Source organism: Cryobacterium breve (assembly GCF_027594785.1).
Lineage (GTDB): Bacteria > Actinomycetota > Actinomycetes > Actinomycetales > Microbacteriaceae > Cryobacterium > Cryobacterium breve_A.
This window is the reverse complement of the sequence record NZ_CP075584.1, coordinates 2467535-2525205: the sequence shown is the minus strand read 5'-3', so window position 1 is coordinate 2525205 and position 57671 is coordinate 2467535. Positions and strand designations below refer to the sequence as shown.

Below are 57671 nucleotides of genomic sequence, written 5' to 3'. Positions count from 1 at the left end.
TGCCGGCCGCGGGGGCGTAGACGGTGTCCTCTGTCGGGTCGATTCCGACGCCGGGGCCGACGATTCCCTTGCTGAAGACGGGGTCAGGGACCTCGTCGAGGGGAACGACGATGCCGGCGACGGGCGAACCGATCGTGGCCAGGAGGGTGGCCACTGCGGTCGCCGTTCCTGTGCTCGGTGCGGTCGCCGTAGCCGCGTGCGCGGTACCGGCGGCAACCGGTGCTGCGACGGATGCGACGTGTGCGGACTTCTTGCCCGCTGCGGCTTCCTCGTCCGCGACCTGGGCGGCAACTTCCGCCTTCTGTTCCGGCGTCTGGTAGCCGGAGAGGATCACGAGGATCATCGCGGTGAAGAAGGCTGCAGCGATGGCGATCGTGTACAGCGGGATGTTGTCGAACGCGGGGATGGTCAACAGCGAGGTGAAGACGAATGCGCTGGTCTTGACGCCGCCGCCGAGCCCGATGATGACTCCACCGACGAGGCAACCGATGAGCATGCGCGGGTAGATGCGCTTGAACCGCAGGTGGATTCCGTAGAGCGACGGTTCGGAAATACCGCCGAGGAGACCGGCAGCGAGAGCGCCCGTCGCGGTCTGCTTCATCAAGCGGTCCTTCTCGCGAATGGCGAGGAAGAGCACACCGGCAGTGGCGCCGAAGCACGCGAAGTTCCAGGCGCCCATCGGGCCCTGGATGAAGTCAAACCCGAGGGACTGGATGTTGAGCAGCATGATCGCGTTCAGCGGCCAGTGCAGGCCGAGCGGAACCATGAACGGGTAGGCCAGCGGGATGACGACCGCGAAGATGAACGGCGAGAAATCGTTGATCGACTTGAGGAAGTTACCGAGTCCGGCTCCGCCGTACACACCGATCGGGCCGATGAGGAAGGCGGTCAGCGGGATCATGATGAGCATGCTGATGAACGGCACGAAGATCAGCTGGACGCTGGACGGAATGATCTTCTTCAGGAGCACGGTCAGGGCGGCGAGCACTCCGGCCATCAGCAGCGGCGGGAACACCTGCGAGCTGTAGTCGAACACGGTCAGCGGCAGTCCGAAGATCTGCACGACGGATGCGTGGCCGCCGAAGACGGACTCCGCACCATCGGTCTTCCCCAGGGCGGTGAAGCCGGGGAGCATGACGACGGCCATGATGCCGAAGCCGACCCACGGGTCGGCGCCCATCCTCTTGGAGGCGTTGTATGCGACCATCAGCGGCAGGAAGACGAAAACGCCCTGCCACATCAGGTTCACGAACTGCCAGGACGGGTCAAGGGTCACGCCGGGCGCGTTCCAGGCCGGGATGACACCGAGGGTCGCCATCAAGGCCATGAAGGTGATGAACAGCGACGCGCCCAGCAGCGCACCGAGGATGGGACGGAACGAGTCGGACAGGACCTCGAAGAACGTGTCGAGGGCGGCGAACTTTCCGCGCGGTCCCTTTGCCTTCCCCGCGGCCTTCATGTCGGCGACGGAGTCGCCCTCGCTGGATCCGCCGGAGCCTGATCCGCTTCATTTCGGGGAGGGCCATAATTTCGTTGTAGACGGTCTCAACCGCTCCACCAATGACGACCTGGTAGCGTTCCCCGGTCTGGGGAACGGCGCCCAGGACGGCGGGAATCGCCTCGACGGCCGCCTGGTCGATACCGGATGCATCCTTGAGCTGGAAGCGGAGCCGGGTGGCGCAATGGGTAAGACCCACGACGTTTCCGGCACCTCCGATACTTTGAATAATCTCTGCAGCAGGTTTCGACGCCACCTTGGACTCCTTTGGGTGTGGATTAAGAACGTGTGTCTCCGGTGGCACGGCTCAGGGCGACCGTGTGGGCCGGCTGAGAAAGTCGTGTGGGTATTCACACATCATTAGCAACGTACACGATTTTTGTGCACATCTCCGAATGAATTTCGGCCCCCGCACCGAGCGAAGGAAGCCTGAATCGTTTCAGCACAGCGCGGTGGGAGATCGCGAGCGAACCCGGCGCACGTCCCGAGCTCCCCACGGGCGGCACCGGCCTGCACGGCGCGCCTTATTCACGCGCGAAACCGGCTGAACACGGCGATTCACTGCGACGGCCCGCATGAAAACGCCGTCTATCCCCGGATACGCTGGGGGCTCGCGCAGAGAAGCGCGTTCACACCGCCGCGACCGCGGCACTCACGGTGACGGGAGGTTCCCATGTCGAATTACATTGCAGATGCACTGGTCGGTGAGCCCGAGGTTCTCGAAGACGCCGCGAACCTCGCGACGTCGCCGGCTTGGCTGCGACTGAAGGCCGCCGCCACCGCGATGCAGGCCATCCAGGCCAAGGACGGTTCGGTCCCTGAGCCCGCCGACCGCACGGATGCCACTGGCCACGTCGCCGTGATTCGCTCGGCCATCGAGGAACTCGCCCCGTACTTCCCGCACGACGCCGGCTATCTCGCGGCGCTCGACCGCGACTTCGCCCGCTGGGCGGCCGAGGACTTTGATGTGCCCGACTTCTTCGACTCCCTCATGGAGTTCCAGCCGCAGCTGCATCGCACCGATGGAATCCGTCACCTCGTCGCCTTCCCGATGTACACCCAGAACGGCAGCACGAACCGCCTGGTCGAGGCGGTCCTGGTCGAGGTGATCTGGCCCGAGTTCATCGCCGAGCTGGAGCAGCAGTACACGAACAAGCTGTTCGTGCCGATCCGGTTCCTCGATTTCACGCCCGGTTACGACACCAATTCCGCCGTGCTCTTCCCCGAAACGGTCGCGATGCGCGAGATCCCGACCTTCACCTGGGGTGCGATCTTCGCCGACCGTGAGGCCGCGCGCTTCCGCAGGGTCGTCGGCGCCGCATCCGCCATCACCCGCCTCGACCTGCCCGCCGAGGCCGCAGCACTTCTCGACGACCAGCACCTCACCGAGGAAACCTTCGTGATGTGGGACCTGATCCACGACCGCACCCACATGCGCGGCGATCTCCCGTTCGACCCGTTCATGATCAAGCAGCGGATGCCGTTCTTCCTCTATTCCCTCGAGGAACTGCGCTGCGACCTCACCGCCTTCCGTGAGTCGGTCACGATCGCGCGGGACGACAACGCGAGCCCGGAGGCCCGCAGGCACGCGAGCCTTGTGCAGTACGCGGTGATCTTCGACCGGATCTTCCGCTTCGCGATCAGCGGGAGCCGGGTGCGCAACTACGATGGCCTCGGCGGCCAGCTGCTGTTCGCGTGGATGCACCAGCACCACGTGCTGCACTGGACGGACACCGCGCTCAGCCTCGACTGGGACGCCGTCCCCGACGTCGTGATCGCGCTGGGCGCCCGGATCGACGAGCTCTACTGGGCGTCGATCGACCGGCCGAAGAAGGCGCACTGGCTCGCCGCCTACGCGATGATCTCCGAGACCCTCACCCCGAACCCGGCATCCACCTGGGCGCGCGGGCTGCCTCTCGACGTGCTCGCCGGACCACCGAAGGGGTACACCGACCTCGTGCTCGACGACGAATTCCCGCTCTCGATGTTCTTCGAGGCGCTCGACAAGAAGATGAAGACCGTCATCGAGTCGACGGCCGGCATCACCGGGCGCGACTAGGCCGGGGCCGGCGACGATGATCGAAGCAGCGGATGCCGCCCGCGGGTTCGTCGCCGGCCGCACCGTGCTCGTCGCCGGTGCGACGAGCACGGCCGGCCGGGCCGTCTCCGCGGCACTGGCCGGGGCCGGGGCTCGAGTGATCGTCGTCGGCTCGAATGCGCAGCGCCTCTCGGAGGTTGTCGACGGCGTGCCCGGCGCGATCCCCTTTACCTGCGACCTGGCCGACGTGGTGGCCGTCACCGACCTCGCCGAACGCGTCCATGCCGATCTCGGCATGATCGATGGGCTCATTCACCTCGTCGGCGGCTGGCGCGGGGGCGGCGGCCTCGCCGGTCAGTCTGACGAGGACTGGGCATTCCTGCACCGGAATATCGTGTCCACGCTGCGCAATACGACGCGCTCCTTCAACGCCGATCTGCTGGCCTCGCCGGCGGGCCGCCTCGCCATCGTCTCGTCGGTCTCGGTCGAGGCACCCACCCCCGGCGGTGCGAACTACGCCGCGGCGAAGTCGGCGGCGGAGACCTGGACCCGCGCCGTCGGCCACGGCTTCGCGAAGGCGGCCCCACCGAGCGGCCAGACCGCCGCGACCGCGATCTTCGTGGTCCGCGCCCTCGACGGCCTCGAACCAGAGCTCGCCGACCGGGTCGTCGCCCTCTGGGACGTTCCGGCGGCATCCGTCACCAACACCCGCATCCCCCTCGGCTGACCGTCCCTGATCCCTGCGCGACTGTGGCCGCTGCGGACAACTGCGGCCCGTGTCCCGGCCACTCTTGTCCGAACCGGCCACAGTTAGTGGCCTGCCGGGCCCTCGACCACTAGCCTGAACGCACAGACCGCACCAACCGACACCAAACGGCACCATCGACGGCTCGGGGGAGCACACCATGGACGATCGCCAAACGGAATTCCTGGACACGGTTCGGCGGTTCATGGATGAACTCATCCTCGCCCCGCGGCCCACTGCCCCGGCGCGCACACCGCTCGGCACTCTCGTGCAGGAGTTCCTCCAGGTCGACGTCACCACGCTCCCTCTCGTCACAGAGGACCTGCCCGCCCACCGTCTGGTCGACGCGGACATCGCCCTCGACGAACTCGCGGCCGGCCCCGGTTCCCGGGTGATCGGGGTCTCCGGCGGCCAGCAGCGGGAGCACTCCTCCTTCCAGGAGCCTGATCAGCAACCCGTACGTCGAGTACGGCACGGCGCCCGTCGACTACATCTCAGCGGCGACCGGCCCGGACACCGAGCGGCGGGTGGTCTCTTTCGGTGTGCGCCTGCTGACCGTGGACGGGCATCCGGTCGCCGTGTTGCAACGCGGTTCCCGGCCCGAGTTCAACCGCCAGAACGCTCGACTCGAGATCCTCGCCGTCGACGAGGCCGGGAGCGCCGCGTTCCTCTCCGCGCTTCGGCGCCTGATGCTCGAACGCAGCGTGCTGCGCGGACAGGTGCTGTCCTTCAGCGGCAATCAATACAACATGGGAGCCGCGGGCGCCGACTTCCTGCCCCGCCCGGAGGTCCCGGTGGAGGACGTCATCCTGCCGCCGGGCGTTCTCGACGAGATCCTGCGCCAGGTCGTCGGCATCGGGTCGCACCGGCGGGCGCTGCGCGCCTCCGGCCAGCACCTGAAGCGCGGCATCCTGCTGTACGGCCCTCCCGGCACCGGGAAGACCCTCACGGTACGGCACCTGCTCAGCGCCACTCCCGGCGTCACCGCGGTCGTGCTGGCCGGCAACAGCATCGTGTTCGTCACCCAGGCCGCGGAACTCGCCCGGGCGATGCAGCCCGCCATCGTCGTGCTCGAAGACGTCGACCTCATCGCAGAGGACCGATCCCTGACGCAGGGGCCGCAGCCGCTGCTGTTCGCGATGCTCGATGCCCTCGACGGCCTTGAGGGCGATGCCGACGTCGCCTTCGTGCTCACGACGAACCGCGTCGACGTGCTCGAGCGTGCCCTCGCCGACCGCCCCGGCCGCGTCGACCTCGCCGTGGAGATCCCGCTGCCCGATGCGGCGGCCCGGCGGCGACTCTTCGAGCTCTATGCCGGCGACCTGCCCCTCTCCTCAGAGGCGATCCGAGTCGCCGCCGCTCGCGCCGACGGTGCGACCGGAGCCTTCGCCAAGGAACTCATGCGGCGCACCGTGCTGCTGGCCGCCGAGGCGGGCCGGCCGCCCCGGGACGAGGACCTCGCGGAGGCCCTCGATGCCCTGGTCTCCGCCCGCGGCGCCCTCACCCGCCGCCTCCTCGGAGCCTCCCCGGGGCCTCCCCCGGTACCGCCGTCCCGGACGTCAACGGTTCGCGCTAGCGTGATGATGCATACGGAGGAGGGGCATGCTCTCGATCGAGCACGTCAGTAAGCGGTTCGGCACCCGGCGGGTGCTCACCGACGTGAGCTTCGACATCGCCGACGGCCGCCTGACCGGCTTCGTCGGCGCGAACGGCGCCGGCAAGACCACCGCGATGCGGATCATCCTCGGCGTGCTGTCGTCCGACTCCGGCGACGTCCGGCTGGACGGGGTTCCACTCACCGCGGATGACCGCCGCCGCTTCGGCTACATGCCCGAGGAACGCGGGCTCTACCCCAAGATGAAGATCGGCGAGCAGCTCGTCTACCTGGCCCGCCTGCACGGGCTGCCCCCGGCATCCGCCCGCCGCAACGCCGCAGAGCCTGCTCGAGAGCCTCGGCCTCGGCGAGCGCAGCGGCGACCTCGTCGAATCGCTCTCCCTCGGCAACCAGCAGCGCGCCCAGATCGCGGCGGCCCTCGTGCACGATCCCGAGTTCCTCGTGCTCGACGAACCGTTCTCCGGACTCGACCCGCTCGCGGTCGAGGTCGTGATGGGCGTGCTCGGCGGTTACGCCGCACGCGGCGTCCCCGTGCTGTTCTCCTCGCACCAGCTCGACATCGTCGAACGCCTCTGCGACGACCTCGTCATCATCGCCGGCGGCGAGATCCGCGCGAACGGCCCCCGCGAGGAACTTCGCGAGCGGCACAGCAGCCCGCGCTTCGAGATCCGCACCGGCGACGACGCCGGCTGGGTCCGCGCCGTGCCCGGCGTCGACGTCCTCGAGGTGAGCGGCGGTTTCGCGGTCTTCGAGGCCCAGACGGATGCCGCAAGCCAGGCCGTCCTCCGACTCGCCCTCGAGCGCGGCCCGGTCACCACTTTCAGCCAGCAGCGGCCGAGCCTCGCCACCATCTTCAAGGAGGTCGTGCAGTGAGCACACAATCGGGAACGGCCGACCGGCATCCGGCACCGACGCTTCGGCACAGCGTCTGGCTCGTGGCGACCCGGGAGATCGTGGCCAGGCTCCGCAGCAAGGCCTTCCTGATCTCCACCGGCATCCTGTTGCTCGTCTCGATCGGGTCCGTCGTCGCCGGCGGCATCGCGAGCCAGAACCAGACCCTGCCCAAGGTCGCCGTGGTCGGGTCCGCCGCCGCGCAGGTCGTGCGCCAGGCCGGCACTCTGACCGCCGTCGAGGCCGACGATGCCGCCGCCGCCGAGGCACTCGTGCGGGCGGGCACGGTCACCGCCGCGATCGTGCCGGCGGAATCGCAGGCCGGCTACCCGCTGCCCCTGCGGGTGATCGCCCTCTCCGCGACCCCGCTCGAGGTCGTCGGCGTCCTCAGCCTCCGCCCCGAGGTGACCCTCCTCGAACCGTCGAAACAGGGCGAGGGCCTCATCTACCTCGTCGCGATCGGTTTCGGGCTCGTCTTCTTCATGTCGGCGATCACCTTCGGCTCCACGATCGCGCAGAGCGTCGTCGAGGAGAAACAGACCCGCGTCGTCGAGATCCTGATGACGACCATCCCGGTGCGGGCGCTTCTCGCCGGCAAGGTCGTCGGCAACAGCATCATGGCCTTCGGGCAGATCGTCGCGATCGGCCTGCTCGTCTCGATCGGCATGGCGGTGACCGGCCAGCACGTCCTGCTCGGCGACATCGGCCCGGCGCTCGTCTGGTTCGCGGTGTTCTTCGCGTTCGGGTTCGTGATGCTCGCCTCGCTGTTCGCGGCAACGGCGTCGATGGTGTCCCGGCAGGAGGACGTCGGTTCGGCGACCTCGCCCGTGCTCGTCCTCGTGATGATTCCCTATTTCCTGGTGATCTTGTTCAACGACAACCCCACCGTGCTCGCGATCATGTCGTACATTCCGTTCTCGGCGCCGGTCGGCATGCCGATGCGCATCTTCCTCGGCACCGCAGCCTGGTGGGAACCCCTGCTCTCCCTCGCGATCCTGCTCGCCTCGACCGCCCTCGTGATCCTGCTCGGGTCCCGCATCTACGCGAACTCACTGCTCCGGATGGGCGCGCGGGTCACCTTCCGCGAGGCGCTCCGCGGCTGAGCGGATGCGCGGGAGACGGTCCGCGAGCACATCTCACAGTGGCGGCGGAGCCGGATGCGCAAGGATGGAGGGGTGACTCAACTCCATGACCTTTCCTCGCGCGGTTTCGCCTCGGACAACTACTCCGGGGTCCACCCCGAGATCCTCGAGGCGATCGGCAGGGCCAACGGCGCCCACCAGATCTCCTATGGCGAAGACGTGTACACCGAGCGCCTCCAGGAGGTGTTCGCGCGGCACTTCGGCGAGGGCACAGAGGCCTTCCCCGTCTTCAACGGCACCGGCGCGAACGTGATCGGGCTGCAGTCGATGCTGCCGCGCTGGGGCGCCGTCATCTGCGCCTCGACCGCGCACATCAACTCGGACGAGGGCGGCGCCCCCGAAAAGGTCGCCGGCATCAAGCTCCTCACCATCGACACGCCAGACGGCAAGCTCACGCCCGCCCTGATCGACCAGCAGGCCTGGGGCTGGGGCGACGAGCACCGCGCGCAGCCTCTCGTCGTCTCGATCACCCAGACCACAGAGCTCGGCACCGCGTACAGCATCGAGGAGGTGCGGGCCATCGCCGACCACGCACACGCGAACGGGATGACCCTGCACATGGACGGCGCCCGCCTCTCCAATGCGGCCGCCGCGCTCGGCGTCCCGTTCCGCGCGTTCACGCGCGACGCCGGCGTCGACGTGCTGAGCTTCGGCGGCACCAAGAACGGGATGATGTACGGCGAGTGCATCGTCGTACTCAACCCCGAGGCATCCGCCGGCCTCGTCTACCTGCGCAAACTCAACATGCAGCTCGCCTCCAAGATGCGGTTCATCTCGGCGCAGCTGATCGCGCTGCTCGACGGTGACCTCTGGTTGCGGAACGCCGGCCACGCGAACGGCATGGCAACCCGGCTGCGCACCGCCCTCGACGACGGCATCGCGGACGGCTCGATCGATGGCGTCTCCTTCAGCCAGCCCACCCAGTCCAACGCCGTGTTCGCGGTGCTGCCGCCCGGCGTCGCCGACCGCCTGCGCGAGGCATTCCGTTTCTACGACTGGAACCCGGCAACCGGCGAGGTGCGTTGGATGTGCGGCTTCGACACCGAGGAGGCCGACATCGACGCCTTCGTCGCCGCGCTCAAGGACGAACTCGCGTCGGCCCGCACGCTCGCGGTCGACCCGGAGACGGCGCCGACCCCCGAACCGGCCCAACGATGAACGCCTTCGCCAACAAACCCTGGCTCGGCTCATACGCCCCCGGGGTGCCGAGCACCATCCCCGTCCCCTCCGACACCCTCGTCGGCATGATCGAGGCGTCCTGCCGGCTCTACGCCGAAGCGATCGCGCTCGACTTCTTCGGCGGCACCACGAGCTACACCCAGCTCGGGGAGCAGATCTCGCGCGTCGCGAACGGCCTGCTGCGCCTCGGCGTGAAGCCGGGCGACCGGGTCGCCCTCGTGCTGCCCAACTGCCCCCAGCACGTCGTCGCGTTCTACGCCGTGTTGCGCCTCGGCGCGATCGTCGTCGAGCACAACCCGCTCTACACCGAGCGCGAGCTGCGGCATCAATTCGAAGACCACGGCGCCCGGGTCGCCATCGTCTGGGACAAGGTCTACGCGACCGTTCGCGACTTCCCTGCCGACCTGGGGCTCCGCACCGTCGTCGCCGTCGACCTCACGGATGCGATGCCGCTCGCCAAACGCCTCGCCCTGCGGTTGCCGATCAAGAAGGCCCGGTCCTCGCGAGACGCGCTCACCGTCTCCGAGCTGCCGAAGGACGCCGTCGAGTGGTCCTCCCTCGTGCGTGCCCGCAAGCTCCGCCACAATCACCCGAGACCAGCCCTCGGCGACACCGCGGTGCTGCAGTACACGAGCGGCACGACCGGCACCCCGAAGGGCGCGATCCTCACCCACTCGAACCTGCGGGCCAACGCCCTCCAGGGCGAAGCCTGGGTGCCCGGCCTCACCCCGGGCCAGGAGGTCTTCTACGCCGTCCTCCCGATGTTCCACGCCTACGGCCTCACCCTCTGCCTCACCTTCGCGATGGCGACCGGCGCCCGGCTCGTGCTGTTCCCCAAGTTCGACGAGAACCTGCTGCTGGATGCCGCGAAGCACACTCCGCCGACCTTCCTTCCCGCGGTCCCGCCGATCTACGACCGGCTGGTCACCGCTGCCGAGAAACGGAACGTGAGCCTGCGCAGCATCCGCTTCTCGATCTCGGGCGCGATGAGCCTGCCCGTCTCGATCGTCGAACGCTGGGAGACCGCGACCGGCGGGCTGCTCGTCGAGGGTTACGGCATGACCGAGGCCTCGCCGATCGCCGTCGGAAACCCGATCGGCCCGAGCCGCCGCCCCGGCACCGTCGGAGTGCCGTTCCCGAGCACCGAGATCCGGGTCATCGACCCGAAAGACCCGTCGATCGACCGCGGTGTCGAGGAAGAGGGCGAGCCTGCTCGTGCGCGGCCCGCAGGTCTTCTCCGGCTACTGGGACCAGCCGAGCGAGACCGCCAAGGTGCTGCTCGACGGCGGCTGGCTCCGCACCGGCGACATCGTGCGCGTCTCCGCAGACGGCTTCGTCACCATCGTCGACCGCATCAAGGAGCTCATCATCACCGGAGGGTTCAACGTGTCGCCGTCCGAGGTCGAAGCCGCCCTCCTCTCGCACCCCGACGTCGCCGATGCTGCGGTCGTGGGCATCGCGAGCAAGAACGGCGGAGAGGACGTCGTCGCCGCGATCGTGCTCACCGAAGGCGCCGTGCTCGACGTCGACGCCCTGCGCGCCTACTGCCGCACCCGGCTCTCGGCGTACAAGGTACCCCGACGCATCGTCGAGGTCGACGAGCTCCCCCGCTCGATGATGGGCAAGGTGCTCCGCCGCACGGTCCGCGACGACCTCAACGCCGCCACCCCCGCTTAATCCCGCCACCCCCACCCGCTACCCCATCCCGCGAAAGCGGGTGAATCGTCGTTATCGCGCGCTGAAACCGACGATTCACCCGCCTTCGCGGCACACGCCACACGTCACACGGGGAAACCCGAGGGCACAGTATGCGTGTGCATGGAATAACGGTGCGGCGTGCGCGTTCTAGATCGTGGGTCAGTGTCGCCCCAGAAACCCACCCACCCCAGACGAAAGACGGGCACATGACCCTCATCACCGATTCCATCAGCCGCGCCGCCGACACGACGTCGCCCCTCCTCTCCGCGCTCTCCGAGCGCTGGAGCCCGCGCGGCTTCGACCCGACCGCGGTCATCGATGAGACCACCCTGACGACGATCCTCGAGGCCGCCCGCTGGGCCCCGTCCGCGAGCAACATCCAGCCAGCCCGCTTCATCGTCGCGCGCCGCGGCACCGCGAGCTTCGCCAAGGTGCACGAGGGCCTGATGGGCTTCAACAAGGCCTGGGCGGATTCCGCGTCGATCTTGATCGTGAACATCGCGCACCTGCCGATCGACGAGACCCGCGAGAACCCGTGGGCGCGTTACGACCTCGGCCAGGCGGTCGCGCACCTCACCATCCAGGCCCAGGAAGAGGGGCTGTACACGCACCAGCTCGGCGGCATCGACGCTGCGACGATCGCCGCATCCTTCGGCCTCACCGCCGACCTGGCCGTCGTCTCCGTGACTGCGCTCGGCGTCCTCGGCGACGTCGACGCCCTCTCCCCCGAGCTCTACGCCCGCGAGATCGCACCGCGCACCCGCAAGCCCCTCGCCGAGCTCCTCCTCGCCAACGACTAACCCCCCTCCTTCCTCGCGAGAGTACGAAAAAGGCCCCTTCACGCGAAGCGAAGGGGCCTTTTTCGTACTCTCGCGACCAGGAAGGGCGCGGTTACGGGCGATTTGGGGCGGTTAGGGGCGGAGGAGAACCTTGATCGCGCGGCGCTCGTCCATCGCGGCGTACGCCTCGGCGACGTCGGCGAGCGGAAGCTCGAGGTCGAACACGCGGCCCGGGTTGATGGCCCCGGAGAGCACCTCCGGCAGGAGTTCCTCGATGTAGCCGCGCACGGATGCGACGCCGCCGTTGATCCCGACGTTGCGGCCGAAGAGGGGCTGCATCGCAATCGGGCCGCCGGTGGGAACGCCCACGTAGCCGACCATTCCGCCGGGGCGGGCAGACGCAACCGCCTGCTCCATGGATTCCTTGGTGCCGACGCACTCGAGCACGAAGTCCGCGCCGATGCCGTCGAACATCTCGTGGATCTTCGCGACGCCCTCGGCGCCGCGCTCCTCGACAATGTCGGTCGCGCCGAATTCGCGCGCGACGACCTGCCGCGAGGCGTGCCGGGACATGGCGACGATGCGCGAGGCCCCGAGGCGCTTCGCGGCGATGATCGCACAGAGGCCCACGGCGCCGTCACCGACGACGACGACGGTGCTGCCCGGGGTCACTCCCGCGGAGACTGCGGCGTGGTGGCCGGTGCCCATCACGTCTGCGAGGGTCAGCAGGCCGGGGACCTGGGCATCCGTCGGCAGGGCCGGCGTCGCGACGAGGGAACCGTCCGCGTGCGGCACGCGCACGCGCTCGCCCTGGGCGCCGTCGGCGAAGCCGCCGAGCCGGTCGTCCGCGCCCCACCAGCCGCCGTGCAGGCACGAGGTGCTCACACCGTTGCGACAGTTGATGCAGGTGTTGTCGCAGTCGTAGAAGGGGGCGATCACGAAGTCGCCGACCTTGATCGTGGTGACGTCTGCGCCGATCTCCTCGACGATCCCGACGAATTCGTGGCCGATCCGGTGCGGTTCCTTGGTCGGCTGCACGCCGCGGTACGGCCACAGGTCGGAGCCGCATACGCAGGCTGCGACGACGCGCACGATCGCGTCACCGCCGGTCGAGAGAATCGGGTCGGGTACTTCTTCGAGGCGGATGTCCCGCTCGCCATAGATCACAGTTGCACGCATGCTCCGAGCCTACTTTGCGCCCTCGCGAGCCGCCCGTCATGCCGCCCCGGTTCCGCTGACCGCGAAAGCGGGTGAATCGTCGGTTTCACTACCTCAGAACGACGATTCACCCGCTTTCGCGGTGATACGGTCGGCGCGTGAGAGGCCCTAGAGGTCGGCCTCGTCGAGCGGATGCGGCGGCACGGGCACCGCGGGCGCGGGCGCGACCGTGAGCGAGTCTTCATCCGCCGCGAGGTCCACGAGCACGGTGTCGCCGTCACGCACCTTGCCGGAGAGGATCGCGGTCGCGAGCCGGTCGTCGATCTCGGTCTGCATGAGGCGCCGCAGCGGGCGGGCACCGTACATCGGGTCGTAGCCGCGTTCGGAGAGCCAGGTGCGGGCCTTCGGGGTCACGGCCAGTTCGAGGCGGCGCTCCACGAGGCGCTTCTCGAGCCGGTCGATCATGAGTTCCACGATCTGGCCGAGGTCCTCCATCGAGAGCGACTGGAAGACGACGATGTCATCGAGCCGGTTCACGAACTCCGGCTTGAAGGTCTGCCGTACGAGCAGTTGCACGGCTTCCTCTTTCTGCTCGGTGCTGAGGGTGGGGTCGATCAGGAACGCCGAGCCGAGGTTCGAGGTCAGCACGAGGATGGTGTTGCGGAAGTCCACGGTGCGGCCCTGGCCGTCGGTGAGGCGCCCGTCGTCGAGCACCTGCAGCAGCACGTCGAAGATCTCCGGATGCGCCTTCTCCACTTCGTCGAACAGGATCACCGAATACGGGCGCCGGCGCACCGCCTCGGTGAGCTGCCCACCCTGCTCGTATCCGATGTACCCGGGAGGAGCGCCGACCAGGCGGGACACCGAGAACTTCTCGCCGTACTCGCTCATGTCGATGCGGACCATGGCTTTCTCGTCATCGAAGAGGAACTCGGCGAGCGCCTTGGCGAGCTCGGTCTTGCCCACGCCGGTCGGGCCGAGGAAGAGGAACGAGCCGGTCGGCCGGTCCGGGTCGGAGATGCCGGCCCGGCTGCGGCGCACCGCGTCGGCGACAGCGCGCACGGCGCGCTTCTGCCCGATCAGCCGGTGCGCGAGTTCGCCCTCGAGATTGAGCAGCTTCTCGGTCTCGCCCTGCAGCAGGCGCCCGACCGGAATGCCCGTCCACATGGCGACCACTGCGGCGATGTCCTCGGCGGTGACCTGGTCGTTGACCATCCGGGGCCCGTCGGACTCGGCCTGCTCGGCAGCGGCGAGCTCGCGTTCCATCACGGGGATGTCGCCGTAGAGCAGCCGGGAGGCGCGCTCGAGGTTGCCCTCGCGTTGCGCCCGCTCCGATTCACTCCGCGCGGTGTCGAGTCGGGTCTTCAGCTCGCCGACCCGGTTGAGCGAGGCGCGTTCCTTGTCCCAGCGGGCCTGGAGCCCCTTCAGGGTGTCCTCACGTTCGAGCAGGTCGGCGCGCAGCTTCTCGAGCCGCTGGCGGGAGGCGTCGTCCTTCTCCTTCTTGAGGGCGAGTTCCTCGAGCTTGAGCCGGTCGACGCTGCGGCGCAGCTCGTCGATCTCGACGGGTGCGGAGTCGATCTCCATCCGCAGCCGGCTCGCGGCCTCGTCGATGAGGTCGATCGCCTTGTCCGGCAGCTGCCGGGCGGTGATGTACCGGTTCGAGAGCGACGCGGCCGCGACGAGCGCGGCATCCGCTATCGACACCTTGTGGTGAGCCTCGTAGCGCTCCTTGAGGCCGCGGAGGATCGCGACGGTGTCCTCGACACTCGGCTCGTCGACGAGCACCGGCTGGAAGCGCCGTTCGAGGGCGGCGTCCTTCTCGATGAACTCGCGGTACTCGTTGAGCGTCGTCGCACCGATCAGGCGCAGGCTCGCCGCGGGCGAGCATCGGCTTGAGCATGTTGGATGCCGCGACCGAGCCCTCCCCTCCGCCCGCGCCCATCAGGGTGTGCAGTTCGTCGACGAAGGTGATGATCTGGCCCTCGGCGTCGTTGATCTCCTTGAGCACGGCCTTCAGCCGCTCCTCGAACTCGCCGCGGTACTTCGCACCGGCCACGAGGGCGGCGAGGTCGAGCGCGACCAGCTGCTTGCCCTTGAGCGAGTCGGCCACGTCGCCGGCCACGATCCGCTGGGCGAGGCCCTCGACCACGGCGGTCTTCCCGACGCCGGGTTCTCCGATCAGCACCGGGTTGTTCTTGGTGCGGCGGGTGAGCACCTGGCTCACCCGGCGGATCTCGGCGTCCCGCCCGATCACGGGGTCGAGCTTGCCGCTTTTCGCGATCTCTGTGAGGTTCACGCCGTACTTCTCGAGTGCAGACTTCGCCTCTTCCTGGGGCGGCTGCTGGCCTGCTTGCATGGGAAGATCCTCTCTCTCGTGCGACGGCCACCGACGGGCAAAGCTGAGTCGCATCGGCTCAATTTTAGAGGCAGCCGGAGGCCGACGCCAGCGCTCGCGATCGGCGGTACCGGTGCCATAATGACCGCAAACGGTGCCGGGCAACAGCGCCGCGGCAACATGCCTTCGAAGACGAGGAGCCCCGATGACCTTCCATCCCCTCGACCCGCTGACGGCGGGCGAATTCACCGCGGCCGCGGCAATCCTCGCCCGCGAGCGCGGTGTCGGACCTGGCTGGCGCTTCGCGTCGATCGAACTCGTCGAGCCAAGCCGGCACGCCAGGGCCGCCTTCGATGGTGCAGGGGCGGTCCCCGAGCGCCTCGCCCGGCTCGTGGTGCTGAACAGGGCAGAGAACAGCACCTGGGTCGCAATCGTCTCCCTCAGCGCCGACGCCCTGCTCAACTGGAGCGCGGTGCCCGGCGTCCAGGCCAACTTCACGGTCGACGAATGGGACGAAGCGGATGCCGCCCTGCGCGCGCACCCGGACGTGGTCGCCGCCCTCGCCCGCCGGGGCATCACCGATCTCGCCAACGTCTTCATCGACACCTGGACCTACGGCGACGCCGTCATCCCGGAGCGATTCCGGGGCAGGAGGATCGGCTGGTCCGATGTCTGGGTACGTGCGGAAGCGGGCGCCAATCCGTACGCCGGTCCCGTGAGCGGACTGCACTTCGTGATCGATGTCAACACGATGGAACTCCTCGACGTCGAGGACTCGTTCGAGGTCGACCGCCCGGCCGTGATGGGCGAATACGTGCCGCATCTCGTTCCGCCCCGCATCCGGGACCTGAGCCGGCGTCCTCCGCTGAAGCCGCTCGACATCGTGCAGGCGGAGGGGCCGAGCTTCACCGTCACCGGCCACCGGGTCGAGTGGCAGAACTGGTCGCTGCGGGTCGGCTTCAACTACCGGGAGGGCATGACGCTGCACGAGGTGAGTTACCGGGACGGCGAGCGGGTGCGCCCGATCGCCAACCGGCTCTCCTTCGCAGAAATGGTCGTGCCCTACCGGGATCCGAGCGTCGACCACTTCCGGCGCACGGCCTTCGACATCGGCGAGTGGGGCCTGGGCTTCATGACCACCTCGCTCGAACTGGGCTGCGATTGCCTCGGCGAGATCCGCTACCTCGACGCCGTGCTGCACAACAGCGCCGGTGAACCGTACTCGATCCCCAACGCCATCTGCATCCACGAAGAGGACAACGCGGTGCTCTGGAAGCACGTCGACCACGACGGCGGATCGGAGGTGCGGCGGATGCGGCGCCTCGTCGTCTCCTTCCACGTCACCGTCGCGAACTATGAATACCTCGTCTACTGGCGCTTCTACCAGGACGGCAACATGGAGTGCGAAGTGCGCGCGACCGGAATCATGGTCGTCACGAGCCTCGACCCGGGCCAGCCGCACCCGAACGGCACCCTCGTGGACACCCGCACCTACGCCCCCTTCCACCAGCACTTCATCGTCGCCCGGATGGACCTCGATATCGACGGGCCCGAGAACACGGTGTTCCGCTCCGAGACGCACGTCGAGCCGATCGACGAAGCGAATCCACTCGGCCTCGCCCTCACCCAGCGGAACACGCCCCTCGAGACCGAGGGCTTCGACGACTACGACTGGGCGACCCAGCGCAGCTGGAAGGTCGTGAACGAGAAGACGTCGAACGGCCTCGGTACCCCGGTGTCATACAAGCTCGTTCCGGGCGGTGCCATCCCGTCGTTCTTCGACCCCGCTTCGCCGGTGTTCCAGCGGTCCCAGGTGATCGGGCACACGGTGTGGGTCACCCCGGCCGACGACCTGCAGCGCTGGCCGTGCGGCGAGTTCGTCAACCAGAGCGCGGTCGACCACGGCCTGCCCGAGTGGACCCTCGCCGGGCGCCCGGTTCGGAACGCCGACATCGTGCTCTGGTACGTCTTCGGCATCCACCACATCACGCGCCCGGAGGAGTGGCCGGTCATGCCGGCCGACACCGTGTCGTTCTGGCTCAAGCCGGTCGGCTTCTTCGACCGCAACCCCTCCCTCGACGTGGAACCGGGTGCCTCAGGACACGCACACGGGCACGGGCATCACGACGAGCACTGAGCGACACCGAGTAGCACCGAGCAGCACCGAGCAGCACTGGCCCCGAAGCGCACAGACGAGCACCACCGACATTTCACCGAGAGCCCAAGGAGATCCAACGTGACCAGGACAGCGAACTACGTCGTCGCCTACGAAGCGACCGATCGAGGCAATGACGCCATCGAACTCGGGGTGACCCTCGCCCGGCTGACCGGCGCCGAGTTGCGGGTGTGCCTCGTGCTGCCGCACTCGACCGTCGCGCCCTCACGGCTGCGCTCCTCGGGCTCCGACTTCGAGGCACTCCTCGAGCAGCAGGGCCTCGAGTGGCTCGCCGAGGCCGCGGCACGGGTGCCGGCCGACGTCGTGGCCACGACGCACCTGATCTGGGCGGATGCGGTCTCCGACGGGTTACTGAGGGCCGTCACGGAATTCGACTCCGACCGTATCGTCGTCGGAGCCTCGCGCCACGGCATCCGGGGCCGCTACACGATCGGCAGTGTCGCGAACGCCCTCCTGCACGCCTCGCCCGTGCCCGTCGCCCTCGCGCCACACGGGTATCAGGCCCCGGAACGGCTCTCCCGGATCACGTGCGCGATCGGTACCCGGCGCGGCTGGTCGACGCTCCTCGATTCTCTGCTGGCGTTCACCCAGGACTTCCGCGTTGATGTGCGCTTCCTCACCCTCGTCGAGGTCGACGCCCGGCGCACCCAGCATGGCGAGACGACACCCGCCCTGGAGGCGGCGCGATCCGCAGAGAGCACGGCGCACCTCGAATCGGTGCTCGAGTACTTCACCTCGCGTTCGCCTGCACCGGGCACCATCACGACCGAGGTCGCCGTGGGCGAAAACGTGGAGTCCGCCGTCGAGGCCATCGAGTGGCGTGCGGACGAAGTCGCCTTCGTCGGTTCGAGCCGCCTCGCCCAGCCCTCGACGATCTTCCTCGGTATCACCGCCCACCGCATGCTCAGCGCCCTCCCCGTGCCGCTCGTCGTGGTACCCACTGGCGCGTCCGCCCGGCTGGCGCGCTAGATGGTAGGTTTGGCCGCATGACCAGCCCTTCCGCACGTCGTCGTCACGTATTCGCTGCCCTTGCCGCCGTCGCCGCCGTCGCAGCGGCGACCCTCAGCGGCTGCGCCGGGGGCACCGGGACGGCGCCAGGAACCGCGAGCGCCGTCACCTTGAGCGCGGCGGCGCCGACCGCAACACCAACGGCGACACCGATCGTCTCGACCGGCGTCGAAGACCCTGCGATCGACACCCAGGACCCGAGCTCCTGGCTGATCACCTTCGACGGCGTCGGGCCGCTGGAGTACGGCGGGAGCATCAGTGCGGCCCGGCCGTCGATGACCTACTACGCCGACGCCACGGTGGCCGCCTGCCCGACAGTCGCGGACTTCCAGGCCGATGGCACCGCATCGCTGCGTGCGCCGCTCGACGGCGACACGATCACGGCGCTCTCGGTCACCGGCCACACGGCTGCTGCATCGCCCGCTCTTGCCGTCGGCTCGCCGCGCACGACGGCGGGCGTGACCGTCGGCAGCACGGCCGCAGAACTCCTCGCCGCCTATCCGGGCATCGTCCAGTACCCCGCCAAGTACCCCGGCACGGACACCGTTTATTCCGTCTCGGACGGCGGGTCCGTCTGGATCGTCTTCACCCTGATGGAGGGCGTCGTCGTTCATATCGACCTGACGAACTCCTCCAGCGCGCTCGACGAACTCTGCGGCTGAGCGGCGGGGCGTGCCCGCGCCGGGTGACGCCTGCCGAAGCGTGGGAGAATGGGGTTCGACCTTCTAAGGAACCATCCTCCCCCTTATGGCTCACTCTCTCAGCTCACACGAGATCGCCCTCCTCGTCGGAAGCCAGGCCTTTTCGCGCGGTGAACGTTATGCACGCAACGGCCACGTCCTCTCCGAAGTCTGGGACGACTCGGGCACGAGGCTGACCGGGAAGGTCCGTGGCACCGGTCGCACGCCGTACACGGTGACCATCTCGTTCATCCTGAATCCCGCCGGGGTCGCGGTGCGCGCGACCGGGCTCTGCACCTGCCCGATGCGGACGAACTGCAAGCATGTCGCCGCCCTGCTCGTCACAAGCCGGAACGGCGGCAACCCGGGCTCGATCGAGGTCGACGAGGGCGACGTCGACCGCTTCCGCAGACGGTCCGCGCCGCCGGCGCTGTATGCACTCCAGTCCCCGCACGTCCCGGCGGTGCCGGCGACGCCGACCGTCCCGCGCTGGCGCAGCGCCCTCGGCGGCCTGCCCACCCCGGGTGAAGCGGCCGCGCAGACCGGGACAGAACTCGCATTGCAGTTCCAGGTGCTCGCCCCGGTCAACTCCCGGTTCCAGTCCGGCGGACGGCATCTCGCCGCCCGGCCGATGCTGCTCGGCAAGCAGGGCCGCTGGATCCGCGGCGCCCTGACCTGGGACAACATCGCCCAGACCGCGGGCACCGCGCAGCGCGCCCAACGGCGGGTGCTCTCCGCGCTCTATGCCCTGCACCTCGCCGGACGCCCGTACTACGGCTCGGCGATGCAGTGGATCCAGCTCGACGACTTCCCCGACCGGGCGCTCTGGGGCCTGCTCGAGGAGGCGACGGCCGCCGGAATCCCGCTCATCTCCACCTCGGGCGCCCAGGATCCCGTCCACATCCATGAGCGTCCGGCATCACTCGAGCTCGACATCCGCCGCACAACGGCCGGTCTCGCGCTCACCCCCGCGGTCGTGCTCGACGAGCGCCGACTGCCCGGCGGCCGGTTCGGTTTCACCGGCGACCCGGCGCACGGCATCTACACCTGGCAGGACGCCCCCGCCGGGGACCCGACCGGCGGCCGGCTGACTCTTGCCCCGCTCGCGGTCGAGGTCAGCAGGGAGCTGCGGAACCTCGCCGTCACCGGCCAGTCGATCGACGTGCCCACCGACGACGAGGCCGACTTCCTCGCCGAGTTCTACCCGTACCTCCGCGATCGCGCGCTCGTCACGAGCCGTGACGCCTCCTTCGAGCCTGCCCGAGACCCCGCGACCCGCTCTCGCGCTCACCCTCAGCCACCAGGCGGATGCCCGGATCACCCTGAACTGGGCATGGCGGTACCAGGCAGGCCCGGTCGAAGACACGAGCACCGTGTCCGGTGCCGTGTCCGGCACCGGTGCCGACGCCTACGACCTCGAACTGAGGCCTGCTCCCGGCGAGCACCGCTACCGCGACACCGTCGCAGAGGCACGGATCCTCCGGTCCGTCGACGAACTGCTCGCCCCCCTCGTCGAACTCACGCCGAGACGCGGCGGAGTGCCCCGGCTGTCCGGTCATTCCGAACTCACGGGCGTCGGCATGATCGATTTCCTCGAGGGGGTCGTGCCTCGACTCACCGCTCTCCCCGACGTCCTCGTCGTCGAGCGCGGCGACGTGGTCGGTTACCGTCAGGCGGACTCCGCCCCCGTGATCAGTGTCGGGACGAGCGAGCGCCTCGACGACAGGGACTGGTTCAACCTCGCGGTGTCCGTGTCGATCGACGGCGAGGACGTGCCCTTCGACGTGCTGTTCCGGGCTCTCGCCACCGGCCAGGACATTCTCATCCTGCCCAGCGGCATTTATTTCAGTCTCGACCGGCCCGAACTGCACACCTTGCGCCGCCTGATCGAGGAAGCCCGCAGCCTGCAGGAACCATCCGCGACCTCCCTCGGCATCAGCCCCTTCCAGGCCGACCTCTGGGAGGAACTACAGGAACTCGGCGTCGTCACCAGCCAGGCCGCCGGCTGGCGCGACATCGTCGCCGGCCTCACCGACGTTGAGCGGGTACCGACGCTCCCCCTGCCGGACGGTGTGCACGCGACCCTCCGCAGCTACCAGCAGTCGGGCTTCGAGTGGCTCGGCTTCCTTCTTGACCACCGGCTCGGCGGGATCCTCGCCGACGACATGGGACTCGGCAAGACCCTGCAGGCGATCGCCCTGATCAGCCGCGCGGTGGCTGCACGCGACAGTGCCGCTCCCGCGCACCCGTTCCTCGTCGTTGCTCCCACGAGCGTCGTCTCCAACTGGGCCGCGGAGTGCGCGAGATTCGCGCCCGACCTGCGCGTCGCATCCGTCACGGAGACCTCGCGCAAACGGGCGACGAACATCGCGGCCTTGCACGCCGAGGCGGATGTCGTGATCACCTCGTACACGTTGTTCCGCCTGGACTTCGACGAGTACAACGCGGTGCCGTGGGAGGGTCTCCTGCTCGACGAAGCCCAGTTCGTGAAGAACCGCGCCTCCCGGGCCTACCAATGCGCCCGTCGCCTCGACACACCGTTCAAGCTCGCGATCACCGGCACCCCCCTCGAGAACAACCTGATGGAGTTCTGGTCGCTGCTGTCGATCACGGCGCCCGGCCTGTTCCCGAGCCCCACGCGTTTCGCCGACTTCTACCAGAAGCCCATCGAGCGGGACGCGAACGACGAACGGCTCGCCCAGCTGCGCCGCCGCATCCGCCCGTTCATGCTGCGCCGCACCAAGGAGGAGGTCGCCGGTGACCTGCCGAGCAAGCAGGAGCAGGTGCTCGAACTCACCCTGAATCCCCGGCACCGGGCCGTCTACGACACGCACCTGGCCCGGGAACGACAGAAGGTGCTCGGCCTGATCGAGAACCTGAACGCGAACCGTTTCGAGATCTTCCGTTCCCTGACGATGCTCCGTCAGTTGAGTCTCGATGCCGGGTTGTACGACGCCAAGTACGACGGGATCCCCTCGACAAAGCTCGACGCGCTCCTCGAACTGCTCGAGGACATCGTCGCCGGCGGGCACCGCACCCTCATCTTCAGCCAGTTCACTCAGTACCTCGGCCGGGCCCGCGCCCGGCTCGAGGCAGCCGGGATCAGCTACTCCTACCTCGACGGCAAGACTCGCAACCGGGCTGCGGTCATCGATGAGTTCAAGACCGGTGGCAATTCGGTCTTCCTGATCAGCCTCAAGGCCGGCGGCTTCGGGCTCAACCTCACCGAGGCCGACTACGCGATCCTGCTCGACCCGTGGTGGAATCCCGCGACCGAGGCGCAGGCCGTCGACCGGATGCACCGGATCGGCCAGACCAAGAACGTCTTCGTCTACCGGCTCGTCGCCAAGAACACGATCGAGGAAAAGGTCATGGCGCTCAAGGCAACCAAGGCACGCCTCTTCGACAGTGTGCTCTCCGCCGACGGCGCCCGGGGAACCGCGCTCACGGCCGCGGACATCCGCGAACTACTGTCCTGACCGCCATCCGGCTGTGAGCTCTCTCAGCCAGAATCGCCGGTAGTGGGGCATAACCATCTTGCAACCCAGCCCGCAAACCTATAATTTTGATGAAGTCTGCCCTCCCGGGCTTTTGGCCGTCTGCAGAGGTGAGTGAAATGTCCTACATTCTTGACCAGGTCGACCACCGAGTCCGACGCGTTCTCACGCCAGCCCGCCGTGTGTGGCTGGAAACACCCCGCACCCTCGTCATCGGCTTCATCGCCATCCACGTCGTGTTCCTCCTGGCCCTCTTGCCCGCGATCCTGACCGGCAATGTCCTCGGTGACCTGCCTCTTTATCGCACCTGGGCCCAGCAGGGCCTCGTTCACCAGATCTGGATGGGCATCAACGTCGAGTGGGTCTACCCGATCGGCGCGCTCTTCCCGATCGTGTTCGCCGGCCTCGGCGGTCCGCTGTTGTACCAGCTGATGTGGTTCCTGATGACGGCTGCGCTGAACGCGCTGGCCGTCATGGTGCTCACGGATGCCGGCCGCAAGATCAGCGGTTACCGTTCCGCCTGGTTCTTCCTCCTGATCAGCTTCGTCCTGAGCCCCGTCGGCCTGCTCCGGCTCGAGGGCCTCACCGCGCCCCTGGTGATCATGGGCCTCGTGCTGCTCGCGCGCCGCCCGGTTGTGGCCGCCGCACTTCTCACCATCGCAACCTGGGTGAAGGTCTGGCCGGCGGCCGTCGTGGTCGCCGTCGTCGTCGCCTCGCGGCGTCGCATCACGGTGATCCTCACGGGCATCGCGGTCACCGGCGGCATCGTCGCCACAGTCTTCGCGCTCGGTGGCCTCAAGTACATCACCGGCTTCGTCACCATGCAGTCCGACCGGGCCATGCAGCTCGAAGCGCCGATCACGACCCCCTGGGTCTGGCTCGCCGCCCTCGGCCACCCCAACACGTTCATCTACCAGAACTACGCGATCGCCACCCGCGAGGTCAGTGGGCCCGGCACAACGCTCGTCGCTTCCCTGATGAACCCGCTGATGTTCATCGCCATGGGTGCGATCGTCACGCTCATGCTGGTCGCGCTGCGCCGTCACCACGACGTCTCCCAGGCTCCTGCTCGTCGGGTCGCTCGCGCTCGTCGGCGCCTTCATCATCTTCAACAAAGTCGGATCCCCGCAGTACATGCTCTGGCTCGCACCCGTCGTCATCGTCGGCGTCAGCCACAGCTGGCACGCCTGGCGTGCGCCGGCGTACATGATGGTCGCGATCGGCATTCTGACCACCCTGATCTTCCCGGTGTTCTACATGCCACTCGTCAACGGCGACCTCTCGGCGCTCGTTCTCCTTACAGCACGCAACGGCCTCCTGGTCGTCATGTTCGGCTGGTCTCTCGTCACCCTCTGGCGCATGGTCGTGGCTCCGGTCACCTCGCCCGCGCTGCTGTCCCGCCGCCTGGCCGCCAGCAACAGCCGCAGCGTCGCCGCGTAGTCCACTCCGCGCCGGTCTCCTTCGGGCGATTCTCCGTAGCCTCCCCGGCCGAGGGACAATGGAGTAGTGACTTCCGCAACGACCTTCGCCCTTATCCGCCACGGCCAGACCGACTGGAATGCCGCCATGCGGATCCAGGGTCTTTCGGACATCCCCCTGAATGACACCGGTCGGGCCCAGGCCGCCGATGCGGTCGGCCACCTGGCCCGCTACGACTGGGACTTCATCGTCTCCTCGACCCTGTCCCGCGCCGCGGAGACGGCGGACCTCATCGCAGACGGCCTCGGCCTCACAGTGACCCGGCGCATCCCGCAGATCGTGGAACGCAACTACGGTCCCGCTGAGGGCCTGAGCGCCGGTCCTGAGACTCGACGCCCTCCGCGTCGATGGGGGCCCGACCGGCAACGGCGGCTTCCTCGGGGCAGAGCCCGAGGCGGATGTCGCCGCGCGCGGCCTCCAGGCGCTGCGTGAGCTGGCCGCGGCGCACCCCGGAGCCAGGATCATCGTCGTCTCCCACGGCACCCTGATCCGCCTCGCCCTGATGAGCGCCCTCGGCGAGTTCGTCGGCACCATCACCAACGCCGCCCTGACCGTCGTCAGCCTCGACGACGCCGGCTGGTCCCTCGAGGTGCTCAACGGCGAGGTCCTCACGCCCACGGACGACCTCGACAACGACCTCGACGCCCTCGACGCCGCCCCCGCCCGCTAGCCAGCCCCTCCGGGTACCTTTCCGGTCGAGACTGCCTGATACGCGGGTAACTCTCGACCGTAGAGGTGAACCTCGGACGATCGCGTGAGACAACGCCACGAGGTGCATCGAGGGGAGCCCTCAGCGAGCAGTGACGGCCGATCGCACTAGTGTCGTGGCATGGTTGTGACCCGTGCCGCGAGTGCACCTGACTATGCGCGTCTTCTTGAGTGGGTGCCCGACGCCCCGGCGTTGTATCTGTTTGCCGGACCCAGCCTGACGTGGCCGCCGACCGTGGCGCAACTCGAGGAGATCTCCCGGAGACCGGGGCTGAGCGCCTGGATGGTAGCCGATGACGAACACGAGGCCGCCTGGGGGCATTTCGATCTCACGGTGCAGGGCAATTCAGCCCGCCTGGGAAGAGTCCTTGTCGACCCCCGGTACCGTGGGCGGGGCCTGGGACACACGTTCACCCGGGCAGCAATCGGCAAGGCTCGAGACCTCGGAGTTGACGAAGTCCGTCTAGCAGTCGTTTCGGACAACGAACCCGCGGTGAAGGCATACCGGCGAGCCGGGTTCACAGAGTTCGTGGATCCCGAGCGCCCCCTGTTCACGGCGATGACGTATCGGATCCCCGAACGCCCGTGAGGGTTAACGCAGAAAAGCCACCCCGTGGGGTGGCTTTTCTGGTGTTTCTAAGTTAAGTCCGGCGGTGTCCTACTCTCCCACAGGGTCCCCCCTGCAGTACCATCGGCGCTGAGAGTCTTAGCTTCCGGGTTCGGAATGTGACCGGGCGTTTCCCTCTCGCTATAGCCGCCGAAACATCTTTCGATGGATCGATTCTATATTTTTTAGTTATAGACCCCTCTTGTGGAGGGGTTGTTCTCGACCGTACGTCGAGAACCACATAGTGGACGCTTGCAGCTTATTCAAACTGGTGTGTTATCAAATTATTGGCTTATTAGTACCGGTCAGCTCCAAGGGTCTTTAGTCCCCTCTTCCACATCCGGCCTATCAACGCAGTAGTCTAGCTGCGAGCCTCTCCCCCGAAGGGATGGAAATCTCATCTCGAAGCCGGCTTCCCGCTTAGATGCTTTCAGCGGTTATCCGTTCCGAACGTAGCTAATCAGCGGTGCTCCTGGCGGAACAACTGACACACCAGAGGTTCGTCCATCCCGGTCCTCTCGTACTAGGGATAGATCTTCTCAAATTTCCTGCGCGCGCAGCGGATAGGGACCGAACTGTCTCACGACGTTCTAAACCCAGCTCGCGTACCGCTTTAATGGGCGAACAGCCCAACCCTTGGGACCTACTCCAGCCCCAGGATGCGACGAGCCGACATCGAGGTGCCAAACCATGCCGTCGATATGGACTCTTGGGCAAGATCAGCCTGTTATCCCCGAGGTACCTTTTATCCGTTGAGCGACAGCGCTTCCACAAGCCACTGCCGGATCACTAGTCCCGACTTTCGTCCCTGCTCGACTTGTCAGTCTCACAGTCAAGCTCCCTTGTGCACTTACACTCGACACCTGATTGCCAACCAGGTTGAGGGAACCTTTGGGCGCCTCCGTTACTTTTTAGGAGGCAACCGCCCCAGTTAAACTACCCACCAGGCACTGTCCCTGAACCGGATCACGGTTCGAAGTTAGATATCCAATATGACCAGAGTGGTATTTCAACGTTGACTCCACCTGAACTAGCGTCCAAGCTTCACAGTCTCCCACCTATCCTACACAAGCCACACCGAACACCAATACCAAGCTGTAGTAAAGGTCACGGGGTCTTTCCGTCCTGCTGCGCGTAACGAGCATCTTTACTCGTAATGCAATTTCGCCGAGTTCGCGGTTGAGACAGCTGGGAAGTCGTTACGCCATTCGTGCAGGTCGGAACTTACCCGACAAGGAATTTCGCTACCTTAGGATGGTTATAGTTACCACCGCCGTTTACTGGGGCTTAAATTCTCAGCTTCGCCTTGCGGCTAACCGTTCCTCTTAACCTTCCAGCACCGGGCAGGCGTCAGTCCGTATACATCGTCTTGCGACTTGGCACGGACCTGTGTTTTTAGTAAACAGTCGCTTCCCACTGGTCTCTGCGGCCTTCGAACGCTCCAGGAGTAAATCCCTTCACGCCTCCGGCCCCCCTTCTCCCGAAGTTACGGGGGCATTTTGCCGAGTTCCTTTAACCACGATTCTCTCGATCTCCTTAGTATTCTCTACCTGATCACCTGAGTCGGTTTGGGGTACGGGTGACTAAAACCTCGCGTCGATGCTTTTCTTGGCAGCATAGGATCACTGATTTCGCCCTTACGGGCTACCCATCGGGTCTCAGCCTTATATGAGAGACGGATTTGCCTATCTCTCGGCCTACATCCTTAGACCGGGACAACCATCGCCCGGCTCAGCTACCTTCCTGCGTCACACCTGTTAATACGCTAACCGCACCAGCATAGGGTCGCACGCTAGGCCCACCCCCTCGGCCCGAAGGCTCCGGTCAGTGGGATTCAGATGCTTAGCATTACTGGATTAGCTTGGACGGTTTTTCGCCAGTACGGGAATATAAACCCGTTGTCCATCGACTACGCCTGTCGGCCTCGCCTTAGGTCCCGACTTACCCAGGGCGGATTAGCCTGGCCCTGGAAACCTTGATCTTTCGGAGGACGGGTTTCTCACCCGTCTTTCGCTACTCATGCCTGCATTCTCACTCGTGTAGCCTCCACGGCTGGTTTACACCGCCGCTTCGCTGGCCACACGACGCTCTCCTACCCATCAACACGGCTGAACCAACACAACAAGTGTGCGGCTTACCAAAAATATCAATGCCACAACTTCGGTGGCGTGCTTGAGCCCCGTTACATTGTCGGCGCGGAATCACTTGACCAGTGAGCTATTACGCACTCTTTCAAGGGTGGCTGCTTCTAAGCCAACCTCCTGGTTGTCTGTGCAACTCCACATCCTTTCCCACTTAGCACGCGCTTTGGGACCTTAGTTGGTGGTCTGGGTTGTTTCCCTCTCGACGATGAAGCTTATCCCCCACCGTCTCACTGCTGCGCTCTCACTTACCGGCATTCGGAGTTTGGCTGACGTCAGTAAGCTTTTAGGCCCCATCGGCCATCCAGTAGCTCTACCTCCGGCAAGAAACACGCAACGCTGCACCTAAATGCATTTCGGAGAGAACCAGCTATCACGAAGTTTGATTGGCCTTTCACCCCTATCCACAGCTCATCCCCTCCATTTTCAACTGAAGTGGGTTCGGTCCTCCACGACGTCTTACCGTCGCTTCAACCTGGCCATGGATAGATCACTTCGCTTCGGGTCTAGGACATGCGACTGAATCGCCCTATTCAGACTCGCTTTCGCTACGCATTCCCCTCTCGGGTTAAGCTCGCCACATATCACTAACTCGCAGGCTCATTCTTCAAAAGGCACGCTGTCACCAGAATCAGACTGGCTCCAACGGTTTGTAAGCAAACGGTTTCAGGTACTATTTCACTCCCCTCCCGGGGTACTTTTCACCTTTCCCTCACGGTACTTGTTCACTATCGGTCATGTAGGAGTATTTAGGCTTATCAGGTGGTCCTGACAGATTCACACGGGATTTCTCGGGCCCCGTGCTACTTGGGATACTCTTCGGGCGATTACTGCATTTCGACTACGGGGTTCGCACCCTCTATGACCAGGCTTTCAATCCTGTTCGTCTATACAACGCTCTAACCCTCACTGTTCGGCAGAATCAGCAGAAAAGTCCCGCAACCCCGACCATGCAACGCCTGCCGGCTATCACACATGATCGGTTTAGCCTCATCCGGGTTCGCTCGCCACTACTAACGGAATCACTATTGTTTTCTCTTCCTGTGGGTACTGAGATGTTTCACTTCCCCACGTTCCCTCTACCCGCCCTATATATTCAGGCGGGAGTCACCAGGTCACCTTACGGGCCTGGCGGGGTTTCCCCATTCGGACATCCTCGGATCACAGTTCGTTTATCAACTCCCCGAGGCTTATCGCAGATTACTACGTCCTTCTTCGGCTCTACATGCCAAGGCATTCACCGTTTGCTCTTAGAAATTTGAAATCACATGAGTTTGAATCGATTAAGAATCGTAAAACTTTCGTCTCACGATCGAAATTGACCAATGATCTATAAATAGATCTTTGTAATCTGTCGGACCGAAGTCCGATCAAATTTAAGATGCTCGCGTCCACTGTGTAGTTCTCAAAGTACGGGCGGTACCCCTCCAAGCCAGCGACCGAACAAGTTCGGTACGACTGCTGACAAGAAAAGGTCCAGAGGAACAGTCCAACCAGGCCAAAGCCCAATCGTTCCGGTCCCTCAGGACCCAACAGCGTGCATATACGTTTCTTTCATAACCCACCCTCTCCAACGAGGCACCGCAAGCGGTACCAGGCGTACTGGAGTGAGAGATGATCTCTGCGTATCAATGTCAATGTTCCACCCATGAGCGCCATCGAAGAACATTCGTCTTCGTATGGCTTGGCACCTTTGTTCTCCCTGTATACAGAGGAGAGGTGCTGTGCTCCTTAGAAAGGAGGTGATCCAGCCGCACCTTCCGGTACGGCTACCTTGTTACGACTTAGTCCTAATCACCGATCCCACCTTCGACAGCTCCTTCCCGTGAGGGTTAGGCCACCGGCTTCGGGTGTTACCGACTTTCATGACTTGACGGGCGGTGTGTACAAGGCCCGGGAACGTATTCACCGCAGCGTTGCTGATCTGCGATTACTAGCGACTCCGACTTCATGAGGTCGAGTTGCAGACCTCAATCCGAACTGAGACCGGCTTTTTGGGATTCGCTCCACCTTGCGGTATTGCAGCCCTTTGTACCGGCCATTGTAGCATGCGTGAAGCCCAAGACATAAGGGGCATGATGATTTGACGTCATCCCCACCTTCCTCCGAGTTGACCCCGGCAGTATCCCATGAGTTCCCACCATTACGTGCTGGCAACATAGGACGAGGGTTGCGCTCGTTGCGGGACTTAACCCAACATCTCACGACACGAGCTGACGACAACCATGCACCACCTGTATAGAGACCTTGCGGGGCGACTGTTTCCAGCCGTTTCCTCTATATGTCAAGCCTTGGTAAGGTTCTTCGCGTTGCATCGAATTAATCCGCATGCTCCGCCGCTTGTGCGGGCCCCCGTCAATTCCTTTGAGTTTTAGCCTTGCGGCCGTACTCCCCAGGCGGGGAACTTAATGCGTTAGCTGCGACACGGAGACCGTGGAATGGTCCCCACATCTAGTTCCCAACGTTTACGGCATGGACTACCAGGGTATCTAATCCTGTTCGCTCCCCATGCTTTCGCTCCTCAGCGTCAGTTACGGCCCAGAGATCTGCCTTCGCCATTGGTGTTCCTCCTGATATCTGCGCATTCCACCGCTACACCAGGAATTCCAATCTCCCCTACCGCACTCTAGTCTGCCCGTACCCACTGCAGGCCCGAGGTTGAGCCTCGGGTTTTCACAGCAGACGCGACAAACCGCCTACGAGCTCTTTACGCCCAATAATTCCGGACAACGCTTGCACCCTACGTATTACCGCGGCTGCTGGCACGTAGTTAGCCGGTGCTTTTTCTGCAGGTACCGTCACTTTCGCTTCTTCCCTACTAAAAGAGGTTTACAACCCGAAGGCCGTCGTCCCTCACGCGGCGTTGCTGCATCAGGCTTTCGCCCATTGTGCAATATTCCCCACTGCTGCCTCCCGTAGGAGTCTGGGCCGTGTCTCAGTCCCAGTGTGGCCGGTCACCCTCTCAGGCCGGCTACCCGTCGTCGCCTTGGTGAGCCATTACCTCACCAACTAGCTGATAGGCCGCGAGCTCATCCCTGACCAAAATTCTTTCCACCCCCGGAGATGCCTCCAAGGGTCGTATCCGGTATTAGACGTCGTTTCCAACGCTTATCCCAGAGTCAAGGGCAGATTGCTCACGTGTTACTCACCCGTTCGCCACTAATCCGAAGAGCAAGCTCTCCATCATCGTTCGACTTGCATGTGTTAAACACGCCGCCAGCGTTCGTCCTGAGCCAGGATCAAACTCTCCGTAAATGTTTGATTGACTAACCAAGCAAGCCTGGCGTCACATCTAGTGCAGACCGCCGCCGGAATGGGCGAACAATCTGCAAGTTTGAAACTGACAGAACAAATCATTACTGACTTGCTTTGTTGTTATAAATGTTTTCCAAAGGAATCTCTTGGCCCTTCACCGCTAGAAACGGATCCAAACCACGAGGTTTTTGGCATTTGACATTGTGCACGCTGTTGAGTTCTCAAGGATCGGACACCTCGACTTCAGGCCCTTACGGACTTTCGCTTCGAGGCAATTCCTTATTCTTCTTTCGTGTCGTTTCGCTCGGTCCCCCGCTAAGGGAATCTGGTGAAACGCCATCAATCTCAACCAACGAATTTACGCGTTGATCGGGATTGGAAGTGGTCCCGCTTGAGGCCGGTAAGCGCTTCGGCTTTCCGAACCTGTGGGGTGACTTAGATGACTTTACGGTGAACCGTGGGGGGCCGCAACTCCCGGGCGCATCCCGGGCGTGTCGGATAGATAACACCCCTATTTCCGGCATGTTTCACGCGGCTGGAGACTGCCGGCGGACGGATACGGTGACCGTGAACTTGGCGTTCCGACCGACCTGGTGCGTCTCCCCGACCATGCGCGTGAGCGCCGGCCGATAGCCGAGGTGCGTGTTCCACACCGTCCAGAGCTCACCGCCGGGCCGGAGCACCCGCGCGGCGTCGGCGAAGAGCTTGAGCGCGATGCCGGCATGCACGGAGGATCCGATGTGGAACGGCGGGTTCAACAGGATCAACTCGCTCGAGGCATCCGCCTGGGACCCGAGCGCGTCATCCCGCACAACCGTCACCCGGTCGGCGAGGCCGTTGGCGATCATGGTAGCCCTGGCGGATGCGACGGCAGCGGCCGACTGGTCGCTCGCGATGACCCGGAGTCCGGGTCGACGCTGCGCGAGCGCGGCCGCGAGCACTCCCGTGCCGCAGCCAAGGTCGATCGCGCGGACGGCACCCGGTTTCATCCGGTCGAGGAACTCGAGCAGGTACCGCGTGCCGATGTCGATGGTGGTGCCGGCGAAGGCGGCGCCATGGGCGCACACGTTCAGCCCCAGGTCTTCGTGCCTGCTGACGTGCGGCCAGGCTGGGATCGCGGGCTCGGACGCCCGGATGGGGCCGGTGGCACGCAGCACCCGGGACTTCTGCCGGGCCGGGGAGACCTGGAGCCGCTCGAAGTGGCGCGCGAAGACCTCGTTCATGGCCGGGGTCATGTGCTTGAGACGCCCACCGGCGACAACGACGACCGCGGGATCGGCGAAACGCGCGATCGCGTCGGCGACCTCGTCGAGAGCGGCGAGGCTGCGAGGCAGCTGGAGGAGAACGAGGGTGGCGCCGGACAAAAGCTCCTCGCCCAGCGGAAAGGACCGGTACCGGTCGGCGAGACCGAGCTTGTCGGCGTTCAGGGCCAGGGCGGCCTCGCCCGAGAGTGCGTCCTGGTGCACGCGGATGCCGGTGGCGCCGAAGAGCGCAGCGGCGCCGAGGGTGAGAGCGCCATATCGGTCCTCAATGACGACGAGCCGTTCAGTGGGAAGGCTCGCCGCCGCCTCGTCGAGGATCAGGCGGTCGCTCGCGTCGACGGCGAAGAGGTTGGAGGCTTCGACGTCGGGGAAACGCCGGAGCGCGGCGAAGTCGAACGCGGCGGGGTCGAATTCCGGAATTTCGGGCGCCAAGGGATCAGAGATCATCGAGCGGGCGCCAGATGACAACCTGGTTGGCGCGGCGGGTGCGGGTGCCCGCGCGCATCGAGATGACCTCACCGGCCGGGCCGGCCGCGAAGACGCGGCGGCCCGGACGGTTCAGCAGTTCGTCGGCGAGTGCCGACTCGAGTTCGTGCAAGCGCGATTCGAGCCGGCGCACGTGGTCCTCGAGCGCGATGATCCGCCGGATGCCCTCGAGGCTCACGCCTTCGGCACCCAGTTCCGCGATCTCGCGCAGTTTCACCACGTCACGCATCGAGTAGCGGCGAGACCGGCCCGGGGTGCGGTCCGGGCTCACCAATCCCAGGCGATCGTACTGTCGCAGCGTCTGCGGGTGCATGCCCGCAAGCTCTGCGGCAGTCGAGATGACGAACACCCGGGAGTTCTCGTCCACCGTCAGTCTCTCGCTCTCGCGAGCAGCTCGTCACGCGGGTTCTCGTCCGGGAGAGCCGCGGCGAAAGCAGTGAGCTTCTCCTCGGCTTCCTTGGACAGGTGCGACGGCACCGCGACCTGGACCTCGGCGAGCAAGTCGCCGGTGCCCTTAGGGGTCACGACACCGCGTCCCTTGACCCGCAGGACCCGTCCGCTCGGCGTGCCGGGGGCGATGCGCAGTTTGACCGGCGCCCCGCCCAGAGTCGGCACCTCGATCGTCGCGCCGAGTGCGGCCTCGACGAACGTCACGGGCACGTGCAGTCTGAGGTTCAGGCCGTCACGCTCGAAAACGGGGTGCTTGCGCACGGTCACGGTGAGGACGATGTCGCCGGCCTCGCCGCCATCCGGGCTGTGCTGGCCCTGGCCGCGGAGCTTGATCTTCTGCCCGTCGGCGACGCCCGCGGGAATCCTGACTTTGATGGCCCGGCCGTCCTGCGTCTGCAGGGTGATCTGGTCACCGTGGGTCGCGGTGATGAAGTCGACGGTCGTCGATGCAACCACGTCCCGCCCGCGGGTCGGCCCGCCATAACCACGGAATCCTCCCGTGGACGATCCGAAGCCGCCTCCACCGCCGCCCCGGCCGAACATGCCGCCGAGCAGGTCGTCAAACCCGCCCTGCTGCTGATAGGAGTATCCCTGTTGCCGGGCACCCCCACCGAACATGCCGCCGAAGACGTCGTCGAAGCCGCCGCCCTGCTGGGAACCCCCGCCACCGGGGGCGGTGAAGCGTGCTCCACCGCCCATGGCCCGCACAGCGTCGTATTCCTTCCGCTGTGCGGGGTCGCCGATCACCGAGTGTGCCTCGCTGATTTCCTTGAACTTCGCTTCCGCCGCAGGATTGCCCGGATTGGAGTCCGGGTGATACTTGCGGGCGAGCTTGCGATAGGCCTTCTTGAGGTCGGCCGGCGTCACGTCTTTCGAGACGCCGAGGACCTTGTAAAAGTCTTTGTCGAACCAGTCCTGGCTAGCCATCGCTCGGTACCTGGACTACGACCTTGGCAACACGCAGAAGCGTCGAGCCCAGGAAATAGCCGGTCTCGACCACCTCGCCGACTGTGTCGACCGTCACATCGGCCGTGGGCATCTGGAAGATGGCCTCGTGCATTGTGGGATCGAACGGTTCGCCGACCGTGCCGAACGGCTTCACGCCAAGGCGCTCCACGCTCGTGCGCAGTTTGGCTGCGATGGTGGTGAATGCGGAGTCTGCAACGAGGTCGCCGTGCTTCTCGGCACGGTCCAGGTCGTCGAGCACCGGGATCAGACCCTTGACGACGTCCACGGTCACGCGCTCACGCTCGATCTCGCGGTTCGCCTCGGTGCGCTTGCGGTAGTTCGCGTACTCGGCCGTGACCCGCTTGAGGTCGGCCAGGTGTTCGCTCGTCGGCTCTGCGACTTCCCGGGTGGCGGCGTCCAGGATGTCCTGGACCGTCAGCTCGTCTTCCTCGATACCCTCAGCGGATGCCGCGGCCTCGGAGTCAGCGGAGGCCTCTGCTGCTGCAGACTCATCCGCAACAACGGGCTCCACCTCCTCGTCGGACGGCTCGTTCTTCGGGCCCTTGTCCTTGGCCATTACTTCTTGGTTTCTTCCTCGTCGTCGACAACCTCGGCGTCAACCACATCTTCGTCGGACTTGCCCGCGTCAGCGGTCGGTTCGCCGGATTCGGTGGGGGGCGTCGCGGCATCCGCCTGGCTCGACTTGTAGATGGCCTCGCCGATCTTGCCCTGGCTCTCGTTGAGCTTGTCGTACGCGGTCTTCACCGCGGCCTCGTCGTCTCCGGCGAGCGCAGACTTGAGTGCGTCGACGTCGGCCTGGACCTCGGTCTTGACCTCTGCCGGGAGCTTCTCGTCGTTTTCCTTGAGGAGCTTCTCGATCGAGTACGCGAGCCTGCTCAGCGGTGTTGCGAGTCTCGGCGCTTTCGCGACGACGCTTGTCTTCTGCGGCGTGCTCTTCGCCCTCGCGCACCATGCGCTCGATGTCTTCCTTCGCGAGCGAGGAACCGCCCGTGATGGTCATGGACTGCTCCTTGCCGGTGCCCTTGTCCTTGGCGGACACGTGCACGATGCCGTTGGCGTCGAGGTCGAACGTGACCTCGACCTGCGGGATGCCGCGCGGGGCCGGCGCGATGCCGGTCAGCTCGAAGGTGCCGAGGTTCTTGTTGTCGCGGGTGAACTCGCGCTCGCCCTGGAAGACCTGGATCGCGACGGACGGCTGGTTGTCGTCTGCCGTGGTGAAGGTCTCGCTGCGCTTGGTCGGGATGGCCGTGTTGCGCTCGATGAGGCGCGTCATGATGCCGCCCTTGGTCTCGATGCCGAGGCTCAGCGGGGTGACGTCGATCAACAGGACGTCCTTGCGCTCGCCCTTCAGTACGCCGGCCTGGAGTGCGGCGCCGACGGCGACGACCTCGTCCGGGTTGACGCCCTTGTTCGGGTCCTTGCCGCCGGTCTCGCTCTTGACGAGCTCGTAGACGGCGGGCATACGCGTCGAACCACCGACGAGCACGACGTGGGCGATGTCGCCCACCTTGACGCCGGCTTCGCGGATGACGTCCTGGAACGGCTTCTTGGTGCGGTCGAGCAGGTCTTCGGTCATCTTCTCGAACTGGGCGCGGGTCAGCGTCTCGTCGAGGTTGGCCGGGCCGTTCTCCGTCAGGGAGAGGTACGGCAGCTGGATGCTCGTGGACATGCTGCTGGAGAGTTCCTTCTTGGCCTGCTCCGCGGCTTCCTTGAGGCGCTGCTTGGCGATCTTGTCCTTGGAAACGTCGACGCCGGTGGTTTCCTTGAACTTCTTGATCAGGTAGTCGACGATGCGCTGGTCCCAGTCGTCGCCGCCCAGGCGGTTGTCGCCGGCGGTCGAACGCACCTGGATGGTCGAGAAGTCGTCGTCCTTGCCCACCTCGAGGAGGGAGACGTCGAACGTTCCGCCGCCGAGGTCGAAGACCAGGATGAGCTCGTCTTCCTTGCCCTTGTCGAGGCCGTACGCGAGGGCCGCTGCGGTCGGCTCGTTGATGATGCGGAGCACGTTGAGGCCCGAGATCTCTCCGGCCTCCTTCGTGGCCTGGCGCTCGGCGTCGTTGAAGTACGCGGGGACGGTGATGACGGCATCCGTCACCTTGTCGCCCAGATACTGCTCGGCGTCACGCTTCAGCTTGGCGAGGATGCGGGCAGAGATCTCCTGCGGGGTGTACTTCTTGTCGTCGATGCCGACGGTCCAGTCGGTGCCCATGTGGCGCTTGACGGAGGAGAGGGTGCGGTCGACGTTGGTGACGGCCTGGCGCTTGGCGGTCTCACCGACGAGCACCTCGCCGTCCTTGGTGAATGCGACGACGGACGGGGTGGTGCGGAGCCCCTCGGCGTTCGCGATGACGGTGGGTTCTCCACCCTCGAGGACGGCCACCACCGAGTTGGTGGTTCCGAGGTCGATGCCTACTGCACGGGCCATGTGTGCGTTCTCCTTCAAAGTGTGAGCTCAACGGGACAATCGGTATGATCGACCAGAGTTGAGCGGTATTGACTCAAGTGTGGCACCGCCGGAAATCGGAGTCAAGCCAGCCACCTGAAAGTTGAGTGTGAGTGACTCAACTTTGCATTTCGGAGTAATTTCCCCGCTGTTCCCCGGCGACCACTACTCTGAGCGCATGACTGGGACAGCGGAACAGAACGAGACGGCTGCGGCACCCACCTCGGCGGGCCGCGGCGTGATCGCCTGGAGCCTCTGGGACGGCGGTTCGGCGGCATTCAACGCCGTCGTGACGACCTTCGTCTTCACGGTGTACCTCACCGGTTCGTCGTTCGGCGACAAGGACGTCATCTCGGCCCAGCCCGGCTGGGCACTCGCGATCGCCGGCCTGCTCGTGGCGCTGCTCGCGCCGATCACGGGGCAACGCTCCGACGCGTCCGGTCGCCGCAAGCTCTGGCTCGGCGTCAACACCTTCATCGTCGTCGGCCTCACCGCAGCCATGTTCTTCGTGCAGGCCTCTCCCGACTTCCTGCTGCTCGGCCTGATCCTCCTCGCCGCCGGAACCGTGTTCTACGAATTCGCGACCGTCAACTACAACGCGATGCTCGGCCAGGTCTCCACACCGAAGACGATCGGCAGGGTCAGCGGCTTCGGCTGGTCGATGGGGTACTTCGGCGGCATCGTGCTGCTGCTCATCCTCTACTTCGGCTTCATCCACCCCGACGTCGGTCTGTTCGGCGTCACCGACGCCAACGGGCTGTCGGTGCGGGTGTCGATGCTCATCGCGGCCGCCTGGTTCGGCCTGTTCGCCCTGCCGCTGTTCTTCCGGGTGCCCGAGTACGCGGCGCCCGCCGCCGCCCGGCGGGAGCGGGTCGGTTTCTTCCGTTCCTATGCCGTCCTCGGCAGGGACGTTGCCGCACTCTGGCGCGGCGACCGCCAGATGGCGCTGTTCCTGATCGCGAGCGCGGTCTTCCGCGACGGCCTGACCGGGGTGTTCCAGTTCGGCGGCATCCTCGCGGCCGGCACCTTCGGCTTCTCGAGCGGCGACGTGATCATCTTCGCGATCGTCGCCAACATCATCGCCGGCATCTCCACGGTGCTCGTCGGCCGCCTCGACGACCGCCTCGGTGCCAAGAACGTGATGGTGGTCGCCCTGTCCGGCACGATCGTCGCCGGCCTCGCCGTCTTCTTCTTCGCCACCGGCGGCGCGACGATGTTCTGGATCTTCGGCCTGCTGATGTGCGTGTTCGTCGGCCCGGCCCAGTCCGCGAGCCGCAGCTTCCTGGCCCGCAGCATTCCGGCCGGCCGCGAGGGCGAGATCTTCGGCCTCTACGCGACGACCGGCAAGGCGGCGACCTTCCTCGCACCCACGCTCTTCGCCCTGTTCGTGAGTCTGTCCGGCAGCCAGGTCTGGGGCATCCTCGGCATCGCGCTCGTACTCCTGGTCGGGCTGCTCCTGCTGATCCCGGTGAAGTCGAAGCAGCACCCGCTCGGGTAGCTGGGCGGCCCCTGCCGCCGCCGCAACTGTTCCCGGTGCGGACAACTGTTCCTCGCGCGCCGGCCACAGTTGTCCGCAGCGGCCACAGTTGTCGGCAAGGCCGGGGCGGGGCGGAGTCAGGCTGGGCGGCCCCTGTTCATCGTCTGGACATCCGCTGGGATCTCGGCCTCGGCCGGGTTCTTTGTCAGGCTGGAGGCATGACAACTCAGCAGATCCAGAAGGCCGAACTTCTCAACGCGCTCCACGTTCCGGGCACGCCGCTCATCGTGACGAACGTCTGGGACGCCATCACCGCGAAGATCGTGTCCCAGGCGCCCGGCGTGGAGGCCCTCGCGACGGCCTCGCACTCGGTGTCGAACGTGCGCGGCCTCGAAGACGGCGGCGGGCTCACGGTCGACGAGGCCATTGCGGCGGCGCGCATCATCATCGGTGCGGTCGACCTGCCGGTGTCGGTCGACTTCGAGAAGGGCTACGCAGCGGATGCCGCCGGCGTCGCCCGCAACGTCCGTCGCCTCGTCGAGGAGGCCGGCGCCTCGGGCATCAACCTCGAGGACTCGATCGGGGCCGCCAAGGCACCGCAGTACGACATCGCGACGGCGGCCGCCCGGGTTTCCGCCGCGCGCACCGGAGCCGATGCCGCGGGCGTGCCGCTCGTCATCAACGCCCGCGTGGACACCCTCGCCGGCGGCGGTGAATGGAGCGAGGCCGTCGCCCGTGCCAACGCCTACCTCGATGCCGGTGCCGACGTGATCTTCTTCCTCGGTCTCAGCGACGAGGACAAGGTCAAGCGGGCCCTCGACGAGGTCGACGGCCGCATCTCCGTGATCGGGCACCCGGGGGCGGTTCCCCTGGCCCGTCTCGCCGAACTCGGGGTCTCCAGGGTGAGCTTCGGACCCGGCACGCTCGGCCTCACGCTCGCGGCCCTGCAGCGCTCGGCGACCCAGCTCACCTCGCTCGGCGAATACCCCGAGGATCTGGGCTTTCCCTTCTCGCTCTAGCGGTACGCGCGGACCGGCGGCGCGGCGAATTCGGGAATATGCTCGGGAGTGAGTGAGAGGTTCCCGACATGAAACTCAGCGTCTCCGCCGCGCTGCTGCGCGGCATCCTGATCGGTTTGCTCCTGTTCGGAGCGGTGTCCGCGTTCGCCGGGGGGATCCTCGGGGCGTTTCTGAACGGCGGCGGAATCCCGCTGACGTACCTCGAGGGCTCGCCTTTCTCGTCCTATCTCGTGCCGGGGCTCGTGCTCGGCCTGATCGTCGGCGGCACGCAGCTGCTGGGAGCGATCGGGCTACTGCGTCGCGCCGAGTGGGCGCTGATCGCTTCGGTCGTCGCCGGCTTCGGCATGGTGATCTGGATCTTCGTCGAGATCGCCGTGATCCGAAAGTACTCGGCCTTGCAGACGGTGTACTTCACGCTCGGCTCGGCGCAGCTCATCCTTGTCTACGCCCTGCTCGGCCTTGCACCCGGCATGGTGCGCGGCCTTACGCCGACCCGAGAGCGCGCCACGCGGTAGCTGCGCCGTAGCGGCACGTCGACTGCGAGGCGGCGGGTGCCGTGCGCCACGATGCTCGCTGTCAGCGGATGCGGGTGGCCTCGTTGTGCTCGACGAGCACCCAGGTCGCGCCTTCGTCGTTGGAGACCCAGCCCTCCCAGGAGTACGCGTCTGCCGTGATGGACACGAAGTTCCAGCGGATCGGCCGCCCGTCTGTGCCGGTGCCGTCCTGGCGCAGCCCGTTACGGTGCGGGGTCGCCACGAGGTGGCAGTACTCGCCGATGGCGGGGGCGAAGTAGCTGACCCGCCAGGCACCGGCGTGCGGGTCGTAGACGCGCACGGCCATGGCCACGGTCACGCGGCCGTCGGGATGCGCGTCGCTCACGGGAACTTCGACGACCTCGACGTCCTGCACCGCACGCCCGTCGAGCACGAATTCGACGACCCAGGTGAACTGGCGCTCGTGCCAGTCGCCGGTGGCCTCGTCCAGGCGCGAGCCCTTCGCGGCCCAGCTGCCGACGAGCTGGCCGAAACGACGCATCCGGCCCGGGTATTCGGGCGTCGGGCCGGGCGCGATGAGCGCCTCGGCAAAACCGGGTACGGATGTCGTCGTCATGCCTCCGATTTTACCGGCCGCATGTTGCGCCCGTGTGAACCCGGCACGGGTCCTCCGATCGGCCCTTTTCCCTCCGGCCTGGCCCCCGGACCTGCCGCTCGATGACACAACCCCGGTTGCGACCGCCGCGGGGGCTAACTCAGGAAGACCGCGCGGCCGACCGCAGGCACCCCGCGTAGGAATGCGGCCGATGCCCGCCGGCCCGGCAAATCTCCTGAGTTAGCCACACCGGTACCAGGACAGATGTGCACGTCCACCGCGACGCCCGGTCGAACGCGCGAGGCCTCTCGGTTGCTTCCGGGGGCTAACTCAGGAAATCCGTGCGACCGATCGCGGACGGCCCCGGACCAGTGCGGCCGATACCCGCCAGTCCGGCAAATCTCCTGAGTTAGCCACGCGTACTGCCGCGGAGGGGGCAGAGCAGGGGTGGCGGCTACTCGACGCCCGTTGTCGGCTCGACGGAGACATCCGTGCGGTGGAAGTTCTGGAATGAGCGCGACGCCGTCGGCCCGCGCTGGCCCTGGTAGCGGGAGCTGTACTGGCTCGAGCCGTATGGGCGCTCGGCGGCGGAGCTCAACTGGAAGAAGCAGAGCTGGCCGATCTTCATGCCCGGCCAGAGCTTGATCGGCAGGGTGGCGACATTGCTGAGCTCGAGGGTCACGTGGCCGGTGAAGCCCGGGTCGATGAATCCGGCCGTCGAGTGGGTGAGGAGGCCGAGGCGCCCGAGCGAGCTCTTGCCCTCGAGTCGGGCCGCGATCGTGTCGGCGAGGCTGACTCTTTCGTAGGTGGAGCCGAGCACGAATTCGCCGGGGTGCAGGATGAACGGCTCGTCGTGGGGGATCTCGATCAGCCGGGTGAGTTCGGGCTGGTCTTCCGCCGGATCGATATAGGGGTACTTGTGGTTGTCGAACAACCGGAAGTACCGGTCGATGCGCACGTCGACGCTCGAGGGCTGGATCATCTCCGGAGCGTAGGGCTCGAGCCCGATTCGTCCCGCGTTGATTTCGGCCTTGATATCACGATCGGAGAGCAGCACGGGTCCAGCCTAACGGCGAGGACTTGATATGCTGGCACGGTTCCGGTGCAGGCTCTGCCCGCGGCCGGACGCGCGGATGTAGTTCAATGGTAGAACTTCAGCTTCCCAAGCTGATAGCGCGGGTTCGATTCCCGTCATCCGCTCACTAAAGTTGCGCTCCCTCCCAACTTTTGTGTGACTTTGCTCGCTAGACGAGCCTTCTCGCATAGTTTCTGAGCCTTTGGTACGAAAGATGAAGCTTGGCTCAACAAGATTCCGCGCAGATTCAGCACCTCCGGACTTTTCGGTTGCAGCCATCGACTGCCCGAACTCTTCCTCGAGCGGCTAGGCGGCGAGAATCAGGCTAGGGCCCGCTCCAGCCGAAATTTGCGTTGCTCCCAGTCCGGCATTACCACCGAGAGCAAGTCGGAAAACGCGGGACCGTGATTCGCCACGGCCAGGTGGCAAAGTTCATGAGTAATCACGTAGTCGATCGCATCCGCAGGCGCACGCACGAGACCCGGGTTGAGTGAGAGGCGACCTCTCGCCGACATCGAGCCCCAGCGTGTCGGCATCCGTCGCAGCTGAACGGAGGCTGGCTCGAACGACTCCGGAGTAGCGAACCTCTTTTGGCAGCGCTGTAGGCTCCGTTCGAATTGGACACGGGCTCGCACTCGATACCAGGCGTTCACAAGCGACTCGATGGCGAAATTGTCGTCGAAGTCCACGCCATCCAGGACGAAGAAGCCGCGGATGAGGCGGACCTGCCGTGTATTCGCTCGCTCTCCAATTCGCAGCCGGTAGTGCCGACCCAGATAGAGGTGAGTCTCTCCTGGTACCCATTGACGTTGCGGCGTGCGCGGCAGGAATTGACCAAAGAACTCTTGCTGGCGCAGGATCCAGCGGGCTCTCTTCGTTATTCGACGTTCTATCTCCAAAGCCGATGAAGCCATCGGAGCGACAACCTCCACCGTTCCGTCTGGCTGCACGGTGATCTCGAGAGTGGCACGGTCCCGGCGTACGAGGCTGTACTCGATTGAGTGCGAACCGTATGCGGCGGTCAAATTCATGCGAACCGTGCCCGCGCTATCCGCATCACCGCATCGCGGATCGCGTCCTCGTCGCTCGGTTCCAGTTGCGCACCAAGGCCCATCTCGACGTCTTCCCAGAGGTAGTCATCGATTGCGTTAAACAAGGAGTTCTGCGCGGGTTCGTTCTGCCAGATTCCGACGATGAGGCGGCTCCGTACGATGTCAACCAGCTCGCGGGCAATTCGGGCCACGGCATTCTCATCGAGCAAGGGGCCGACGCCTGTGCTACCTGCAAAACGCTCGAGTATCGCTTCGAACACTGACGCCGCATCAGCATCCTGGGCGACTTGTTCAGGCAATATGCGTCCTCGATCGCCAGACGTGACTCGTTCCGAGAGGGAAACCATGTGCTTGAGATAATCCACCTCAGACAAACGATGAGCCCGGTGAGCGTCGATCGCCGCTTGTAAGAGGGTTGCGAATCGTGCGTAGAGAGCGGGGTCTTCATCCATCCGCTCGCTGATGCGCTTCTTTGTCGCGCTCGCGATACGGTCCGCCTTCGACGCCGCGCTCGCACCGGTTACCTCCACAGCAGCGCGAAGCGATGCCGGATCATTCAAGTTAAGCTCTGGGATGATCACTGAAGCGGGCACCGCCTGCAGGTGATCGTCCAGCAACTTCTGAATCTTCGGCTCATAGTCGCGCAGATCCACCTTCTCGTCATATCGCCATTGCACCGACCTGCGCAGATTAACAAACCGGCTCCAGTCGGCTTTGTAGCGGTCGAGGCGCTCGGCCGGCACGACGTCGTCGACCTTGTCGCTCGACAGAGCAATGTGCATCGTGCGCGTGAACTCGGCGAGCCGGTCATAGAAGTCATCGCGAAGCGGCTTATCACCGAGGTGCTGTTCGAGTGCTTCCATGTCGTCATGACGGATGCCCCTAAACAGGGCCCAGACAGCGTCCCACTTCGCAGGGAGCTTGGCGATCTCTTCACGTACGTCGATCACGGCCCCGATAAGCTCGTCGAGATCAAATCCGTCGAGCGATGAATAGGTAGTGAGCGCGGAATCGAGCTCGCCAAGCAGACCTTCATAGTCGATCACGTAGCCGAAGTCCTTCGAACCCGCTCCATCACCGTCGGCCGTCCCATCGAATACACGATTTACGCGGGCTATCGCCTGCAAGAGGGTGTGTTCGCGCAGTGTTCGACAAAGGTAGAGGACGGTGTTGCGCGGGGAGTCGAATCCGGTGAGCAACTTGGAGACGACTATGAGAATCTCGGGGCCTCCACTGCCCTTGAAGGCAGCTACAACATCCCGGTTGTAGGCGATCTCCCCGCCGTAGCGAACCATTGCATCGTCCCAGAATTGCTGAACGAGGTCGCGGGATGCTCGATCAACGGACTCGACAGACTCGTCATCGCCGGGCGCCGAAATCATCACTTCGCTCGTGACGTGCCCAATTTCATCAAGGACCTGCTTGTACCGAATAGCTGTTGCCTTATTCGGCGCCACAAGCTGGGCCTTGAATCCTGTGTCCTGCCAGTTTTTTCGGAAATGTTCCGAAATATCGAAGGCCTTTGCGCGAACGATCTGGCCGGCACCGGAAAGGACATCTGCCCGCGAGAACTTGCGCTTCAGATCTGCCTGCTGTTCGGCGGTGAGCCCTTGGCAGATCTTCTCGAACCAGAGATCGACCACGTTTCCAGCTATCTGCTCTTCGACCATTCTCCCCTCATAGAGCAGAGGCACAACAGCCTCGTCGCGCACGGCGTCGGAGATCGTATACGTGTGAATGGGTGCCCCGAAAGTGCGAAACGTGTTCTTTTCGCGTTTGAGCAAGGGCGTGCCAGTGAAGCCGATGTAGTTGGCGTTCGGTAGAACCTGGTGCATCCGTTTGGCGAACGCGCCATAGTCGCCATACTGCGTGGAGTGGCTGCGATGGCCCTCATCGACAAGTACGAAGACGTTGTTTTCGTCGAGCACGGCCGCGGTTGCAGGCGTTGCCGTCGGAGACGGAGACGTAGAAGACATCAACTGCTTGGCTGCGTTCTCAAACTTATTCACGATGGTCGTGATGAGAGGCGCGCCAGATGCAATGAGCTCGGCAAGGTGTTTCCCGCTTTTTGCTCGCAGGGGGGTCTGCTGACAGGATCGAAAGGTGTCACGAATCTGGGTGTCGAGGTCGTCGCGATCAGTCACAAGGATGATGCGCGGGTTGACGATGCTTGCCTCAAACTCTAAGGCTTTCCCGAGCATTACCATCGTGAGCGACTTGCCAGACCCTTGGGTGTGCCATATGACTCCCCCAGGACGCCGCTCGCCGGCGCCGCCAGAAGTTACACGTTCAACGGCGCGCTTCACGGCGAAGTATTGCTGGTGTCGCGCGATCTTTCGCGTTCCATTGTCGAACACGGTGAAAGTGCGCACCATCTCAAGAAGCCGCTCGGGGCGGCACAACGAATGGAGCATGCGATCCTGCTGGCTAAGCGCGCGGTCACCGGCTGCACCGTGCGCTGTGAAGTAAGCCAAAACAGAGTCGACCTTGCCAGAGTCGGCGAAGAGAGTCTCGATCACGGCGCGGCTCAGCGGATGGTTGGCCACAGCCGTCACGGATGCCGCATCATCCTCTTCCTCGCGCCATGGGCTCCAAAACTTAGAAGGAGTACCAACTGTGGCAAAAGTCGCCTCGCGACGGTTCGTTGCGATCAGGATTTGCGCGAAGTGGAAGTAGTCAGGGATGTAACTACCACGCTGGTATTTCAGAAGCTGATGATCAGCTTTCCGCACTTCTTCGGATGGACGCTTGCATTCGATCGTGACGAACGGAATACCGTTCACGAAAGCTACGACATCGAGCCGACATGCGTTCATACTGCCCGTGCGCTCGACGCCGAACTCGGCCGTGACGTGAAAAACGTTGTTCGCTGGAGTCTCCCAATCGACGTATTTCACGTGGTGGCTCTTTGTGTCGCCGTCGATGGACTTCGCAATAGTCGCGCCGAGCACGAGACGGTCGTAGACCTCCTGGTTAGTGGCCTTCAAGCCCCTCTGCTGCTCCGGGGCAGGCATGAGCTTGCGGATGGCCTCGTGTGCATCAGCAGGGTCAAGCGGGTACTCACGGCCACGGAAGGTGAAGGAGTTGAGCCTCACCAACTGCTCGGCGAGCACGGTATCGAGGATTACGTTTCGGCGGCGGCCCCCGCGCATCGCGAGGGCGTCGGCGGGCGACAAAGGGAGGTAGCCCAGACCGGTAAGAACCTGAAGCGCCGGCAATTGAGATTGATGCTTCTCGTCCGGATCGAAGGGGGACCCCGTAGCGGCTGGATCAGTCATGAGTCTTGATCCATTTCCACCTGGACCCTGAGGTCACCAGTAAGAAGCTTCTGCATGAGGCCGCGCTTTTGAGTGCGGAGAGCCAATGCATAGCGTTCAAGGCTGCGGCGTGCCAGATCGAGCTCGTCCAAAGCTGCTGATACGCGGCGTTGCTCCTCCACGGGAGGGAGGAATATGCGAATCGTCGAGAACGCCGGAAACTTTAGATTCCACGTGTCGCTGGTGAGGCCCTGCGAGTAGCGTTCAAAGTCAAACATCATGTGGCGAGACCTGAAAAGGTGACCCGCATACTGCACGTCCAAACGAGAACCGTCCGGCGTAACGACCGTATACGCAGGACTAATGACACCCCGGGCGCTGACCACCCCAGAGGCTCCCTGCCACATTCGCATCGTGTTGTATGCAATATCGCCTGCCAGTACGAGTTTGTAACGTGAGCGATCCGCACTTGAAGAGTTCTTCCGCCCAGCATCGGCCTGCGGGATAACCCCTCGTGACTGAGAGACACTAAGTAACTCATCCTCCGGGCTACCTACCTGCGTACGTTCGGAACAGAGGTCTGCGAGAGCGAAGCCGCGCCAATCTCGCGGCCGGTTGCGCGCACTGGAGTGACACATGCGGAACAGCTCGTTGTCCATACCGGAAGCTTGTTTCTTGACGGCGTCCACCTGCTTTGTTACGTCCTCAATAGCCTCGTCCCAAGTGCGGAGAATTTCAGCGATCTTGCGCTGCTCGGGAAGCGGTGGCCGAAGAAGGGGACAGTATTCACGGAAGGTCGTGGGGTTGATGTTGGCTTGACTAACGCCGCGCGTCGCGAGTTTGCGTAGATGGACCTGCACCATGGTGCTATCCAGCCAATAGTTGAGAAACTCGGGGATCATGAGCCGAAGGTCCGGAACCAGCCGAACAAGATAGGAAGCAAAAACCGCCGAAGAGTCTTCTCGCACGATTCCAACTTTTCCAACGAGGTTGGGACTGTTAGTCCGATTGAGCAATATGTCGCCCTTCTTGAGGACGAGCGGTGCCCAATCCGTCTCCCCCTCTTCTACGAATGGCAGTTTCTTGAGGCTGACATTCCCGTTGGTCAGATTTCGCATCCCTACGATGGGCCGGGTTCCATGTGCTGATGTTGCTGCGCTCGTCCCGTACTGTGCATGAGTCACCACGTCTCCCACCACGCCCGAACTCCAACCCGGAGGCGTGATCATGCTGGAATTCTTGAAAGTGTACGGTCCTGGAACTGAATGAAGGCGGCGGATCCGCCTCCCGGTTCGGCCATAGTCGCTGTTTTGCAGCGCATTGACTCAACCTCGGCTCCGCCGAGATCCATGGTGCCAATGTCGTTTAGTGAGAGACGGCTTTTACTCGCACGGGGCCCAACGACCCCGTTCACCTCAAGCATTGAGGCCCAGCTCTTCCAGGTATCCGCGCATACGAGCGCGCACGTCGACGAGTTCAGTCTCGATCTGTTCAATCTCTCGCTGCACCGACGCGACGTCGATCTGCTCATCGGGCTCGAAGGTATCGACGTAACGAGGGATATTGAGGTTGTAGTCATTTCCGGCGATCTCCTCGAGGGTTGCGAGATGTGAATACCGTTCCGTCTCTGCGCGGGCGGCGTAGGTCTCGAGGATCTTCGCGATATGCGCCTCGTCGAGCACATTCTGCGCCTTGGCCGCGGTGAAATCCCGGCTCGCATCGATGAACAACACGTCTCGTCGGTTCTCTTTGGCCCCGCCAGCCTCGCGGGACCGGTCGAATACGAGAATTGCAACGGGAATCCCCGTTGTCGTGAAGAGGTTCGCGGGAAGCCCGATCACCGCATCGAGTATGTTCTCCTCGATGAGGGCCTTTCGGATGCGGCCCTCAGCGGCGCTACGGAATAGAACCCCGTGGGGCACGATGACGGCGACACGGCCACTCTGGGGTTTTGCCGTCTCGATCATGTGTGAGATGAACGCGTAGTCGCCTTTGCTCTTTGGAGGGACACCTCTCCAAAACCTCCCGTGCTTGTCAGACGCGGCATCCTCCGCACCCCACTTGTCGAGGGAAAAGGGCGGGTTCGCAACCACGACGTCGAATTGCTTCAAGCGGTCGTTTTCGAGCAGCGTCGGATTCGTTAGGGTATTTCCCCACTCAATGGTTGCCGCATCATTGGCATGCATGAACATGTTCATGCGGGCGAGTGCCCAGGTGGCTCCGTTGACTTCCTGCCCGTAGAGGGCATAGTCGTTACTGCCTACCTCAGTAGCGGCTTCGATCAGCAGCGAACCAGAGCCGCAGGCCGGGTCGAAAATGGTGTCCCCCGGCTTTGGCTGCGCCAGCTTCGCGAGCAATTTTGATAGGGACTGTGGAGTGTAGAACTCGCCGGCCTTCTTGCCCGCATCCGACGCGAAGCGCGAGATGAGGTAAATGTAAGTCTCGCCGATGATGTCGTCCGTCACACGAGATGGGCTCAGGTCAAGTTCTGGCTTGTTGAAATCCTCTAGGAGGAGCTTGAGCCGTCGGTTGCGATCCTTCACCTGACCGAGATTTGACTCGGAGTTAAAGTCGATGTTGCGAAAAACCCCATCGAGTTTCGCACGGTTCGCATCCTCAATCGCCTCGAGCGCCTGGTTGATAAGTTCACCGATGTTGTCCGCGGAGCGCTTGTCGTAGAGGTCATAGAATCCAGCGCCCTTTGGGAGCGGAAAACGCTCGCGCGAGAGCCGAGTAGCGACCTTTCGCTCGTCGCCGGCGAATTGCCGCTCGAACGCCGCGTGGTGGTCGTTCCAGACGTCAGAAATGTATTTAAGGAACAACATCACGAGAATGTAGTCCTTGTACTGGGTGGCGTCGAGGACGCCGCGAAATGTGTCGCATGCGGCCCATGCTGCGTTGTTGATGCGCTGCTGGGTGACGTTCTCATTCATTCGAGGTTCCTGTCATTGTGGTGATTTGAGGGCGCGCACGCGTCGAGACGCAGGGCGGTCAGGTCGTTGTGGAGGATGGCGAGGCGAGTTGAGAGTTCGAATTCGCGCGCGGCGAGAAGTGCAGCGGAGGCGATGGCCCGCTGAATAACTAACGGTGGAAGCTCAATGGGAAGTGTTTCGATGGCGGATCGCCGGATCATTTTAAGGTTGCTACCGACGGATTCGCGCGCGAAATGACTTTGTGCGGTCGGTCTCATTAGCATCCAGGCTAGGTAGCCCGGATCGAGCACGCCGGCCGTCGGCCTCAGGACGTAAAGGGGAGACACAGCAAGAGCGGTCTCCTGCAGCGGTCCTGCGACCGCCCAGGCCGCTACAGAATTTCCGCGGGAACGAAGGAGCACGTCACCATGGCGCACGTGATGTTGGCTGGTTCCGGTAGCCGGATCAACGCGAAGGTTGCCGGTGCTGTCAAATCTTCCGCTTATGGTGATATCGCCCTGTTGGATTGCTTGAATTCCACCTGTCACCGATTCCATCCGCTCCCTGGCGCTGAATCCCAGTCGTACGTCACACACATCCGAAAGATTCATATTTATACAGTAGGGACGCTACAGTAAATTGTCAAGCTAGTCCCGCAGTAGAACGGCTACTGCACATCAGCGTCGTAGTCATCACGCCTCACCGACACAACCAGCCCCTGGAACGCGTCGAAGAGCGGGATATTCCCTTCCGACACAAGCCTCCAACTCGCGACGGCGGGCGGGGAACCGGGTAGATCAGCCGCGTCGAACGCGGTAGTGAGCTACCTTCTGACCATGGCATCTAGGACTGCAGGAAACGTCAAAGGGGCGCTTGGCGAGGCGACAGTATTAGCCGAGCTTCTCCGCACAGGGTCTGCAGTCAATGCGCTGACCGGGGACGATACCGGCTGGGATCTACACATGCACATACCCACCGCGCCAATTGGGTCCCGAAAGAAATGGCAGTTGAGTGGTCTAGTCGTCCACGTCCAGGTCAAGGCTCGTCAGCGCGGCTTGAGCGTCAGAGTCGGCGAATCGACCGTGGCAGGCTGGCTGGCAGGATCGAGATCTGGAACACCGACGTTCTTGATACTTGTTTCGGGCAGTGGTGAGGCTGCCCGCTCATACCGTGTCGATCCTCATGAGATGCTGCATCTCGGCGAACCCGATACACGGGGGGACGTGCTGCTCACTGCCCATCGGAACGCACCATTCGATCACCTGACTTTCGCATATCTCGCCGACCTCTGGGCGCATCATGGACTTCTCATGATGACAATCGGCGAGGATGTTGAACGACTTGTGAGAGCGAGTGACTCAAGTGATTACCGCGCTCACCTATTGAACATCGTCGGACTACTTGCGGCGCCAGCCGTTCCCCTGCTGGAGCCAATGGACAATGGTGGTTCATTGCTGTCGGCTGGAGCGAGTATTTTTCCGGCATTGCTTCCGAGCCTCGATCCTGAGAACCTATTCGATGCCGCATCCGGCCAGGATGATGTTTATCAGGAACTTCTTCAAGCTGCCGGCTCGTATCACGGAGCCTGGTCTGACACCATCGTCAAGGCTTGGATGATCTCTCCATCAGCGACCTGGGAGGGGTTTGCAGAGGACATGAAAAGTGCGGCGAAACGGATCAGTGAGTACGCAGCCGCATGTCGAATGATTCGCCCGTGGCCAAATGTGGTACTGGGTCCCGCGGTCGCGCACCGAGCGGTCGCCAGAGCATTTAGATGAGATCTGCCCGTGCCGCGAAGGGCCACGGTGCGACTATCGCGACTTCGGGCTTCAACGTACGATCACACCCGTGCGCACGAGCGACCGCGCAGTCTGCCTCTTACAACGACCCGAGACCCGTGCGGTTGGATCCTTGCGCCGTCATCGGCCATCGGCCGTCAGCGCGCGATCCCATGCCGCGCCGATAGTGTCCTAATACGTCAGCCAACCCGGGGTGATCCCGACAGGTACGCTCCCGGGGAACAGCGCCGGCGACTCGGGATCCACTACCTGCATTCCGGCCGCCCCGCCGGTCGCTGGCGTGGACTGGCCATCCGCCACAGGCGGTACCCCCTAGCCTGACTACAGGCGCATGCAATCAGGGGGTAGCGAGAATGTCGGAATCCGTCAAAGAGCCAAAGACACCGCCGGGTCCGAAATGGGACCGAGGCACGCTGGACAAGGTTCGGGCGGCCGTTATGAATGTCGACCTCCGCGCTGCGGTGCAGGGGGGCCTCGACACGGCACTGGAGGCTCAGTACCCGCCGGCGGTCGCGAACGTCGCGCGGCTCCGCCGCGTGCATCCCGGCAAGTCTCCCGCACAGCTAATTTCCTACCTGAACGCGATTTATCTCAGCGCGGTCACGACGACGGGCGCCGGCGCCGGCGCCGCGGCCATCGTCCCGAACGGCTGGGTGCAGGTCCCCGTGGCCCTGGCCGACCTGCTCACGTTTTTGGAGGCGTCGGTCCTGTACGCGCTGTCAGTCGCCGAGATCCACGGTCTGGACGTCGAAGACGTCGAGCGCCGCAGATTCCTGGTCACATCCGTCCTCATCGGGAACAGCGCCGCGACCACCGCACTGGAGCCATTGATCGGTCGCACCGCCCCTTACTGGGGCAAGAAGATCGTGCAGTCAATTCCAATGTCAGCGATCGACAAGGCCAACAAGATCCTCGGCCCACGATTCGTGACCAAGTACGGCACCAACCAGGGCGTGCTGGTTCTCGGAAAGCAGATCCCGTTCTTCATTGGAGTCGGCATCGGTGCAGCGGGAAACCACGTGTTCGGGTGGTTCGTCATTAAGGCGGCCGGGAAGATTCTGGGCCCGCCTCCCGAATCCTGGGACGGCGCGTGCTGAAGCGCGCTTGGGACCAGGTCCAGCGCTGAAACGAATGTCGGGAGGAGTCACGCTGTCAGGCCCCAACCAGCCTCATGACGTTGTAAAGATGGGCACGTAACGCTGCGAGCTGGGCAGCCATTCATAAACGGTGGTCTCCGGCATCATGTTCCATTGGTAGCCCAATGCCAGCGCGGCCGCCGCCGGGCCTGTGAGAAACAGGTGCACACGTGGCACTCCCACCGTCCGGGCCAGTACTGCTCTTCGTGCACCGTCGATCCATCCCATAAGCCATGCAGCATCAACGACCGCGGTCTGACTAGGGCCAAGTTCAGGTTGCAGGACCAGGAGTTGACCGACCGATGCCGTTCCGTCAGCGATCCACCGGCGAACGGCAGGTTCAGCTTCGTTGGAGAGTTGAACAACCACGACGAGATCGGTTCCGACGAAGCCCCGGTCGTCGGTCACGACCGAGGGGGCAACCTCGTCTGCCGGAGTCAACACCCACTCAATTCCGTTCTGGGTCGTGCTCAGTCGCCAGTTCCGGACTCTGGGGAACGCGCGGCCCATGGCGAACCACATCGGCAGTCTCATCCATCCATCGATGCGGATACTGTGGACGCCGTAACTCTCCACGCGGGCACCAATCGCCTTGAGCTCCGGGGCCACGCGCTCCGCCCAAGCACCTGGATCCCGAAATTCGCGGCGTTCCTGGGCGGTATCGCCTACGTAGAGGCCTGTGAAATCAAGCTCTGCCACGGATTTCGCACCTTGATACCGGTCGATTCCGTGGACTACCAGCCGGACTCCGGACGTTGAGTCCACGATGTTGGCAGCGAGTACGTCGGCGGCAATCTCGTCGCGCGTGACTGGGCGACGCCCCACCATCACCCAGCGGCGAACAATCGCAATCCCCAGAGTGACTGCTTCTTCGTCGCCACGCAGACCAGCGTTCCGCTGCGAGTGTCCGAGTTCTCTGAGCGTTTCGGTCATGTCGGACGTCGTGACAAGGCGCAGATCCGCAAGGAATAGGAGCACCTCGGCAACAGTCGCTCCTAGGTGTTCCGCCCACTCCTCCAGCACTGCGCGGTTGGCAGAAGCTGGGCCACCGTCTAGCCGGGACACGACGATGCGCGAGTCCCATTGGTCTCGGGCATGCCCGAGAATGCGGTGGGTCGAGTCATATCCGCGGTTACTGACGAGATTGAACAGGGCGTCTTCGTTTCGGGCTTGCACGCTCGTCCATGTGCTGAAGAAATGCTGGAGAGGGCTCTTACCGCCCGTGGTCTTCTTTGCGAACAACCATTCCTGGTCGATGATCGTGCTGCCGTAGTTGGAGCTCTTGGCCTGTTCATACAGGTTTGGTGAGGACGCCCGGCGTACGACGATGTCGTCGAAGGCACCACCTTCGGGGTCCTCGACCGATACCGACAGGATGTCCGGGTCCGTGAGGGAGTCGACTGCATAGCGCCACGCGCGTGCATGCTGGAACTCGTTGCCTCGAAGGTCGGCGGCGCGGGCTGGGAGGTTCATGGGTCTGTCCTATCGAGGGGGAGGGGAATCACCGTAATCGGGGTCTTCCGTGCGACCACGCGCCCCATTCTGGTTCGAGATGCGATGACACCCGTAAGACGGTCGCCGACGGTTGGGAAGGCCACGAGAAGTGCAACGTCGATGTTCATGTCGTGGGCAATCTCGCGTATCGACCGGATATCGACGGAGCCTGACGCCGGAACATGCGGGGTGGCTGTGCCATTCACCCACATAACCGGCAGGATCGCTGGGCTCGCGGTCAAGAAGGTAGTCGCTGAGCGCCGCATTCGCACTCAGATCGTCTCTCGTGTATCGGGAACCTGAAGCGGACGTCGCCGGGACAGTTATGGCATGCGTAATGACCAGCATGTCGTCCTCGTGGTGACCGACGAGGATGCCGCCGGTCTCGAGCGGGACGGCAGACTTCGCAGCGGACGCAATTGCGTCGGCGGCGACGGGTTGGATGAGCACTAGCGTTATCACGGTATGCCGCCCGGGGGCGTTTGGCCGCTGAGGTCTCTGACCTCGCCAACGGTGCTTAGCGGACTGGCCAGCAGGAGCCCTATTGCGTGCCTGGCCGCCGCGGCCGCCGCTTCAATGACGGCTGCCGGCGGTGTTGCCGAGATCGGGCTTCCGCATCCGCTCTCATAAACGAGGTTTTCGGGTTCCAGCATCGCCTGGCTCGACGAGGGCAAGGCAGGAGAACCGTCCAGTGACGGCAGCACGTCAATCCGGTAGGTAGCTCCGCCGTTCTGCATCACGACTGACAGCACGGTGCGGCCGATTGCCTCGGCGGTCGAACGAAGCATCGCAGTGATCGCGAAGTCTGCGGTGGCATCAATGACAAGGTCGTGCTCCGTGAGGAGGTCGATGGCTTCAGTTGGAGCCAAGAGATATGAGTCACATGCTTCAATTTCAACAGTGCCGGCTCCGTACCGCCGGTCAATGTAAGTTTTGATGGCAGTGGGCTTGTACATGCCGATGGTGTCGGGACCAACGAGGTGCCGGACAAGGTTCCCCGGCATGATTCGGTCCCCGTCGACAATCGTCAGTTGGCCGACCCCGCTCCGAACGAGGGCGTCTACAACGAACGAACCGACAGCACCTGCACCGACGATCGCGACCTTTCGTCCTCGAAGCGCGCTGGCCTTGGGGCCAGAACGCGCAGTCCTTGCTTCTGGCGTATCAGCGCCAGCTATGAGTCGACGTGCTGTGATTCCGTTCGCCTTATTGGGCCAGACCTCGAGAAACACGGCGCCGTCATGTTCTCCTCGTCGATAGTGCAGAATGACGATACTCACGGAACGGTCAGAAATGAGGCGGTCGATTTCCACGCTCGGATCGATGAGGGCCGAAATGTCCGCCCATTGGCGAGGCGGCGTGGTCACATCACCGAGGTCGGCGACGTATCCAAATCTCTGTTTGTCAGTCACCTTGCCTCTACGCGGACGCTTGCCGAGACCGCTGAGCCTCATGGTGCCATTTGTTCCTCTGTCGAATCTCACCAGGTGACCTAGCAATGGGCCGAGGTCGCCGAAGACGTATAGGCGGTCGTCGCGATCGGAGGATGCGAAGTACCGATCGAGGTCAAGGTCAGGCCTGTCCGTGACCCATCCGCCGTCGGCGCCGTCAAACCAGGCCTTGACGTGGTCGAGGAAGGCGGGAGCCTCGGTCCACCAGAGGTCTTCATGGTCGTCATCTGCGACGAGGCACAGTGCACCGTCGATCTCACGGTGCCATGACCACACGACCGAATCGGCATCAACAGGAATCACTCGCGCGGGTCTAAATGGAAAGCGTGCCGTGAGCTTTACGCGAACCGTTGTCACCCCGCCGCGATGCGTGATGTCCCCGATCCACTCTCCGTCGCGCTCGACGAACTCGGACCTCATGAGACCTTCTTCGAAGTGCTGCCGCAACGCTGCAACTCCATCGGAGAAGTCTTCCAACGTCACGCGAAGTTCTTAGATCCAGCAGGGACAGAGCGTTCCGCCGCAATGATCACTGACGCACGCCTGCTCCCGTCCTCGTTGAATCCAGGCGGCATGGGGAATACGACCATGTCGTCACCGTTCTTGCCGAGCAAGTTACGGAAGGCGAGAGCTGATTTCCCTTCGTCTACTTCCGAGAGAGCTGCCTTTGCGGCGGCGGCGGCCGCCGCAAACTTGCTTTTGATGTCGAGAAGTTCGTCGTCGGTCGCTCGGATCCTGATCGTGCTGCTGGGCAGAGTTGGGTCCGTGACGCCCACCCCGTAGTCGACGAAGGCGCCGAAGATGTTGCTGACGACGCCAAGAGCGGAGGTGAAGTACTCGGAGTGGTCATTACCGGTCACCAGCCCACTGGCGAATGCCTGGTATGTGGCGACCTCCACGAAGAATCCGCCCGGTTTCTTTTTCCCGAGGAGTGCGCGGCGAGCCTGGCGGAGCAGCTTGACGGTAGGTACGTAGAGCTCGTTGTGCGCCGCGTTCATCGATGTCGAGAGGGTCGTGAGTGCCTCCGGGTTGGTGCGCACCCATTCATTCGCGTCACCCTTTTGAGGGATCTCCCACGTCTCGCCGTCCCCGTAAGGGCGTGCGGGGACCGCGTCGACGTAGAGGTCGTATTCGGGGAACGATACCTGGAGGCTGCGATCCTGGCGCTTGGTGCGCAGGTGTCCGGCCGCATCTCGGCCGAAGGCAGCGTTAAGGACCTTGAAGAACCGGTCGAGAATCTCGGTCGCGGTGACGCTGGCACTCAGGTCGGGCATCCTGCCGAAGACATCGACGTCCTTGATCCGCTTGATCGAAACGCTCCTCTTGTAGGAGCCGATCAGTACTGGGTTGATCCCGTAGCCTGCGAGCACAGGGTCTGCTTCAAGAGCGGCGCGCACCTGTTTGTGGGCCTCGGGCGCGTTGGCCTTGTCGCCGCTGGGTTCGATCATTCCTAAGGCGTCTTTGAACTGCTGCTTGAGGTGAGCCATCGGGGGGCCTCCTAACTGTCTTGGGTAAGACTTCGAGTGCGACCACTCTGATCGCAACCACCGACAGAACTGGAACGGCGAGTGTGTTCCACTTCTGAAGTTGTGTTTCAATTCTAACACACTCGGGTCGCGTGCGCCGCAGTGTTGCAACTGTGACACACTGTGGGTATGGCCAAAACGACGATTAACGCGGCCCTCCTGTACTCCGCTCTTGACGCCGCGCGACAACAGCGCCAATTGTCTTGGCGCTCGCTCGCTGCCGACATCGGCGTCAGCCCGTCATTGCTTTCTCGACTCGGCAATGGATTAAAACCTGACACAGACGGCTTCGCGACGTTGGTTAGGTGGTTGGCGCTGCCAGCCGAGCAATTCTTCGCATCAGACGCGACCAGCGGACGTGCCGACCAAGAGCCTGACCTGATGGCTCAACTAGCTCCACTTCTGCGCGCGCGCAAGGACCTCAACGAATCAGACGTCCGATACCTTGAACAGGTCATAAGTGCGACCGTTGAGCGCGCCCGAGCCAAGGATTGACCTGTGCGACGTGGGTTCAAGACCGAGGCCAAGAAGTTGGCTTTGGAACTTCGAGAAGAACTCGGCGCTGACGCTCATGTGCCGTTCGATCCTTACGAGTTTGCCGAAAGCTACGGCATCGATGTCATCAAGCTCAGCACCCTTGGTACCGACGCACGTCTTGAATTTCTAAAGGCCGACGGCAGCGCACTATCTGGAGCTCTTATCCCCGTGGGAACCGGGCAGGTTATTCTCGAGAACGATGCTCAACCGGCGGCACGACGGCGCACCACCCTGTGTCATGAAATCGCACATGTAGTGCTCGAGCACTCCTTCGGAATCTCGTTGGCCAATGAGCGCAAGTGCGGTCTCGCCGGAGATCAAGAAGCCGAGGCTGACTGGTTGTCGGGCGAAATGCTCATCCCTTACGACGGCGCGCTAAGGCTTGCTCGTGCGGGCGCCCCTGATGTTCGTGTCGCACAGGCTTTTGACGTGAGCTTAGCTGTGGCTCGCTGGCGGATGAATGGCAGTGGCGCGCGGACTGTGGCCGCGCGCATGCGCGCGAAGTGGCAGCCGTAGCCCGCGGTACACCGTGCGTTGCTGTTCACGATCACGTGAATGAGGCGCATCTCCGTCGATCCTCAACCGACCCACGTCCACCCCAGATCCATGAGGTCGAGCACCCCCAGGTTCCGGTCCTCGCCGTCGTTCGCGAGGGAGTAAACGCGGCGACCATCGTCAAGTTCGATCTGATCGGCGAGGTGCATGTGACCGTGGGTGAGCACGGATGGGTGCACGGCCTCCCACACCTTGGTTACGCGGTCGCGCGATGCAGCCGCGTAGACGAGGGCTTTGTCGCTCCAACCGAACGGATTGGACCCGAGTGTCATTTCGACTGCGACCGTGCCACCATTGATCGGCTCATGGGTTATGAGCACATCGACGGGGCCGCCGGCGATGGCGTACGCGACGTCGTCGTCTGTCGGAGCCTCCGACAACCACCACGTTTTCCCAATCCGGCGACTCGCATAGTCGAGTGATGCACCGCCCCCGAACGACAGAAGCGTGCGCGAGCCGAGGGTGAAACGATAGCCGCGTGGGAGCGCCCAGACTACTTTGCTGAAGCGCACGGCTTCGCCGGGATGCTGCGCGAATTCCGCATCGAGGCGGTCCCAGTCTTCGTGATTTCCTGGCGTGACAAGAACGCGCTCGATACCCGCGCTGCGGCACCAATAGTCGACAGTGTCGAGAAAGCTCTGGCCTTCGGGCCCTGGCCAAAAGGCGAAATCGCCGACGTGGAGGATGGTACGGATCCCGGGTGCCTGTCGGGCGAGGAGGGGAATCGCTCGTTGGACCCAGAATGTGTTCGCGTGCCAATCGCCGGCGATTGCAACGCGCGTTTCGCCAGGCAACGAGAGGTCCGTGCTCAAGGTCATGTCTCCAGTCATTGCCCGCTCCAATCGATGTGGATGTAGAGGATGTACTCGCCGAGAACGTCCACGGCGATCCAACGGTCACGGACGAGCGCGCGCAGTTCGGTGCTGCCCAGGGTCACCGACTGCGAATCGTATCGTCGGCCGAAGAGGAAGAGGCCGTCACGATCCAGCCGCGGTCGGCGAATCGTCAGGTGATGTGCTTCACCACCGTCTGCGATGCCAGCCGTTGCCTTGT

At 64.3% G+C, this 57671-nt stretch carries 42 protein-coding genes, 1 tRNA gene, 3 rRNA genes and 4 pseudogenes (2 of these 50 running past the window's edge); 24 read left to right on the top strand and 26 right to left on the bottom strand.

What is annotated here, in order from left to right:
• On the bottom strand, positions 1-1459 hold the 5' portion of the coding sequence (locus KIV56_RS12380; protein WP_348648391.1) for a glucose PTS transporter subunit IIA. 314 nt of this gene lie to the left of the window's left edge; only the first 1459 of its 1773 coding nucleotides appear in the window; its start codon is at positions 1457-1459; its stop codon lies beyond the left edge, outside the window.
• 712 nt (positions 1460-2171) lie between these two features.
• On the opposite strand from KIV56_RS12380, the gene KIV56_RS12375 reads away from it, so the two are divergent.
• Both KIV56_RS12375 and KIV56_RS12370 read left to right on the top strand, forming a co-directional pair.
• Entirely contained in the window at positions 2172-3557 is a 1386-nt protein-coding gene (locus KIV56_RS12375; RefSeq protein WP_281533673.1) for a DUF6421 family protein, read from the top strand.
• A gap of 16 nt (positions 3558-3573) precedes the next feature.
• Complete coding sequence (locus tag KIV56_RS12370; RefSeq protein ID WP_281533672.1) at positions 3574-4263, top strand: SDR family NAD(P)-dependent oxidoreductase; 690 nt, start codon at positions 3574-3576, stop codon at positions 4261-4263.
• A 109-nt stretch (positions 4264-4372) separates the two neighbouring features.
• On the opposite strand, the gene KIV56_RS12365 is transcribed toward KIV56_RS12370, so the two are convergent.
• The gene (locus KIV56_RS12365) at positions 4373-4756 is read right to left on the bottom strand and encodes a hypothetical protein (RefSeq protein WP_281533671.1); all 384 of its coding nucleotides are present in this window, start codon (positions 4754-4756) and stop codon (positions 4373-4375) included.
• 52 nt (positions 4757-4808) lie between these two features.
• On the opposite strand from KIV56_RS12365, the gene KIV56_RS12360 reads away from it, so the two are divergent.
• The 6 genes and pseudogenes from KIV56_RS12360 (at position 4809) to KIV56_RS12335 (ending at position 11606) form a co-directional block, all read left to right on the top strand.
• On the top strand, positions 4809-5909 hold the full coding sequence (locus tag KIV56_RS12360; RefSeq protein ID WP_281533670.1) for an AAA family ATPase: 1101 nt from the start codon (positions 4809-4811) through the stop codon (positions 5907-5909).
• Positions 5884-6769, top strand: a pseudogene (locus tag KIV56_RS12355) (ABC transporter ATP-binding protein). The gene KIV56_RS12360 and the pseudogene KIV56_RS12355 overlap by 26 nt, the downstream one beginning before the upstream one ends.
• Entirely contained in the window at positions 6766-7890 is a 1125-nt protein-coding gene (locus KIV56_RS12350) for an ABC transporter permease (RefSeq protein ID WP_281533669.1), read from the top strand. Before KIV56_RS12355 ends, KIV56_RS12350 begins: the two are co-directional and overlap by 4 nt.
• 72 nt (positions 7891-7962) lie before the next feature.
• Entirely contained in the window at positions 7963-9087 is a 1125-nt protein-coding gene (locus KIV56_RS12345) for a threonine aldolase family protein (protein ID WP_281533668.1), read from the top strand.
• A pseudogene (locus tag KIV56_RS12340) lies at positions 9084-10785 on the top strand (long-chain-fatty-acid--CoA ligase). The gene KIV56_RS12345 and the pseudogene KIV56_RS12340 overlap by 4 nt, the downstream one beginning before the upstream one ends.
• A gap of 227 nt (positions 10786-11012) precedes the next feature.
• Complete coding sequence (locus KIV56_RS12335; protein WP_281533667.1) at positions 11013-11606, top strand: nitroreductase family protein; 594 nt, start codon at positions 11013-11015, stop codon at positions 11604-11606.
• Positions 11607-11717: 111 nt separating this feature from the next.
• Here the strand turns inward: KIV56_RS12335 and KIV56_RS12330 are convergent, their stop codons facing one another.
• Together KIV56_RS12330 and KIV56_RS12325 are read right to left on the bottom strand one after the other, a co-directional pair.
• Positions 11718-12764, bottom strand: coding sequence for a zinc-dependent alcohol dehydrogenase family protein (locus KIV56_RS12330; protein WP_281533666.1), 1047 nt, complete (start codon positions 12762-12764; stop codon positions 11718-11720).
• Between the two features lie 147 nt (positions 12765-12911).
• Positions 12912-15099 (bottom strand): annotated as a pseudogene (locus KIV56_RS12325) (ATP-dependent Clp protease ATP-binding subunit).
• Between the two features lie 184 nt (positions 15100-15283).
• Between KIV56_RS12325 and KIV56_RS12320 the strand changes: the two are divergent.
• The 3 genes from KIV56_RS12320 to KIV56_RS12310 all read left to right on the top strand — a co-directional run bounded on the left by KIV56_RS12320 (position 15284) and on the right by KIV56_RS12310 (position 18924).
• Positions 15284-17215, top strand: a complete 1932-nt coding sequence (locus KIV56_RS12320) for a primary-amine oxidase (RefSeq protein ID WP_281533665.1) — start codon at positions 15284-15286, stop codon at positions 17213-17215.
• 99 nt (positions 17216-17314) lie between these two features.
• Positions 17315-18223 (top strand): universal stress protein, encoded by a 909-nt coding sequence (locus KIV56_RS12315; RefSeq protein ID WP_281533664.1) that lies wholly within the window; start codon positions 17315-17317, stop codon positions 18221-18223.
• A 17-nt stretch (positions 18224-18240) separates the two neighbouring features.
• Positions 18241-18924: a hypothetical protein gene (locus KIV56_RS12310; RefSeq protein WP_281533663.1), complete on the top strand. Its 684-nt coding sequence runs from the start codon at positions 18241-18243 to the stop codon at positions 18922-18924.
• A 937-nt stretch (positions 18925-19861) separates the two neighbouring features.
• Here the strand turns inward: KIV56_RS12310 and KIV56_RS12305 are convergent.
• Positions 19862-20233, bottom strand: a complete 372-nt coding sequence (locus tag KIV56_RS12305; RefSeq protein ID WP_281533662.1) for a hypothetical protein — start codon at positions 20231-20233, stop codon at positions 19862-19864.
• Here KIV56_RS12305 and KIV56_RS12300 point away from each other — a divergent pair.
• The 5 genes from KIV56_RS12300 (at position 20181) to KIV56_RS12285 (ending at position 25215) form a co-directional block, all read left to right on the top strand.
• Positions 20181-22421 (top strand): DEAD/DEAH box helicase, encoded by a 2241-nt coding sequence (locus tag KIV56_RS12300; RefSeq protein ID WP_281533661.1) that lies wholly within the window; start codon positions 20181-20183, stop codon positions 22419-22421. The two genes, KIV56_RS12305 and KIV56_RS12300, sit on opposite strands and share 53 nt — an antisense overlap.
• Positions 22422-22558: 137 nt before the next feature.
• Positions 22559-24043, top strand: a complete 1485-nt coding sequence (locus KIV56_RS12295; protein ID WP_281533660.1) for a glycosyltransferase family 87 protein — start codon at positions 22559-22561, stop codon at positions 24041-24043.
• Positions 24006-24350: a histidine phosphatase family protein gene (locus KIV56_RS19835; protein ID WP_348648390.1), complete on the top strand. Its 345-nt coding sequence runs from the start codon at positions 24006-24008 to the stop codon at positions 24348-24350. The genes KIV56_RS12295 and KIV56_RS19835 overlap by 38 nt, the downstream gene beginning before the upstream one ends.
• Complete coding sequence (locus KIV56_RS19830) at positions 24241-24588, top strand: histidine phosphatase family protein (RefSeq protein ID WP_348648568.1); 348 nt, start codon at positions 24241-24243, stop codon at positions 24586-24588. Before KIV56_RS19835 ends, KIV56_RS19830 begins: the two co-directional genes overlap by 110 nt.
• Before the next feature lie 159 nt (positions 24589-24747).
• Positions 24748-25215: a GNAT family N-acetyltransferase gene (locus tag KIV56_RS12285; RefSeq protein ID WP_281533659.1), complete on the top strand. Its 468-nt coding sequence runs from the start codon at positions 24748-24750 to the stop codon at positions 25213-25215.
• Positions 25216-25271: 56 nt separating this feature from the next.
• On the opposite strand, the gene rrf is transcribed toward KIV56_RS12285, so the two are convergent.
• The 8 genes and pseudogenes from rrf to dnaK form a co-directional block, all read right to left on the bottom strand.
• Positions 25272-25388, bottom strand: a 5S ribosomal RNA gene (gene rrf, locus KIV56_RS12280).
• 120 nt (positions 25389-25508) lie between these two features.
• A 23S ribosomal RNA gene (locus KIV56_RS12275) occupies positions 25509-28638 on the bottom strand.
• A 471-nt stretch (positions 28639-29109) separates the two neighbouring features.
• Positions 29110-30629, bottom strand: a 16S ribosomal RNA gene (locus tag KIV56_RS12270).
• The 16S, 23S and 5S rRNA genes sit together here, the layout of an rRNA operon.
• 527 nt (positions 30630-31156) lie before the next feature.
• Positions 31157-32338 carry a class I SAM-dependent methyltransferase gene (locus KIV56_RS12265; protein WP_432432550.1) on the bottom strand — a complete coding sequence of 394 codons (1182 nt, stop codon included), beginning with the start codon at positions 32336-32338 and terminating at the stop codon, positions 31157-31159.
• Entirely contained in the window at positions 32328-32744 is a 417-nt protein-coding gene (locus KIV56_RS12260; protein WP_281533657.1) for a heat shock protein transcriptional repressor HspR, read from the bottom strand. The genes KIV56_RS12265 and KIV56_RS12260 overlap by 11 nt, the downstream gene beginning before the upstream one ends.
• A gap of 2 nt (positions 32745-32746) precedes the next feature.
• On the bottom strand, positions 32747-33754 hold the full coding sequence (locus KIV56_RS12255; RefSeq protein WP_281533656.1) for a DnaJ C-terminal domain-containing protein: 1008 nt from the start codon (positions 33752-33754) through the stop codon (positions 32747-32749).
• On the bottom strand, positions 33747-34352 hold the full coding sequence (locus tag KIV56_RS12250; RefSeq protein WP_281533655.1) for a nucleotide exchange factor GrpE: 606 nt from the start codon (positions 34350-34352) through the stop codon (positions 33747-33749). Before KIV56_RS12250 ends, KIV56_RS12255 begins: the two co-directional genes overlap by 8 nt.
• A pseudogene (dnaK, locus tag KIV56_RS12245) lies at positions 34352-36221 on the bottom strand (molecular chaperone DnaK). The gene KIV56_RS12250 and the pseudogene dnaK overlap by 1 nt, the downstream one beginning before the upstream one ends.
• Positions 36222-36417: 196 nt before the next feature.
• Between dnaK and KIV56_RS12240 the strand changes: the two are divergent.
• The 3 genes from KIV56_RS12240 to KIV56_RS12230 all read left to right on the top strand — a co-directional run bounded on the left by KIV56_RS12240 (position 36418) and on the right by KIV56_RS12230 (position 39250).
• Positions 36418-37737: an MFS transporter gene (locus KIV56_RS12240; RefSeq protein ID WP_281533654.1), complete on the top strand. Its 1320-nt coding sequence runs from the start codon at positions 36418-36420 to the stop codon at positions 37735-37737.
• Positions 37738-37934: 197 nt separating this feature from the next.
• The gene (locus KIV56_RS12235; protein ID WP_281533653.1) at positions 37935-38735 is read left to right on the top strand and encodes an isocitrate lyase/PEP mutase family protein; all 801 of its coding nucleotides are present in this window, start codon (positions 37935-37937) and stop codon (positions 38733-38735) included.
• Between the two features lie 68 nt (positions 38736-38803).
• Positions 38804-39250, top strand: coding sequence for a hypothetical protein (locus KIV56_RS12230; protein WP_281533652.1), 447 nt, complete (start codon positions 38804-38806; stop codon positions 39248-39250).
• A 61-nt stretch (positions 39251-39311) separates the two neighbouring features.
• On the opposite strand, the gene KIV56_RS12225 is transcribed toward KIV56_RS12230, so the two are convergent.
• Both KIV56_RS12225 and dcd read right to left on the bottom strand, forming a co-directional pair.
• Positions 39312-39845 (bottom strand): hypothetical protein, encoded by a 534-nt coding sequence (locus KIV56_RS12225; protein ID WP_281533651.1) that lies wholly within the window; start codon positions 39843-39845, stop codon positions 39312-39314.
• A gap of 433 nt (positions 39846-40278) precedes the next feature.
• Positions 40279-40881 carry a dCTP deaminase gene (gene dcd, locus KIV56_RS12220; protein WP_281533650.1) on the bottom strand — a complete coding sequence of 201 codons (603 nt, stop codon included), beginning with the start codon at positions 40879-40881 and terminating at the stop codon, positions 40279-40281.
• A 72-nt stretch (positions 40882-40953) separates the two neighbouring features.
• Between dcd and KIV56_RS12215 the strand changes: the two genes are divergently transcribed.
• Positions 40954-41024 (top strand) — tRNA-Gly (locus tag KIV56_RS12215).
• A gap of 195 nt (positions 41025-41219) precedes the next feature.
• Here the strand turns inward: KIV56_RS12215 and KIV56_RS12210 are convergent.
• From KIV56_RS12210 to KIV56_RS12190, 5 genes are all read right to left on the bottom strand, one after another.
• A complete protein-coding gene (locus tag KIV56_RS12210; RefSeq protein WP_281533649.1) occupies positions 41220-41930 on the bottom strand; it encodes a M48 family metallopeptidase in 711 nt (236 codons plus the stop codon).
• A complete protein-coding gene (locus KIV56_RS12205) occupies positions 41927-45229 on the bottom strand; it encodes a type I restriction endonuclease subunit R (RefSeq protein WP_281533648.1) in 3303 nt (1100 codons plus the stop codon). Before KIV56_RS12205 ends, KIV56_RS12210 begins: the two co-directional genes overlap by 4 nt.
• Positions 45226-46437: a restriction endonuclease subunit S gene (locus KIV56_RS12200; RefSeq protein ID WP_281533647.1), complete on the bottom strand. Its 1212-nt coding sequence runs from the start codon at positions 46435-46437 to the stop codon at positions 45226-45228. The genes KIV56_RS12205 and KIV56_RS12200 overlap by 4 nt, the downstream gene beginning before the upstream one ends.
• Before the next feature lie 186 nt (positions 46438-46623).
• Complete coding sequence (locus KIV56_RS12195) at positions 46624-48141, bottom strand: type I restriction-modification system subunit M (RefSeq protein ID WP_281533646.1); 1518 nt, start codon at positions 48139-48141, stop codon at positions 46624-46626.
• A complete protein-coding gene (locus KIV56_RS12190; protein WP_281533645.1) occupies positions 48138-48677 on the bottom strand; it encodes a hypothetical protein in 540 nt (179 codons plus the stop codon). The genes KIV56_RS12195 and KIV56_RS12190 overlap by 4 nt, the downstream gene beginning before the upstream one ends.
• 261 nt (positions 48678-48938) lie before the next feature.
• Here KIV56_RS12190 and KIV56_RS12185 point away from each other — a divergent pair, with 261 nt between their 5' ends.
• The gene (locus tag KIV56_RS12185; RefSeq protein ID WP_281533644.1) at positions 48939-49898 is read left to right on the top strand and encodes a hypothetical protein; all 960 of its coding nucleotides are present in this window, start codon (positions 48939-48941) and stop codon (positions 49896-49898) included.
• A 374-nt stretch (positions 49899-50272) separates the two neighbouring features.
• Positions 50273-51016, top strand: a complete 744-nt coding sequence (locus tag KIV56_RS12180) for a hypothetical protein (protein ID WP_281533643.1) — start codon at positions 50273-50275, stop codon at positions 51014-51016.
• Between the two features lie 72 nt (positions 51017-51088).
• Here the strand turns inward: KIV56_RS12180 and KIV56_RS12175 are convergent, their stop codons facing one another.
• From KIV56_RS12175 to KIV56_RS12165, 4 genes are read right to left on the bottom strand one after another with little or no spacing between them, the layout of a single operon-like run.
• Positions 51089-52528 carry an SAVED domain-containing protein gene (locus KIV56_RS12175; RefSeq protein WP_281533642.1) on the bottom strand — a complete coding sequence of 480 codons (1440 nt, stop codon included), beginning with the start codon at positions 52526-52528 and terminating at the stop codon, positions 51089-51091.
• A gap of 9 nt (positions 52529-52537) precedes the next feature.
• A complete protein-coding gene (locus KIV56_RS20455; protein WP_432432549.1) occupies positions 52538-52999 on the bottom strand; it encodes a Mov34/MPN/PAD-1 family protein in 462 nt (153 codons plus the stop codon).
• 8 nt (positions 53000-53007) lie between these two features.
• Positions 53008-54483 carry a ThiF family adenylyltransferase gene (locus KIV56_RS12170; RefSeq protein WP_281533641.1) on the bottom strand — a complete coding sequence of 492 codons (1476 nt, stop codon included), beginning with the start codon at positions 54481-54483 and terminating at the stop codon, positions 53008-53010.
• Positions 54480-55487, bottom strand: coding sequence for a nucleotidyltransferase domain-containing protein (locus tag KIV56_RS12165; RefSeq protein WP_281533640.1), 1008 nt, complete (start codon positions 55485-55487; stop codon positions 54480-54482). Before KIV56_RS12165 ends, KIV56_RS12170 begins: the two co-directional genes overlap by 4 nt.
• A 168-nt stretch (positions 55488-55655) precedes the next feature.
• On the opposite strand from KIV56_RS12165, the gene KIV56_RS12160 reads away from it, so the two are divergent.
• Positions 55656-56021, top strand: a complete 366-nt coding sequence (locus KIV56_RS12160; RefSeq protein WP_281533639.1) for a helix-turn-helix domain-containing protein — start codon at positions 55656-55658, stop codon at positions 56019-56021.
• A gap of 3 nt (positions 56022-56024) precedes the next feature.
• Complete coding sequence (locus KIV56_RS12155; protein WP_281533638.1) at positions 56025-56579, top strand: ImmA/IrrE family metallo-endopeptidase; 555 nt, start codon at positions 56025-56027, stop codon at positions 56577-56579.
• A 62-nt stretch (positions 56580-56641) separates the two neighbouring features.
• Here KIV56_RS12155 and KIV56_RS12150 read toward each other — a convergent pair whose 3' ends face one another.
• Both KIV56_RS12150 and KIV56_RS12145 read right to left on the bottom strand, forming a co-directional pair.
• On the bottom strand, positions 56642-57436 hold the full coding sequence (locus tag KIV56_RS12150) for a metallophosphoesterase (RefSeq protein ID WP_281533637.1): 795 nt from the start codon (positions 57434-57436) through the stop codon (positions 56642-56644).
• Between the two features lie 8 nt (positions 57437-57444).
• Positions 57445-57671, bottom strand: the 3' portion of a protein-coding gene (locus KIV56_RS12145) for a hypothetical protein (RefSeq protein WP_281533636.1). The gene runs 16 nt beyond the window's last position; the window shows 227 of its 243 coding nt (coding positions 17-243); its start codon lies beyond the right edge, outside the window; it ends in the stop codon at positions 57445-57447.

Coding starts and splice junctions, on each gene's coding strand:
- KIV56_RS12265 (WP_432432550.1), bottom strand. CDS start 32,338: ATGATCTCTGATCCCTTGGCGCCCGAAATTCCGGAATTCGACCCCGCC.
- KIV56_RS12175 (WP_281533642.1), bottom strand. CDS start 52,528: ATGAACCTCCCAGCCCGCGCCGCCGACCTTCGAGGCAACGAGTTCCAG.
- KIV56_RS12160 (WP_281533639.1), top strand. CDS start 55,656: ATGGCCAAAACGACGATTAACGCGGCCCTCCTGTACTCCGCTCTTGAC.
- KIV56_RS12295 (WP_281533660.1), top strand. CDS start 22,559: ATGTCCTACATTCTTGACCAGGTCGACCACCGAGTCCGACGCGTTCTC.
- KIV56_RS12180 (WP_281533643.1), top strand. CDS start 50,273: ATGTCGGAATCCGTCAAAGAGCCAAAGACACCGCCGGGTCCGAAATGG.
- KIV56_RS12205 (WP_281533648.1), bottom strand. CDS start 45,229: ATGACTGATCCAGCCGCTACGGGGTCCCCCTTCGATCCGGACGAGAAG.
- KIV56_RS12225 (WP_281533651.1), bottom strand. CDS start 39,845: ATGACGACGACATCCGTACCCGGTTTTGCCGAGGCGCTCATCGCGCCC.
- KIV56_RS12190 (WP_281533645.1), bottom strand. CDS start 48,677: ATGGAATCGGTGACAGGTGGAATTCAAGCAATCCAACAGGGCGATATC.
- KIV56_RS12335 (WP_281533667.1), top strand. CDS start 11,013: ATGACCCTCATCACCGATTCCATCAGCCGCGCCGCCGACACGACGTCG.
- KIV56_RS12165 (WP_281533640.1), bottom strand. CDS start 55,487: ATGGCTCACCTCAAGCAGCAGTTCAAAGACGCCTTAGGAATGATCGAA.
- KIV56_RS12320 (WP_281533665.1), top strand. CDS start 15,284: ATGACCTTCCATCCCCTCGACCCGCTGACGGCGGGCGAATTCACCGCG.
- KIV56_RS12150 (WP_281533637.1), bottom strand. CDS start 57,436: ATGACCTTGAGCACGGACCTCTCGTTGCCTGGCGAAACGCGCGTTGCA.
- KIV56_RS12240 (WP_281533654.1), top strand. CDS start 36,418: ATGACTGGGACAGCGGAACAGAACGAGACGGCTGCGGCACCCACCTCG.
- KIV56_RS12210 (WP_281533649.1), bottom strand. CDS start 41,930: ATGAATTTGACCGCCGCATACGGTTCGCACTCAATCGAGTACAGCCTC.
- KIV56_RS12310 (WP_281533663.1), top strand. CDS start 18,241: ATGACCAGCCCTTCCGCACGTCGTCGTCACGTATTCGCTGCCCTTGCC.
- KIV56_RS12195 (WP_281533646.1), bottom strand. CDS start 48,141: ATGAATGAGAACGTCACCCAGCAGCGCATCAACAACGCAGCATGGGCC.
- KIV56_RS12200 (WP_281533647.1), bottom strand. CDS start 46,437: ATGATCACGCCTCCGGGTTGGAGTTCGGGCGTGGTGGGAGACGTGGTG.
- KIV56_RS12375 (WP_281533673.1), top strand. CDS start 2,172: ATGTCGAATTACATTGCAGATGCACTGGTCGGTGAGCCCGAGGTTCTC.
- KIV56_RS12235 (WP_281533653.1), top strand. CDS start 37,935: ATGACAACTCAGCAGATCCAGAAGGCCGAACTTCTCAACGCGCTCCAC.
- KIV56_RS12255 (WP_281533656.1), bottom strand. CDS start 33,754: ATGGCTAGCCAGGACTGGTTCGACAAAGACTTTTACAAGGTCCTCGGC.
- KIV56_RS12370 (WP_281533672.1), top strand. CDS start 3,574: ATGATCGAAGCAGCGGATGCCGCCCGCGGGTTCGTCGCCGGCCGCACC.
- KIV56_RS12285 (WP_281533659.1), top strand. CDS start 24,748: ATGGTTGTGACCCGTGCCGCGAGTGCACCTGACTATGCGCGTCTTCTT.
- KIV56_RS12330 (WP_281533666.1), bottom strand. CDS start 12,764: ATGCGTGCAACTGTGATCTATGGCGAGCGGGACATCCGCCTCGAAGAA.
- KIV56_RS19835 (WP_348648390.1), top strand. CDS start 24,006: ATGCGGATCCAGGGTCTTTCGGACATCCCCCTGAATGACACCGGTCGG.
- KIV56_RS12250 (WP_281533655.1), bottom strand. CDS start 34,352: ATGGCCAAGGACAAGGGCCCGAAGAACGAGCCGTCCGACGAGGAGGTG.
- KIV56_RS12230 (WP_281533652.1), top strand. CDS start 38,804: ATGAAACTCAGCGTCTCCGCCGCGCTGCTGCGCGGCATCCTGATCGGT.